Below are 56,600 nucleotides of genomic sequence, written 5' to 3'. Positions count from 1 at the left end.
CGTCGAAGTTGAGCAGCGCGGAGGCCGTGTCGTCGACCTTCTCGGGGGCGACCGGGTGGGTGGTGGGCCGCTGGTCGGCGTCGTAACCCCAGGCTTTGCGGGCCACGCCGAACTCGGTCCAGGGGCCGGTGCCCCACCTTCTGGGGGAAGGCCCTCCGGAGCCGAGAAGAGCGGCCTCGGCGGTGGTCTGGTAGCCCATGTACTCGGCGAAGGACTCGTTCAGCCAGATGTCGTCCCACCAGGTGAGGGTGACGAGGTCACCGAACCACATGTGGGCCATCTCGTGCGCGATGACCATCGCGCGGGTCTGCCGCTCGGTGTCGGTGACGGCCGAGCGGTAGACGAACTCGTCGCGGAAGGTGACCAGGCCCGGGTTCTCCATGGCGCCCGCGTTGAACTCGGGGACGAACGCCTGGTCGTAGGAGTCGAAGGGGTACGGCTCCTCGAACTTCTCGTGGTAGCGGTCGAAGCACGCGCGCGTGACGTCGAGGATCTCCTCGGCGTCGGCCTCCAGGTGGGGGGCGAGGGAGCGGCGGCAGTGGATGCCGAAGGGCAGTCCGCGGTGCTCGGTGCGCACCGAGTGCCAGGGACCGGCGGCGACGGCGACGAGGTAGGTGGAGATCGGCGGGGTGGGGGCGGCCTGCCAGTGGCCGTCGCCCCGCTGTTCGGTGATGCCGTTGGCGAGCACGGTCCAGCCCTCGGGCGCCCTGACCGAGACCTCGAAGACGGCCTTCAGGTCGGGCTGGTCGAAGGCGGCGAAGACGCGCTGGACGTCGTCCATGAACATCTGCGTGTAGACGTACGTCTCGCCGTCGCTCGGGTCGGTGAAGCGGTGCATGCCCTCGCCCGTACGGGAGTAGCGCATGGCCGCGTCGACGCGCAGTTCGTGCTCGCCCGCGCCGAGGTTCCGCAGCGGCAGCCGGCCGTCCTGCAGCGACTCCGGGTCGAGGGGCTGTCCGTCGAGCGTGACGGCGCGCAGCACGGCGGGCTTCAGCTCCACGAACGTGTCCCCGGCCGACCGCGCGGTGAACCGGATCACCGTGCGGGAGTCGAAGGTCTCGTCCCCCGTCGTGAGGTCCAGTTCGACCGTGTAACGGTGGACGTCGAGGTGCTGCGCTCGGAGCTGCGCTTCATCGCGCGTGAGTACGGACATGCAGGCCATGCTGCCTGATCGCACCGACAGCGCACAGAGGCCGGGCGACTTCACGGCTTATGTCCGGATGCTCCTCCTTCCGCTCCGGACGGCCGGATGCGGGCCGCAGGGTCAGGCCTCCGGCTGCTGCCCGTTGGCGGTGTCCTCGGCGATGCGCTCATGGTGCCGGATCACCTCCGCGATGATGAAGTTCAGGAACTTCTCGGCGAAGGCCGGGTCGAGCTTGGCGTTCTCCGCGAGGCGGCGCAGCCGCTCGATCTGGCGGGCCTCGCGGGCCGGGTCGGCGGGCGGCAGCTGGTGCACCGCCTTGAGCCGGCCGACCTGCTGGGTGGCCTTGAAACGCTCGGCGAGCAGGTGGACGACGGCCGCGTCGATGTTGTCGATGCTGTCGCGCAGCCGCGCCAGTTCCTGGCGGACCTCGGGGTCCACGTCACCGGTTCCCATGTCGCTGGTGGTCATGAACGTCAGCCTATGGGTTCGCCGGGCCGGGTCTCGGCGGTGTCCGGAGAGTGGATCATCGGCGGATCGTCCGGGTCCGGGACGCGGTCGCTCCAGCCGCCGGGCACGCTGCGCCCCTGCTGGGCGCGGAAGCGGACCGGGGCGAGGCCCACGCGACGGGTGAACAGCCGGGAGAAGTACGCCGGGTCGTCGTAGCCGACGCGGCGGGCCACGGCGGCGACGGGCAGCTCGGTCGTGGCGAGCAGTTCCTTGGCGCGGCCGAGGCGGATGCCGAGCAGGTAGTCCTTGGGGCTGCAGCCCGCGGCCCGGCGGACGGCGCGACGCAGCTCGGCGGGGGTCATGCCGTGCACGCGTGCGTGGTCGGCGACGCTCAGCGGTGCGCAGGCGTCCCGCGCGAGCGCCTGGAGCACCTGGTCGCCGTCCGGGGCGAGGTCGGCGCGGGCACGGCGCAGGGCGACGAGGAGTTCGTGCACGGCGGCGCCGGTCTCCACCTCCAGCAGCGGATTGCCGCGGCGGGCGGCGCGGGCGATGCGGGCGACCACCGCGCGGGGCCCCGAGGCGTCGGAGAGCGGGACGACGGGCCGCTCGGGTTCGATGTAGCCCAGTTCGGTGTAGGTCGCGGCGGCGGGTCCGGCGAAGTCGACGAAGGCCTCGTCCCAGCCGGTGCCGGGGTCGGGCGCGTAGTGGTGGGGCACGCCGGGGGTGAGCCAGAGCAGGGCGGGCGCGGTGACGGTCGTACGGCGGCCGTCGGCGCCCCGGTACCAGCCGGCGCCCGCGCTGATCACGACGGCCACGTGGTGGTCGAGGGTGCGCGGGCCGACCGTGGGCAGCGCACCGTGCTGCAGACCGACGCCGAGGCAGACCAGGCCGAGGCGGTGGTGCGCGGGCCCGGGGCTGAAGAACCGCATCCAGGTCTGGTACATCGGCGCTCCTCCCGGGCGTGCTCCGAGGCGGCCTTCCGGCGTTTTGTCCAAGCAGTGCCGATCTTCGTCCATGGCGCCGACCGCCGGAAGGGATGAGGCTGGGGCGCATGAGCGAGTTCGCGGTGGGGGAATCCGACTTCCTGCTGGACGGCCGGCCGGTACGGCTGCTCTCCGGGGCGATGCACTACTTCCGGGTGCACGAGGGGCACTGGCGGCACCGGCTGGCGATGCTGCGGGCGATGGGCCTGAACTGCGTCGAGACGTACGTGCCGTGGAACCTGCACCAGCCGGTCCCGGGCGGCTACCGGGACGTGCGGGCGCTCGGCCGCTTCCTGGACGCGGTCCGGGAAGCCGGCCTGTGGGCGATCGTGCGGCCGGGTCCCTACATCTGCGCCGAGTGGGAGAACGGCGGGCTGCCGCCCTGGGTCACGGACTCGGCGGGCACGCGCGTGCGCACGCGTGACGAGCGCTGGCTGTCCCCTGTGGAGCACTGGTTCCACCACCTGATGCACGAGATCGCGCCCCGGCAGATCGACCGCGGCGGCCCGGTGGTCCTGGTGCAGGTCGAGAACGAGTACGGCAGTTACGGGAGTGACACCGGGTATCTACGGGAGCTGGCGGGTCTGCTGCGCGCCAAGGGCGTCACGGTTCCGCTGGTCACCTCGGACGGCCCCGAGGACCACATGCTGACCGGCGGCTCGCTGCCCGGGGTGCTCGCCACGGTGAACTTCGGCTCCCACGCGCGCGAGGCCTTCGCGACACTCCGTCGCCACCGTCCCGATGGCCCGCTGATGTGCATGGAGTTCTGGTGCGGCTGGTTCGACCACTGGGGCGGTGAGCATGTCGTCCGGGATCCGGAGGAGGCCGCCGGGGCACTGCGGGAGATCCTGGAGTGCGGGGCGTCGGTGAACCTCTACATGGCGCACGGCGGCACGAGCTTCGCCGGCTGGGCGGGCGCCAACCGGGGCGGCGGCACGCTGCACGAGGGCCCGCTGGAGCCCGATGTGACCTCCTACGACTACGACGCCCCGGTGGACGAGTACGGCCGCCCGACGGAGAAGTTCTGGCGTTTCCGCGAGGTACTGGCCGAGTACCGCTCCGAGCCCCTGCCCGAACTGCCGCCCATGCCGCCCCCGTTGGCGCGCCCGGCACAGGTGACGCTGGACGGCTGGGCGTCCTTGGGTGACGTCCTGGAGACGCTGGGCGGCGAGGAGACGGTCGCACCGCTGCCGCCCTCCTTCGAGGAACTGCACGTCACCCGGGGCCTGGTGCGCTACGAGGTGCACGTGCCCGGCCCACGGCAGCCGTACCCGCTGACCCTGCGCGGACTGCGGGACCTCGCGGTGGTGTACGTCGACGGGGAGCGGGCCGGGGTGCTCACCGAGGAGGAGCCGCAGCTGAAGGAGCCCGTGGCGGGCCCCGCGCGCGTGGAGCTGTGGGTGGAGTCCCTCGGAAGGGTGAACTACGGGCCGCGTTTCGGCGAGCCGAAGGGAATCACCGGCGGCATCCTGCACGAGCGGCAGTTCCTGCACGGCGTACGCGCGCGTGGGCTGGATCTGGACGCGTTCGAGGGCGGCGTGGACGCGGTGCCGTTCGGCGCGCTGCCCGCGGTGGGCGCACCGGGCCTGTACCGGGGCACCGTCACGGTCCGCGGGGCAGGGGACGCCCGGCTGGAGCTTCGGGGCCGGACGCGCGGCTTCGTCTGGATCAACGGCTTCCCCCTGGGCCGTTACTGGTCCGTCGGCCCCCAGCGGTCCCTGTACGTCCCCGGTCCGGTGCTGCGGGAGGGCGAGAACGAGGTGTGGGTGCTGGAGCTGCAGGAGACGGACCCGGACCGGCCGGCGCCCCGTCTGCTTCCCGTGTGAGCGGCGGTCCGTCCCGCCTACAGTGGAGAGGAGTTCCGGCGTCTTTGGGGGTGTGGACGTGGCGAACGGCGGACCGGTCCAGCACGGCTACCCGCATCTGGAGACGGTGCGGGCCGCCATCACGGCGCTGTACAGGCGCCTGTCCTACGCCACCGTCCAGACCTTCTCGGCCAGTGTGGCCCCCGCGGACGTCGCCTTCTGCGACACCGACGACCTGCATCTGGGCGCACAGCGGGTGGCCCGCGAGATCGTGCGGCACTTCCGGCTGCCGGACGCGCGGCTGATCGTCGGCTTCCGGGAGATGACCCACGCGGCGAACGTCGAACTGGCGGCGGGCCCCGAATACTTCGTGGAGCTGAACGACCGTTTCCGCACCCACCGCAGGGACATCGGCGCGGCGCTCGCCCACGAGGTGGCGCACGTCTACCTGCACCGCCTGGACCTCTCCTTCCCGACCACCGCGGAGAACGAGATCCTGACGGACACCGTGACGGCCTACCTGGGCGCCGGCTGGCTGCTGCTGGACGCCTACCGGGAGGACGCGCTCTCCTCGCAGAAGCTCGGCTACCTCACCCCGGAGGAGTTCGGTTACGTCCTCGCCAAACGGGCGCTGCTGTTCCAGGAGGACCCCTTGGTGTGGTTCACCAGCCCGCAGGCCTACGACGCGTACGGCAAGGGGATGGCCCTGGCCCGCCGGGACGAGCAGCAGCCGCCGCTGACCGGGGCCGGCTGGGCCGGCCGGCGGCGCTACGCCCACGACCGCCGGCACGCGCCCGGCATCCGGCCGACGGCCCCCTACACCTTCAGCCCCGACCCTGCCGGGCACCTCCGGGTGACCTTCCCCTGCCCCACCTGCCACCAGCGGATCCGGGTACCGGTGAAGGGGCGGGTACGGGCGCGGTGCGGGCTGTGCCGGACGGTGCTGGAGTGCGACACGTAGGCCCGCCGCACCCCGCTGGGGCGGAGCCGCCGGTGGTCCGGGACGCCGGCCGGCTACTCGGCCACCGCCCGCCGAGGAAGCCACGCGCACAACCCCCCGCACAGCACGAACGCCCCGATCACCCACGGCATCGCATCAGCCAACGCCCCGGACATCCCCTGGCCGACGGCCCCGAAGAACACCGTGCCGGCCACGCCGGCCCCCACCGCGCCCCCGAACTGCTGAGCCGTGGAGAAGATCCCGGACGCCCCACCGGCCAACTCCCCCGGCACCGCCGACAGCACGACGTTCACCAGCGGCACCACCAGGAACCCCAGCCCCGCCCCGGCGATGAGCAGCCCCGGCACCAGCGGCCACGCTCCGGTGTGCGCGGCCGGTGCCCCGTCGACCACGGCGCCGACCCAGCCGAGGCCACCCGCCGTCAGCAGCGCCCCGGCACCGAGCACCAGCCGCCCGTACCGTACGGCGAGCCCGTCCGCGGCGGGCGCGGTGAGGAAACCGCCGGCCGAGACGGCGACGGTCACCAGCCCGGCCTGCATCGGCGTGTATCCCTCGCCGGCCTGCAGCCAGACCGCGAAGACGAGGAAGCAGCCCTGCATCCCGACGGAGAAGAGCAGCTGGACGAGCACGCCCACCGAGAACGCGGGAAGCCGGAAGGCGCGGGCGGGCAGCAGCGGCACCGTCCCGGGCCGGTGCCGCAGGGCCTCGTACACCCCGAGTCCCACCACGGCCGCGCCCCCCGCACCCAGGCAGACCCAGCCCCACAGCGGCCAGCCGTTCTCCCGGCCCTGCACCAGCGGCAGCACGAACGCGACCAGGCCGCCGGCCAGCAGCAGACTGCCCAGGACGTCCGGCCGGCCCGCCGAACGCTCCCGCGTGGAGGGGACCAGCAGCAGTCCGGCTGCGAAGGTGGCCACGGCCACCGGCACGTTCACCAGGAAGACCGAACGCCAGCCCCAGCCGAACAGGTCGGCGTCCGTGAGCACCCCGCCGAGCAGCAGCCCGACGGCGGAGGCGAAGCCCGCGACCGCGCCGTACATCCCGAAGGCGGCCCCGCGCTCCTTGCCCTGGAAGCGGACTCACGCCGGTGCGGCGCCGCGCGCAAGTCGTTAGTTCGCCCAAACGAAATTTTTGTTAGGCTGAGGACATGGCCAAGGCAGACGAGAAGCGGGACGAGGCGGCGCGGTCCGAGGTGCTGGGGCAGCTCATGACGGTGGGCCGGGCCCACAGCGCGGTCACGGTCATGTTCCACTCGGCGGTCGCCGCCCAGCAGGGGCTGAACGCGACGGAGGAGAAGACCCTCGACCTCCTCCAGCGGCACGGCCCGCTCACCGCGAAGGAGCTCGCCGAGCTGACCGGGCTCGCCCCCGCCTCCGTCACGGGCCTGCTCGACCGGCTGGAGGACAAGGGTTTCGTCCACAGGGCCAAGCACCCGACGGACAAGCGCCGGGTGCTGGTCGAACTGGACCAGGACAAGCTCGCCGAGCTGGCCGTGTTCTTCGAGGACTGGGCCCGTGACATCGTCGAGGCCTGCGAGGAGTTCAGCACGGACGAGCTCAGGACGGTGATCCGCTTCCTGTCGGTGATGAGCGAGCGGCAGCACGCGGCGGCGGCCCGGCTGACCGGCTGACCCTGACTAGGCCCCGTAGACCGCCCCCGGCGGTTCCGCCGCCGCCAGGAGCTCGCGCGCCGTCTCCCCCGCCTCGGCCGGTGTCCACCGTGCGCCCTTGTCGGCGGCGGGGCCTGGCCGCCAGCCCTCCATGACGGTGATCCGGCCGCCCTCCGCCTCGAAGACCCGGCCGGTGACCCCCGCGCTCGCGGCCGAGCCCAGCCAGACCACCAGCGGGGAGACGTTCTCCGCTGCCATGGCGTCGAAACCGGTGGCCGGGGCCGCCATGGCCTGCGCGAAGGCACGTGCCGTCATACGGGTGCGGGCCGCGGGCGCCACGGCGTTCACCTGGACGCCGTAGCGGGCCAGTTCGGCCGCCGCGACCAGGGTCAGCGCGACGATCCCGGCCTTGGCGGCGCTGTAGTTGCCCTGCCCGACCGAGCCCAGCAGACCGGCACCGCTGCTGGTGTGGACGACCCTGGCCTGCGGGATCCGCCCGGCCTTGGCCTCGGTCCGCCAGTACGCGGCGGCGTGCCTCAGAGGCAGGAAGTGCCCTTTGAGGTGAACGCGGATCACGGCGTCCCAGTCGTCCTCCCCGAGATTCACCAGCATCCGGTCGCGCAGGAAGCCGGCGTTGCTGACGAGCGTGTCGAGACCTCCGTACGTCTCCAGGGCGGTCCGGACCAGGGAGGCGGCGCCGTCGGCCGTGGCGATGTCACCGCCGTGCGCGACCGCCTCCCCGCCGGCGGCCCGGATCTCGGCGACGACAGCTCCGGCCGGACTCTCCGCCCCGCGCTCCCCGTCCAGTCCCACGCCCAGGTCGTTGACGACGACCCGGGCGCCTTCGGCCGCGAAGGCGAGGGCATGGGCGCGGCCGAGCCCGCGGCCGGCTCCGGTGACGACGACGACCCGGCCGTCGCAGATTCCGCTCATCTCGACTCCCCTGTCACTTCTCGCGGTTGACGGTCGTGGCGTCCAGGAAGGCGGGCCGCTCCCCGCCGCCGTGCACATGCAGACTGGCTCCGCTGATGTAGGCGGCCGCGTCGGAGGCGAGGAAGACCGCGGCGGCGCCGACGTCGGCGGGGGCGGCGAGCCGGCCGAGCGGGACGGTGCCGGAGACGGCGGCGATGCCGTCCGGCCCGCCGTAGTGCAGATGCGACAGCTCGGTGCGGACCATGCCGACCACGAGCGTGTTGACGCGCACCTGCGGCGCCCACTCCACGGCCATGGAGGCCGCCAGCTGCGCGAGGCCCGCCTTGGCCGCGCCGTACGCGGCGGAACCGGGCGAGGGCCGGCCGCCGCTGACACTGCCGACCATCACGACCGAACCCCGGCTGCGGCGCAACCGCTCGTACGCGGCGAGGGACGCGGTCAGCGGCGTGATCAGGTTCAACTCGATGACTCTGGCGTGCCGTTCGGCGTCGGCGTCCGCGAGCCGCCGGTACGGTGTGCCGCCCGCGTTGTTGACGAGAACGTCGAGCCGGGGCAGCGCGCCGAAGAAGGCGTGGACGGCGGGCACATCGCGCAGGTCGAGGGGGGCGAACTCGACGCCCTCCAGGGGCTGTTCGGGCGGTCTGCGGGCGCAGGCCACGACCCGGGCGCCGGTGTCGGCGAACGCCCGGGCGATCCCGGCCCCCACACCCCGGGTACCGCCGGTGACGACGACGGTTCGGCCGCGGGTCGTGTCATGGGGGCGGTCGTGCGTCCTGTCGTGAGTCCTGTCGTGGATCGTGTCGCGCGGCGAGTTGTCCACAGGCCCTCCCGCTCCTCTGCACCGGCTGCTAGCTTCGAAGCCTCGCACCTAACAAATGTTTGGTGGAAAGGTAGCTGATGCGCCCATGGGTGTCTCCCGTTCGTCCCCGGAAAAAGGCGTTTCCGTGGTCACCGTCGATTTCCCGCCGGTGAACGCGCTGCCGGTGCACGGCTGGTTCGATCTGGCCGACGCCGTGCGCGCCTGCGGCCGCGACACCGATGTCCGGTGCGTGGTGCTGGCCGCCGAGGGCCGCGGGTTCAACGCGGGCGTGGACATCAAGGAGATACAGACGCGGGGGCAACAGGCGCTGATCGGTGCCAACCACGGCTGCGCCGAGGCCTTCGCGGCGGTCTACGAGTGCGCGGTCCCCGTCGTCGCGGCGGTGCAGGGCTTCTGTCTGGGCGGCGGGATAGGCCTGGTGGGCAGCGCGGACGCGATCGTGGCGAGCGAGGACGCCTCCTTCGGGCTGCCCGAGCTGGACCGGGGCGCGCTGGGGGCGGCGACCCATCTGGCCCGCCTGGTCCCGCAGCACCTGATGCGCGCCCTGTACTACACGGGCCGTACCGCGAGCGCCGAGGAGCTGCACCGGCACGGCTCGGTGTGGCGGATGGTGCCGCGCGCGGGGGTACGGGCGGCGGCGGTGGAGCTGGCCCGCGAGATCGCCGCCAAGGACGGGCGGCTGCTGCGCATGGCGAAGGCGGCCATCAACGGCATCGACCCGGTCGACGTCCGCCGCAGCTACCGCTTCGAGCAGGGCTTCACCTTCGAAGCCAACCTCAGCGGACTGGCCGACCGGGTCCGCGACACGTTCGGGAAGGAGGGCGCGTAGATGGGTGACAAGACGATGACCGCCGACGAGGTGGTCTCCCGGCTGGAGAGCGGCATGACCCTCGGCATCGGCGGCTGGGGTTCCCGCCGCAAGCCGATGGCGCTGGTGCGGGCGCTGCTCCGCTCCCGGATCGCCGACCTGACCGTGGTGTCGTACGGCGGTCCGGACGTCGGGATGCTCGCGGCGGCCGGCCGGATCCGCAAGCTCGTCACCGCCTTCGTCACGCTCGACTCCATCCCGCTGGAGCCGCACTACCGGGCGGCGCGCGAGCGGGGCGCCTTCGAGCTGACGGAGGTGGACGAGGCGATGTTCATGTGGGGACTGCGCGCCGCCGCCAACCGGCTGCCCTTCCTGCCGGTCAGGGCCGGCCTGGGCTCGGACGTCCTGCGGGTCAACCCCGGCCTGCGGACGGTCACTTCGCCGTACGAGGACGGGGAGACGTTCGTCGCCATGCCCGCCCTGCGCCTGGACGCCGCCCTGGTGCACGTCAACCGCGCCGACCGGCTGGGCAACGGCCAGTACCTGGGGCCGGACCCGTACTTCGACGACCTGTTCTGCGAGGCGGCGGACGCGGCGTACGTCTCCTGTGAACGGATCGTCGACACGGCCGAGCTGACGAAGGCGGCGGCGCCACAGTCCCTGCTGGTCCGACGGCATGTGGTGACCGGCGTCGTGGAGGCCCCGGGCGGCGCGCACTTCACGTCCTGCGCCCCCGACTACGGCCGGGACGAGGCGTTCCAGAAGCGGTACGCGACCACGCCGTGGCCCGCGTTCGCGGCGCGCTGTCTGTCCGGGGACGAGCGTGCCTACCGGGCGGCGGTCAAGGAGGAGTCATGAGCGAGGCCACACCGGCCGCGGACGGCGTCGTCTCCCGCGCCGAGTACTGCGTCGTCGCCTGCGCCGAGGCCTGGCGGGGCGGGGGCGAGATCCTGGCGAGCCCGATGGGCCTGGTCCCGTCCACCGGCGCCCGTCTCGCCGCCCGGACCTTCGCGCCCGACCTGCTGTTGACCGACGGCGAGGCGATGATCACGAACCCGGACGGCACGGTCGAGGGCTGGCTGCCGTACCGCAAGCACCTCGAACTGGTCACCGGGGGCCGACGGCACGTGATGATGGGCGCGAGCCAGATCGACCGGTACGGCAACCAGAACATCTCCTGCATCGGCGACTGGGCGAAGCCGACGCGGCAGCTGCTCGGGGTGCGCGGGGCACCGGTCAACACTCTGAACAACCCGACGAGTTACTGGATCCCGAAGCACTCCCGGCGGGTCTTCGTCGAGAAGGTCGACATGGTGTGCGGGGTCGGGTACGACCACGCGGCCGGCGCGCCGTACCACCGCATCCCTCGTGTCGTCTCCGACCTCGGCGTCTTCGACTTCGCCACGCCGGGCCGCACGATGCGGCTGGTCTCGGTGCATCCGGGCGTGACGGTGGAGCAGGTGCGGGAGGCGACGGGGTTCGACCTCGTGATCCCGGACGAGGTGCCGTACACCCGCCGGCCGAGCGACGCCGAGCTGCGCCTGATCCGCGAGGTGATCGATCCGGACAACACCCGGGCCAGGGAGGTTCCGCTCTGATGGACACCGCGCTCACCCGGCTGGCCGGGGTCCGCCATCCGGTCGTGCAGACCGGGATGGGGTGGGTGGCCGGCCCACGGCTGGTCTCGGCGGCGGCGAACGCGGGTGCTCTCGGCATCCTGGCATCGGCGACGATGACACCGGACCGGCTTCGCGAGGCGATACGGGAGGTGCGGTCCCGTACCGACGCGCCGTTCGGGGTGAACCTGCGCGCCGACGCGGGCGACGCGGCCGACCGCGTGGAGATCATGGTGGCGGAGGGCGTCCGGGTGGCCTCCTTCGCCCTGGCACCCTCGCGTGAGCTGATCGCCCGGCTCAGGGAGGCGGGTGTGGTCGTCATCCCGTCCGTCGGGGCGCGCCGGCACGCCGAGAAGGTGGCCGCCTGGGGTGCGGACGCGGTGATCGTGCAGGGCGGTGAGGGCGGCGGGCACACCGGCGAGGTGGCGACGAGCGTGCTGCTGCCGCAGGTGGTGGACGCGGTGGACATACCGGTCGTGGCGGCGGGTGGCTTCTTCGACGGGCGGGGTCTGGTGGCGGCGCTGGCCTACGGGGCTGCCGGGGTGGCGATGGGTACGCGGTTCCTGCTCACCTCCGACTCGACGGTGCCGGACGCGGTGAAGGCCCGGTATCTGGCGGCGACGGTCCGGGACATCACCGTCACACGGGCGGTGGACGGCCTGCCGCACCGGATGCTGCGCACGGACCTGGTGGAGACGCTGGAGCGGTCGGGACGGATAGGGCTCCTGGCCCGTGCGCTGCGGAAGGCGGCCGGTTTCCGCCGGTTGTCGGGGCTCACCTGGCCGCAGCTGGTGCGGGACGGAATCGCGCTCAAGCACGGCAAGGAGCTGTCCTGGAGCCAGGTCCTGCTGGCCGCGAACACGCCGATGCTGCTGAAGTCCGCGATGGTGGACGGCCGTACGGACCTTGGGGTGATGGCGTCCGGGCAGGTCGCCGGGGTGATCGACGACCTGCCGTCCTGCGCGGAGCTGGTGGAGCGGATCGTGAAGGAGGCGGAGGAGGTGCTGGAGGGACTGACAGGACCGCGGGACGGACGGCGCTGACGGGCGGGAGGACTCAGAGCCGTTCGATGACGGTCACGTTCGCCTGACCGCCGCCCTCGCACATGGTCTGCAGGCCGTAGCGGCCGCCGGTGCGCTCCAGTTCGTGGAGCAGGGTCGTCATCAGGCGGACGCCGGTCGCGCCGAGCGGGTGGCCGAGGGCGATCGCGCCGCCGTTGACGTTGACCTTCCCGGGGTCGGCGCCGGTCTCCTTCAGCCAGGCCAGGACGACCGGCGCGAAGGCCTCGTTGATCTCGACGAGATCGATGGCGTCGATGGTCAGGCCGGTCTTCCTCAGGGCGTGGGCCGTGGCCGGGATGGGGGCGGAGAGCATCCGGATGGGGTCCTCGCCGCGTACGGAGAGATGGTGGACGCGGGCGCGCGGGCGCAGCGCGTGGTCGTGTACCGCCCGCTCGGAGGCGAGCAGCAGGGCGGCGGCGCCGTCGGAGACCTGCGAGGAGCAGGCCGCGGTGATGGTGCCCCCGTCGAGGACGGGTTTCAGCGCGGCCATCTTCTCCAGGGAGGTGTCCCGGCGCGGGCCCTCGTCCACGGTGACCTCGCCGTGGGGGACGGTCTCGCGTGCGAAGCGGCCGGTGTCGATGGCGCGGACGGCCCGCCGGTGCGAGCGCAGGGCGAACTCCTCCTGGTCCTCGCGGCTGATGCCCCATGTGGCGGCGATCATCTCGGCGCCGGCGAACTGGTTGACGGGCTGGTCGCCGTAGCGGGCTCGCCAGCCGGTGCTGCCGAGGAAGGGCCCGTCGGTCAGGCCGAGGGGTTCGGCGGCCTGGCGGGAGGCGAAGGCGATGGGGATCTGGGACATGTTCTGCACCCCGCCGGCGATCACCAGGTCCTGGGTGCCGGACAGCACGGCCTGCGCGGCGAAGTGCACGGCCTGTTGCGAGGAGCCGCACTGCCGGTCGACGGTCACGCCCGGTACCTCCTCGGGCAGCCCGGCGGCCAGCCAGCAGGTGCGGGCGATGTCCCCGGCCTGGGGTCCCACCGCGTCCAGGCAGCCGAAGACCACGTCGTCCACGGCGGCCGGGTCGACCGCGGCCCGCTCCACCAGCGCCGTCAGCACGTGCGCGCCGAGGTCGGCGGGATGGACGGCGCTGAGCCCTCCCCCGCGCCGTCCGACGGGTGTGCGGACCGCTTCGACGATGTAGGCCTCGGCCATGACAACTCCCTCACAGGAAAGGGGCGTTATGCGATCAGGTGTCACTCGCGTACGGCGATCCCGTCCAGCACCATCGACAGGTACTGGCGGGCGATCTCCTCGGGGCTGTGCTGTCCGCCGGGCCGGTACCAGGAGGCGGCGACCCATACGGTGTCGCGGACGAACCGGTAGGTGAGACGGACGTCGAGGTCGGCGCGGAAGACGTGCTCGGCGACCCCGCGTTCCAGCGTGCTGAGCCAGGCCTTCTCGAACCGGCGCTGGGACTCGGCGAGGAACGCGAACCGGTCCTGGGCGGCGAGTTGCCTGCTCTCCTTCTGGTAGATCGCGACGGCCGCGCGGTGCCGGTCGATCTCCCGGAAGGACTCGGTGACGAGCGCCTCCAGCGTCTCGCGGGGCCCGAACCCTGCGGCGAGGACGGTGTCGTAGCCGTCCCACAGCTCGTCGAGGAAGGTCCGCAGGATTTCCTCGAGCATCGACTCCTTGGAGTCGAAGTGGTAGTAGAGACTGCCCGCGAGCATGCCGGCGTGGTCGGCGATCCTGCGGACGGTGGTGGCGTTGTAGCCGTGCTCGGCGAAGACCTCGGCAGCGGTGGTGAGGAGTTCGCCGCGCCGGGCCGCTGCCGCGGTCACCTGGGGCTTCTTGTTGGTCGGCACGATCCCATTGTGGTCCGTCCCGGTCGTCAGGGGTGCTGGCTGCTGACGGCGACGACCTCGCCGGTGAGGTACGAGGAGTAGCCGGAGGCCAGGAAGACGATCACGTTGGCCACTTCCCACGGCTCGGCGTACCGCCCGAAGGCCTCCCGTTCGGTCAGCTCCTGGAGCAACCGGGCCGAGGTGACCTTCACCAGGTGCGGGTGCATTGCGAGGCTCGGGGCCACCGCGTTGACCCGTACGCCGTACGCGGCGGCCTCGATCGCGGCGCACCGGGTCAGCGCCATCACCCCGGCCTTGGCGGCGGCGTAGTGCGCCTGCCCGGCCTGGGCGCGCCAGCCGACGACGGAGGCGTTGTTGACGATCACCCCGCCGCCGGTCTCCCGCATCGCCCGCAGGGCGGCCCGCGTGCACCGGAAGGTGCCGTTGAGGGTGACGTCCAGTACCCGGGCCCACTGCTCGTCGGTCATGTCGACGAGGTCGCAGGTGCCGCCCAGGCCGGCGTTGTTGACGACGACGTCCAGCCGCCCGTGCGTGGCGACGGCCGCTTCGAACAGGGCCCGCACCTGGCTGTCGTCGGTGACGTCGCACGGCATCGCCGTCACCCGGCCGGGGAACTTGCGGCCCAGTTCGGCCTCGTGCTCCTTCAGCCGGCGCGTGTGCGCGTCGCTGATGACCACGTGCGCGCCCTCCTCCAGGAAGCGGCGCGCGGTCGCGCCGCCGATGCCGGCGCCGGCCGCCGCGGTGATGACGGCGGTGCGGCCCCTGAGCAGTCCGTGCCCGGGCACGTAGGCCGGGCTCTCGACGCCTGTCATAGGACCACGCTAACCTACCAAACACTTGTTAGGGAAGGTCGAGGGAAGAAGGTGCCGGCGGTGGACCTGTCCCACTCCAGGGCCGACGAGGAGTTCCGCGCCGAGGCCCGGGCCTGGCTGGCGGCGCATGTGCCGCGCACCCCGCTGCCGTCCCTGGAGACGGCCGAGGGCTTCGCCGCGCACCGCGCGTGGGAGGCCGAACTGGCCGCGGACCGCTGGTCGGTGGTGTCGTGGCCGAAGCGGTACGGCGGCCGGGACGCGGGGTTGCTGCGGTGGCTGGTCTTCGAGGAGGAGTACTGGGCGGCGGGTGCGCCCGGCCGGGTCGGGCAGAACGGCATCAGCCTGCTGGCCCCGACGCTCTTCGACCACGGCACGCAGGAGCAACGCGCGCGGGTGCTGCCGCCGATGGCCACCGGGGAGGCGGTCTGGGCGCAGGCCTGGTCCGAGCCGGAGGCGGGCTCCGACCTGGCCTCGCTGACCTCCCGCGCGGTACGGACGGACGGCGGCTGGCTCCTGCGGGGGCAGAAGACCTGGTCCTCCCGGGCGGCCTTCGCCGACCGGGCCTTCGGGCTCTTCCGCAGCGATCCGGACGCCCCGAAACCCCATCAGGGGCTCACGTATCTGATGTTCGACCTGCGGGCGCCGGGTGTCACGGTCCGCCCGATCGGCCGCCTGGACGGCAAGCCGGCCTTCGCCGAACTGTTCCTGGACGACGTGTTCGTGCCGGACGAGGACGTGATCGGCGAGCCCGGCCGGGGGTGGCGGATCGCGATGTCCACGGCGGGCGACGAACGCGGGCTCACCCTGCGCTCGCCGGGCCGCTTCCTCGCCTCGGCGCACCGGCTGGTCGCGCTGTGGCGGGCGCGCGGCTGCCCGGAGCACGCCCGCGCCCGGGTGGCCGACGCCGTGGTCGGCGCCCGCGCCTACCAGCTGTTCACCTACGCGGCCGCCTCCCGCTCCCTGGAGGGCGAGGAGCTGGGCCCCGAGTCCAGCACGAACAAGGTCTTCTGGTCCGAGCTGGACCTCGCGCTCCATGAGACGGCCCTCGACCTGCTGGGCCCGGAGGGCGAGCGGGCGGACACGGACTGGTCCGAGGGCTACGTCTTCTCGCTCGCCGGTCCCCTCTACGCGGGCACGAACGAGATCCAGCGCGACATCATCGCCGAGCGGCTGCTCGGCCTGCCGAAGGGACGCCGCTGATGCGCTTCCTCCTCGACGCCGAACAGCGCGCCTTCACCGGATCCCTGCACGCGATGCTGTCGGCCGCGGGCACCCCGGCGGTGATCCGGGACTGGAGCCGCGGCGATCCCGCGCGCGGGCGCGCGCTGTGGTCGCGGATCGCCGAGGCGGGGGTGTTCGGGCTGGCGGTGCCGGAGGACCACGGCGGCCTGGGGCGGCATCCCGTGGAGCTGGCCCTGGCCTTCGTGGAGCTGGGGCGGCACGCGGTGCCGGGGCCGCTGGTGGAGACGGTCGCGGCGGCGGTGCTGCTCCAGGACCTCCCGTCCGCCAAGCGGTTCCTGCCGGGGCTGGTGGCGGGCACGGACCTGGCCACCGTGGCCACGCCCCTCGGCCACGCCCTCACGACCACGCCGGCCCCCACCGAGCCCGCCCCCGACACCGGCCCTCCCCCCACCGCCCCCACCCGCGACCCTGATCCGGCCCGCCCCCGCCTCGCCGCAGACACCGCCGCTGCCCGCTACCTCGCCCCCGGCCCCGACCGCGCCCCGGGCACCGACCCGGCCGCCCCGCAGCTCGCCCTGGACGCCGACGCGGCCACGCTCCGCCTCGTCCTCACCGCCGACGGCCTTCGCGTGGCCACCGCGGCCGCAGGCCCCCCGCGCCGCTCCCTCGACCCCGCCCGCCGCCTCACCCCGCTCACCCCGGACGGCGAGCTCCTCACCCCCGATCCGCCACGCGAGCGCGCCCTCACCTGGGCCCGCCTGGCCATCGCCGCCCAGGCCCTCGGCGTCGGACTCGCCCTCCTCGACCGCACGGTCGCCTACGTCCGGCAGCGCACCCAGTTCGGCGTCCCCATCGGCTCCTTCCAGGCGGTCAGACACCGTCTCGCGGATGCCAGGACCGCCCTGGAGTTCGCCCGCCCCCTGGTCCTCGGCGCGGCGGTGTCACCGCGCCCCGCGGACGTGGCGGCCGCCAAGCTCATGGCATGCGAGGCGGCGTACACCACCGCCCGCGCGGCCCTGCAGCTGCACGGGGCGATCGGCTACACCGCGGAGTACGACCTCTCCCTGTGGCTGACCAAGGCCCGTGCCCTGCGCACGGCGTGGGGTACGCCCGAGGAGTGCCGGGAGGCGGTGCTCGACGACGCGCTCAAGGGACACGACGCGCCGAGGCGGCCGGCCGGCCCCGTGGGCGAGGCCGGGCCATGACTCAGGCCGGCCGTACGATGCCCGCGGCGCGTGCGGCCGCCAGCCACTGGGGGAACTCGCCGACGAGCCGGTCGTACAGCTCGGCGTCGCAGACGCGCCGCGGGTCCTGGCCGGCGTGGAAGAAACCCGCGTTGTCGAGGATCCGCCTGCCCGGTACGGCCAGCTCGTCCAGCTTCCGCAGGAACTCGAACTGCCGGCTGCCGGGGTCGCCGAAGCCGACGAACTGCCAGAACAGCGGCAGCCTGGCCGCCTTGCACAGATAGCGCTCGGCGGCGAGCTTGTTGATCGGGCCGCCGTCGGTCTGGAACACGACCAGGGCCGGATCGGTGGCACCGCTGTCCAGGTAGTGGTCGATGACGGCGTCCATCGCCAGGTGATAGCTGGTCCTGCCCATGTGTCCGAGCCCGGCCACGATGCGCTCGACGCTGCCCTGGTGCCGGTCGAGGGCGATGGCGGTGACCGCGTCGACGTCCGTGGAGAAGAACACCACCGGCACCCGGCCGTCGTCGTCCAGATGCGCGGCCAGGCCCAGCACCCGGTCGGCGAGCGTCTGCACGCTGCCGTCCTGGTAGTAGGGCTTCATCGAGCCGGAGTAGTCGACCACCAGGTAGACCGCGGCACGCAGGCCGTCCAGGCCGTGCTTGGTGAGCGACACCCCGGCCGACCTGTAGGCGCCGACGAGCGCGGGCGCGCTCTCCTCCACCTTGCGCAGACTGATCGCGGCCATGGCTCCCCCTCGACGTGCGGACATGCAACGACGCCTGCCCGGGTCCGGTCGGGGACGGGGCAGGCGTCGTCAGTGTTCCGTACGCCGTTGTACGGGACGTTCTCGGGTGCCGTCAGACCGCCAGGGCGCGGTCCGTCGGGCGGATCGGGGCCGGCAGGTCGCTGGCACCGGTCAGGAACCGGTCGACACCGCGGGCGGCCGAGCGGCCCTCCGCGATCGCCCACACGATGAGGGACTGGCCGCGGCCGGCGTCACCGGCGACGAACACACCCGGCACGTTGGTCTGGAAGTCGGCGTCGCGGGCGATGTTACCGCGTTCGTCGAGGTCCAGGGCGAACTGCTCCACCAGGCCGTTCTCCCGGTCGGTGCCGGTGAAGCCCATGGCGAGGGTGACCAGCTGGGCCGGGATCTTGCGCTCGGTGCCCGGCTTGGAGGTCAGCTTGCCCTCGACGAACTCCACTTCGGCCAGGTGCAGCCACTGCACGTTGCCGTCCTCGTCGCCCTCGAAGTGGGTGGTGGAGGCGGAGTAGATCCGCTCGCCGCCCTCCTCGTGGGCCGAGGTGACCTTGTACAGGATCGGGAAGGTCGGCCAGGGCTGGTTGATCGCGTGCCGCTCGTCGTTCGGGCGAGGCATGATCTCCAGCTGGGTGACGGAGGCCGCGCCCTGCCGGTGGGCGGTGCCCACGCAGTCCGCGCCGGTGTCACCGCCGCCGATGACGACGACGTGCTTGCCCTCGGCCGAGATCGGGGGCGCCACGTAGTCGCCCTCCTGGACCTTGTTGGCCAGCGGCAGGTACTCCATCGCCTGGTAGATGCCCTTGAGCTCGCGGCCCGGCACCGGCAGGTCGCGCGCGGTGGTGGCACCGGCGGCGATGACGATCGCGTCGTAGCGCTTCTTCAGGTCGCGGGCGCCCAGATCGCGGCCGATCTCGACGCCGGTGCGGAAGCGGGTGCCCTCCGCGCGCATCTGCTCGATACGGCGGTTGATGTGCCGCTTCTCCATCTTGAACTCGGGGATGCCGTACCGGAGGAGGCCTCCGATGCGGTCCGCGCGCTCGTAGACGGCGACCGTGTGGCCGGCCCGGGTCAGCTGCTGGGCGGCGGCGAGACCCGCCGGGCCCGAGCCGATGACCGCGACCGTCTTGCCGGACAGGCGCTCGGGGATCTGCGGGGTGACGTCCCCGGTCTCCCACGCCTTGTCGATGATCGAGACCTCGACGTTCTTGATGGTGACCGGCGGCTGGTTGATGCCCAGCACGCACGCCGACTCGCAGGGGGCCGGGCAGAGGCGACCGGTGAACTCCGGGAAGTTGTTGGTCGCGTGCAGCCGCTCCTGGGCGGCGGCCCAGTCCTCGCGGTAGGCGTAGTCGTTCCACTCGGGGATCAGGTTCCCCAGCGGACAGCCGTTGTGGCAGAACGGGATGCCGCAGTCCATGCACCGGCTGGCCTGCTTGCTGATGATCGGCAGCAGGGAGCCGGGGACGTAGACCTCGTTCCAGTCCTTGACGCGCTCACCGACAGGACGGGTCTGGGCGACCTCGCGGCCGTGGTTCAGGAAGCCCTTCGGGTCAGCCATTGATCGCCGCCTCCATCATCTTCTCGGTGATCTCGGTCTCGGTCAGACCGGCTCGCTCGGCGGCGTCCTTGGCGGCGAGCACTGCCTTGTACGTGCTGGGGATGATCTTGCTGAACCGCTCCACGGCCGTGTCCCAGTCGGCGAGCAGCTTCTCGGCGACCGTCGAGCCGGTCTCCTCGGCGTGGCGGCGCACCACGTCGTGCAGCCACTGCTTGTCCGTGTCGTCCAGCGCCTCGACCGACTGGGCGTTGCCGACGTTGACGTTGTCGCGGTCGAGGTCGATGACGTAGGCGACACCGCCGGACATGCCCGCCGCGAAGTTGCGGCCGGTCGGGCCGAGGACGACCGCGTGACCGCCGGTCATGTACTCGCAGCCGTGGTCGCCCACGCCCTCGGAGACGACCAGCGCGCCGGAGTTGCGGACGCAGAACCGCTCACCGGTGCGGCCGCGCAGGAACAGCTCGCCGCCGGTGGCGCCGTAGCCGATGGTGTTGCCCGCGATGGTCGAGTACTCGGCGAGGTGGTCGGCCGCGCGGTCCGGGCGGACGACGATCCGGCCGCCGGACAGGCCCTTGCCGACGTAGTCGTTGGCGTCGCCCTCCAGGCGCAGCGTGACGCCGCGCGGCAGGAACGCGCCGAAGGACTGGCCGGCCGAGCCGGTGAAGGTGATGTCGATGGTGTCGTCGGGCAGGCCCGCGCCGCCGAACTTCTTCGTCACCTCGTGGCCGAGCATGGTGCCGACCGTGCGGTTGATGTTGCGGATGGCGACCTGGGCGCGCACCGGCTGGGCCTCGGTCGCGTCGTTCGCGGCCAGGGCGTCGGCGGCGAGCTTGATCAGCTCGTTGTCCAGGGCCTTCTCCAGGCCGTGGTCCTGCTCGATCAGCTGGTGGCGGACGGCGCCCTCGGGCAGGTCCGGCACGTGGAACAGCGGCTCCAGGTCCAGGCCCTGCGCCTTCCAGTGGTCGACCGCGCGCTCGACGTCCAGCAGCTCGGCGTGGCCGACGGCCTCCTGGATGGAGCGGAAGCCCAGCTCGGCGAGCAGCTCGCGGACCTCTTCGGCGATGAACCGGAAGAAGTTCACGACGTACTCGGCCTTGCCCGCGAAGCGGTCGCGCAGGGTCGGGTTCTGGGTGGCGATGCCGACCGGGCAGGTGTCCAGGTGGCAGACACGCATCATGACGCAGCCGGAGACGACGAGCGGCGCGGTCGCGAAACCGAACTCCTCGGCGCCGAGCAGCGCGGCGATGATCACGTCACGGCCGGTCTTCAGCTGACCGTCGGTCTGCACGACGATGCGGTCGCGCAGGCCGTTGAGCAGCAGGGTCTGCTGGGTCTCGGCGAGGCCGAGCTCCCAGGGGCCGCCCGCGTGCTTCAGCGAGGTCAGCGGGGAGGCGCCCGTACCACCGTCGTGACCGGAGATCAGGACCACGTCCGCGTGCGCCTTGGAGACACCCGCGGCGACCGTGCCGACGCCGACCTCGGAGACCAGCTTCACGTGAATCCGCGCCTGCGGGTTCGCGTTCTTCAGGTCGTGGATCAGCTGGGCCAGGTCCTCGATGGAGTAGATGTCGTGGTGCGGCGGCGGGGAGATCAGACCGACACCCGGCGTCGAGTGACGCGTCTTGGCGACCCACGGGTAGACCTTGTGGCCGGGCAGCTGGCCGCCCTCGCCGGGCTTGGCGCCCTGGGCCATCTTGATCTGGATGTCGTCCGCGTTGACCAGGTACTCGGAGGTCACGCCGAAGCGGCCGGAGGCGACCTGCTTGATGGCGCTGCGCCGTGCCGGGTCGTACAGGCGGTCCGGGTCCTCGCCGCCCTCACCGGTGTTGGACTTGCCGCCCAGCTGGTTCATGGCGATGGCGAGGGTCTCGTGCGCCTCCTTGGAGATGGAGCCGTACGACATGGCGCCCGTCGAGAACCGCTTGACGATCTCGGAGACCGGCTCGACCTCGTCGACGGGGATCGGCGCGCGGTCGGACTTGAAGCCGAACAGGCCGCGCAGCGTCATCAGGCGCTCGGACTGCTCGTTCACGCGCTCGGTGTACTTCTTGAAGATGTCGTAGCGGCCGGTGCGCGTGGAGTGCTGCAGGCGGAAGACCGTGTCCGGGTCGAACAGGTGCGGCTCGCCCTCGCGGCGCCACTGGTACTCGCCGCCGATCTCCAGCGCACGGTGCGCGGGAGCGATGCCGGAGGCCGGGTAGGCCTTGGCGTGGCGGGCGGCGACCTCCTCGGCGATGACGTCGATGCCGACGCCGCCGATCTTGGTGGCGGTGCCGTTGAAGTACTTCTCGACGAAGGCCTCGTCCAGGCCGACGGCCTCGAAGACCTGGGCGCCGCGGTAGGAGGCGACGGTGGAGATGCCCATCTTGGACATGACCTTCAGGACGCCCTTCCCGAGGGCGTAGATCAGGTTCTTGATGGCCTTCTCGGGCTCCAGGCCGCTCAGGAAGGTGCCGGCGCGCAGCAGGTCCTCGACCGACTCCATCGCCAGGTACGGGTTGACGGCGGCGGCGCCGAAGCCGATCAGCAGGGCGACGTGGTGGACCTCGCGGACGTCACCGGCCTCGACCAGCAGGCCCACGTGGGTGCGCTGCTTGGTGCGGATGAGGTGGTGGTGGACGGCCGCGGTGAGCAGCAGCGACGGGATCGGCGCGTGCTCGGCGTCCGAGTGGCGGTCCGACAGGACGATCAGCCGGGCGCCGTTGTCGATGGCGGCGTCGGCCTCGGCGCAGATCTCCTCGATGCGGGCCGCGAGCGAGTCACCGCCGCCGGAGACCCGGAACAGGCCGGAGAGGGTCGCGGCCTTGAAGCCGGGCATGTCGCCGTCGGCGTTGATGTGGATGAGCTTGGCCAGCTCGTCGTTGTCGATGACCGGGAAGGGCAGGGTGACCGAGCGGCAGGAGGCCGCCGTCGGGTCCAGCAGGTTGCCCTCCGGGCCCAGCGACGAGCGCAGGGAGGTGACCAGCTCCTCGCGGATCGCGTCCAGCGGGGGGTTGGTGACCTGCGCGAACAGCTGGGTGAAGTAGTCGAAGAGCAGCCGCGGGCGCTCGGACAGGGCCGCGATCGGCGAGTCGGTGCCCATGGAGCCGATCGGCTCGGCGCCGGCGCGGGCCATCGGCGCGAGGATGACGCGCAGCTCCTCCTCGGTGTAGCCGAAGGTCTGCTGGCGGCGGGTGACCGAGGCGTGGGTGTGCACGATGTGCTCGCGCTCGGGCAGGTCGCCCAGCTCGATCTCGCCGGCCTCCAGCCATTCGGCGTACGGCTGCTCGGCGGCGAGGGCCGCCTTGATCTCGTCGTCCTCGATGATGCGGTGCTCGGCGGTGTCGACGAGGAACATCCGGCCGGGCTGCAGGCGGCCCTTGCGGACGACCCTGGCCGGGTCGATGTCGAGGACGCCGACCTCGGAGCCGAGCACGACGAGGCCCTCGTCGGTGACCCAGTAGCGGCCGGGGCGCAGACCGTTGCGGTCGAGCACGGCGCCGACCTGGGTGCCGTCGGTGAAGGTGACGCAGGCGGGGCCGTCCCAGGGCTCCATCATCGTGGAGTGGAACTGGTAGAAGGCGCGCTGGGCCGGGTCCATGGAGGTGTGGTTCTCCCACGCCTCCGGGATCATCATCAGCACGGAGTGCGGCAGCGAACGGCCGCCCAGGTGGAGCAGCTCCAGCACCTCGTCGAAGGAGGCCGAGTCGGAGGCGTCCGGCGTACAGACCGGGAAGACACGGTCGAGCGCGCGGTCGCCGAAGAGGTCGGACACCAGCTGCGACTCGCGGGCGCGCATCCAGTTGCGGTTGCCCTTGACGGTGTTGATCTCACCGTTGTGCGCGACGAACCGGTAGGGGTGCGCGAGCGGCCACGACGGGAAGGTGTTCGTGGAGAACCGGGAGTGCACCAGCGCGATCGCGGAGGCGAAGCGGCGGTCGGACAGGTCCGGGAAGAAGGGCTCCAGCTGGCCGGTGGTCAGCATGCCCTTGTACACGATCGTGCGCGCGGACAGCGAGGGGAAGTAGACACCGGCCTCGCGCTCGGCGCGCTTGCGCAGCACGAACGCCTTGCGGTCCAGCGCGATGCCCTCGCTGGCGCCGTCGGTGACGAAGATCTGGCGGAAGACCGGCATGGTGGAGCGGGCGGTGGCGCCCAGCAGCTCCGGGGCGACCGGGACCTCGCGCCAGCCGAGGACGGTGAGGCCCTCCTCGTCGGCGATCGTCTCGATCTTCGAGACGGAGTCCGCGGTCCCCTCCTCCGGCAGGAAGGCGATGCCTACCGCATAGGAACCCGCCGCGGGAAGGTCGAACCCGGCCACCTCACGGAAGAAGGCGTCGGGCACCTGGGAGAGGATGCCGGCGCCGTCGCCGGAGTCGGGCTCGGAGCCGGTGGCACCGCGGTGCTCCAGATTGCGCAGCACGGTGAGTGCCTGCTCGACCAGCGTGTGGGACGCCTCGCCGGTAAGGGTGGCGACGAAACCGACGCCGCAGGCGTCGTGTTCGTTGCGGGGGTCGTACATACCCTGCGCAGCAGGGCGAGCATCCATGAAGGACCAGTTCTGGCCATTCGCGGAATGCTGGGACGGCTGGCGCGGCGTACGCATCGGCTCTCCCGTCGTCGTCATGAGGCATGTGGCAGGTGCCGAGGGACGACGTTGGCCCTCTGCGAAAGTGGCTAAATTTCGTGCAGGTTACATGATGGAGCGGTTCCCGGGAAGCGGATACCCCGTTCCAGCATGCGGACGCCACGGGGTCCGTGGCAGCGGTGCCGCACGGTCCGCGGCGGGGTGCCACACAGGGCGGCGGGGGTGCCGCGCGGTACGCGGCGGGGTGCCGCTCGCGGGCGGCGGGTGCCGCGCGGGGCGGCGCTGAACGTACGAGGGGGACCGTCGTCGACAAGATCGGTCGGATCGGCGTCCGGCGGCCCGAAGGGGCGGGGCGAGCGTCTTCACTCTCCCCACAAGTGTGCGGCAGGCGTCATTGCCTACGGCGCTTACGGCTCATGCCCGGTGGTCACGCGCCTGAAACCAGCGAGTAACGGCTATTTATGCGGCCCGATGCATAAGTACCGGCGCCGCTATCCTACGGCCGTTCCGAACAGGCTGCCCAGGGCGTACGTCACACCGGCCGCGGCACCGCCCAGCGCGAGCTGCCTGAGGCCGCTGTACCACCAGCTCCGTGCGGTCACCTTGGCCACCACGGCACCGCAGCCGAAGAGCCCGGCGAGAGCGAGCAGCACGGCGGGCCACAGCGTGGTCGCGCCGAGCAGGAACGGCAGTACGGGCAGCAGGGCGCCGAGGGCGAAGGACCCGAAGGAGGAGACGGCGGCGACCAGCGGCGAGGGCAGGTCACCGGGGTCGATGCCCAGCTCCTCCCGGGCGTGGATCTCCAGGGCCTGCTCGGGATCCTCGGACAGCTGGCGGGCGACCTCCCGGGCCAGGTCGGGCTCCACACCGCGGGCGACATACAGCGCGGCCAGCTCGTCCTGCTCGTCCTGCGGGTGCTTGCGCAGCTCACGGCGCTCGACATCCAGCTCGGCCTCGACCAGCTCGCGCTGCGAGGCGACCGAGGTGTACTCACCGGCCGCCATGGAGAAGGCACCGGCGGCGAGCCCCGCGAGCCCGGTGATGACAATGGTCTGCTGGCTCACGGACCCGCCGGCCACACCGGTCATCAGGGCGAGGTTGGAGACCAGGCCGTCCATGGCACCGAAGACCGCGGGGCGCAGCCAGCCGCCGTTGACGTCGCGGTGGGTGTGGTTGTCGCGGTGCGCCTCGTGCAGCGCGGCCTGCGTTTCGATGACAGCCATGGGGACCCCCGGGATAGCTTAGCCAAAGCTAACTTTTGGACGAGTTCTACTTTTCGACAACTCTGAACCTACGCCCAATCTTCCGCTCCCGCCAGCAAGGAAAGGCTGGGCTAACCTGCACCTTTGCCCCTCCGGACCCCTCTTTCGCTCATCCGTGCAAAGCCACGCTCAGATGCCGAGCGGGTGACTCCGGCCGTGCGGAGGCTCGCGCGGGCGCACGTCGTGGGACACATCCGCAAAGGGTCACGTGGTCCCGCTGAAGGAGGCCGCCCATGGCGTCGATCGCCCGCACTCCCCCGCTCCCGGCGCCCGACGGCGCCGCCGGACCGCGCGAACGGGCCCGTGGCGCGCTGCTCGGCCTGGCCGTCGGAGACGCGCTGGGCGCACCCGCGGAGAATCTCAAGCCGTCCGAGATCCGCGCCCGCTGGGGCCGCATCACGGGATACGTGTCGGACCAGCCCTGCGGTACCGACGACACCGAGTACGCGATCTTCTCCGGCCTGCTCCTGGCCCGGCACGGTTCGGCGCTCACCCCCGCCCATGTGGAGGCGGCCTGGCACCAGTGGATCGCCGACCGCGCCGAGGGCCCCTTCCGGGGCGCGGGCTTCAGCGAGCGCGGCACCCTGGAGAACCTGCGCCGCGGACTCGCGGCCCCCATCTCGGCCCAGCACCGGCACGCCTGGAGCGACGGCCTGGCCATGCGAGCGGCCCCCTTCGGCGTCTTCGCGGCCGGGCGTCCCGCCGAAGCGGCCCGCCTGGCGGCGATCGACGGCTCGGTCAGCCATGAGGGCGAGGGCATCTACGGCGGCCAGGCGGTGGCGGCAGGGGTGGCGGCGGCGATGACGGGCGCGCCGGTTCCGGTGGTGATCGCCGCGGCCCTCGCCGTCGTCCCCGACGACTCCTGGACGGCGCGCTCGCTGCGGCGCGCGGTGGCCGTGGCCCATCGCGGGGAACGCGCGGTCCGCTCGGCGGTCGTGATCGGCGGCTATCCCTGGACCGATCTGGCCCCCGAGGCGGTCGCCCTCGCCTTCGGCGCCTACGCGGCGGCCGACGGCGACTTCGTACAGGCCGTCCTGACAGCCGTCAACATGGGCCGCGACGCGGACACGACGGCGGCGGTGGCCGGCGCCCTGTCCGGCGCGACCCACGGCATCACGGCGATCCCGCCCCACTGGGCCACCCCCATCGGCCCGGCCCGCGGCCGCTGCCTCCCCTCCATGGCCGGCCACCACGTCCTGGACGTGGCGGAACTCCTGGTACCGGGCGAGGTCGGCAGGTGGGGGGCGGGAGCAACCCTCCCGACTTCACCGCCGGACACCCCACTGCCGGCCCCACCACGGAACGGCACCGACGCACTTCCGGCTGCGCCCGGGGAAAAGCCGGTGGCGGCTCCGGCAAGGCTGCACGGGGAAGAGCCGGTGGCGGCTCCGGCAAGGCTGCACGGGGAACAGGCGGGGGCCGCTCCGGCAAGGCTGCACGGCGAAGAGCCAGTGCCGGCTCCGGCAAGGCTGCACGGGGAACAGGCGGGGGCCGCTCCGGCAAGGCTGCACGGGGAACAGGCGGGGGCCGCTCCGGCAAGGCTGCACGGCGAAGAGCCGGTGGCGGCTCCGGCAAGGCTGCACGGGGAACAGGCGGGGGCCGCTCCCGCGAGGCTGCACGGGGCAAAGACACGGACGGCTGCGCTGGGGATGCCACCGGAAGAGACGCGAGCCCAGGCACCGGCACCGCCACCCGAAGGGCTGCCCCAGGCAGAGACGCGGGCGTCTCTCCCCGGACCGCCACCGGAAGGGACGGAAGCTGCTCCACGGGGGTCGCGCGGCGAAGAGACGCGGCCTGCTCCCCCGGAGCTGCCCCGGGAAGGAGCGCCATCTGCTCCCCCAGGGCTGCCCCTGGGGGAGGCGCGATCTGCTCCTCCGGAGCTGCCTCAGGAAGGAGCGCTGCCTGCTCCACCAGGGCTGCCACCGGAAGGGGTGGGGGCGGCTCTCCCGACGACACCGACGGAAGGGACGCAAGGGGAGCGATCTCCGGAAGCGGCGGTGCCCGCTCTGCCGGGGCTGCCTCCGGAAGGGGCGCGGGCTGCTCTACCGGCACCGCCACCCGGAGCCGCCACCCCCGCTCCATTGGGAACGCACGACGAACAGACGCCAGCGGCTCTCACAGGGCCGCCACCAGAACACACGCCGGCACCGGCACCACCACACGACGAAGAGACGCGGGCGGCTCTGCCAGGGCCGCCGTCGGCGCAGGTGCCGGCGCTGTCTCCGGAGGCGATGGGGGCTGCTGCGCAGGAGGTCGCTTCGGGGGCCGGGTGGGGCGCGGGGTGCCGGCCGGCCGGTCCGGCCCCGTCCCTCCCGGCCGCGCCCGCCCCCCAGCCGGACGAGTCGGACGGCCCGGCGGGCAGAAGGGGGTTCAGGAGGCGGAGCCCGCTGGTCGGGGCCGGGAACGCCGGGCAGCAGGACAGTGAGGGCAGGCCATGACACGACACCGCATCGAGGGCCTCCTGCTCGGCCTCGCCGCAGGCGACGCCGCCGGCTGGCCCGCCGCGCGCCACCGCGCCGCCCGCATGCCCGAGTGGACCCGGCGCCTCACCCGCGAGCTGGACACCTTCGCCGAGCAGAACGCCACCACCACCCTCCCGGTACCGATCGCCCTCAACCAGCCCCCCGAACCCCTCCGCCTCGGCCCCTCCGACGACGCCGAGTGGGCGGCCTTCGCCGCGGAGGCGGTGCTGCGCGCGGGCGACGACGACGTCCTCGGCGACCTCAGCCGAGAGCGCCGTACCCGCGCCGCCATCGACCTCACCTGGACCGCCGTGGCCGCCGAAGTCGCCGCGGCGGCGGACCGCGCGCCCGAGGTGGAGTCCGCCGTACTCCCCCTGCGCGCCCGCATCTCGGTCCGCGCCGGCCTCGGCAACCTCGCCACCGGCCTGCGCCCGCCCGCCACGGGCCACGACAACCCGCACTACTTCGACGACGCCGCCTGCGTCCGCGCCTGCGTGCTCGCCGTGGCCCATCCCGGCGACCCCGAACGCGCCGCCGCCCTCGCCGAGTTCGACGCCCGTTACACCCAGGACGGCGACGGGGTGCACGGCGCCCGCGCGATGGCCGCGGCCCTCGCCCTCGCCCTCGCCGACGCCACGACGGACACCTGCGTCACCGCCGCGCTCACCGAACTCCCCGCCGACACGGAGATCGGCCGCAACGCCCGCCACGCACTCGCCCTCGCCGCCGACAGCGAGTCCGCGTTCGCGCTGGTCCCGCTCCTGGAGCACCAGATCGTCGACCACGTCTACAGCTACGGCATCGCCGCCGCCGAGACCGTCCCGGTCGCCCTCGCCCTGGCCACCGCGGCCGGCGGCCGGATCGCCGAGGCCGTCCCCGCCGCCGCCTGCCTGTCGCGGGTCGCCGACTCCGCCCCCGCCCTCGCGGGCGCCCTCACCGGCGCCCTCGGCGGCGGCGCGGCCATCCCGCGGACCTGGCGGGACGCCTGCCGCACCCTGTCCGGCTGTGCCCTGCCCCGCCTCGCCGGCACCGACCTGGTGGAACTCGCCGGACTCCTGGAAGCCGCGCAACCAGCCCGCCCAGGGGGATGATTCGGGGCATGACGCCCAAGGAGTCCAAAGCACTCGAAGAAGAAGAAAGCGACCGGCCCCCCTCGGAGCCTCCCGCGCACGGCCTCGCCGAACGGATCACCGGCGCCCTCGTCGGAGCCGCCGTCGGTGACGCGCTCGGCGGCCCGGTCGAGGGCTACAGCCCGGAGCAGATCACCGAGCGCCACGGCGGCCGCGTCCACGGCGTCGTCGGCCCCTGGCACGGCTCCGCCTGGCGCACCGCCCGCCCCCTGGCCCCGTACCACAAGGGCGACGGCCACGTCACCGACGACACCCTGATGACCCACGCGCTCATCCGGGTGTACGACCGCGTCCGCGACCACCTCGACGCGTACGCCGTCGCCGACCACCTGGTCCCGGACCTGATGACGAACCCGCGCTGGATCCCGGAACTGGAGACCGAGACCCTGCCGCTGCACCGCCTCTTCCTCGCCGAGAAGTGGCTGGTGACCCGGCTCGCCTACGGTCACGCCGACCCCCGGGAGGCGGGCGTCGGCAACATCGTCAACTGCGGCGCGGCGATGTACATGGCCCCCGTCGGTCTGGTCAACGCGGCCCACCCGGCCGCCGCCTACGCCGAGGCGCTGGACATCGCCGGCGCGCACCAGTCGTCGTACGGGCGTGAGGCGGCCGGGGTCCTGGCCGCGGCCGTCGCCGCCGCCACGGCCCCGGGCGCGACACCGGAGTCGGTCGTCAGCGCCTGCCTGTCCCTGGCGAAGGACGGCACGCGCGAGGCGATCGAGAAGGTCTGCGAAGTGGCCGCGCGGCACCGGGACTTCGAGTCGGCGCTACGGCCCCTGCGCGCGGCGGTCGCCCCGTACGACACCGTCGGCCCGGACTACCGCGCACCCTCGCTCGCCGCCCGCCGTCCCTCCCGGCTGCACGCGGTCGAGGAACTGCCCGTCGCCCTCGGCATGCTGCTGGTCGCCGGCGGCGACTACCGGCACGCCGTCCTCGGCGCGGTCAACTACGGCCGCGACTGCGACTCGATCGCCACGATGGCCGGGGCCCTCGCGGGCGCGCTCGGCTCGCCCGTCCCCCAGGACTGGGCGAAGACGGTGGCGGAGGCCAGCCGCCTGGACCTGTGGGAGCCGGCCCGCACGCTCACCGAGGTCGCGCGGGAGGTCTTCCAGCGGGACGTGCGCCGGCGGCGCGCCCACGAGCGGGCGTTCGCGGCCCTCGGAGGCACCGGATGCTCCGACTGACCTGGGTGCAGCCGGAGGACCTGCTGGGCCACGAGCTCCGCGAGGCCCGTCTGGACGGGCGGGAGCCGTCGGCGATCGAGGCCCGCTGGCGGGCGGCGGGCGGACCGGACGCCCCGCCCCGGGCGGGAGCGTCGGCCCACCGGGCGTCCCGCTACCTCCGTCTCCTCGCGGAGGACCTGCTGGACGAACTGGCCGACCTGCCCAGCGCGCTCTGCGAGGACGAGCCGACAGACCTCGCCCGCATCAGGTCCCTGTGCCCGGACTGGCCGTCGGCTCGGGCGAGTTGCGAGGAGCCGTCGTCGCGCGGCTGCGAGCGGTGGAGGGCGGATCCCGCAGTTCCCGGCGCCCCCTCGGGGCACTCCCCACCGCCCCGGCCTGCGGGCAGTCGTGCCGCCGGGGCGGCACGGGCGGGCGCGGACGGCACCCCGCCAGCGCGGGCGAGCGACCCCACCCCCGCGCCGGCCCCCATCCCCGCGCCGGCCCCCGCCCCGGCCGCCCTCGAAGCCGCCTGGCTCGGGCGGGCCATCGGCTGCCTGCTCGGCAAACCCGTCGAGAAGCTCTCCCTCGACGGCATCCGCGCCCTCGCCCGGGCAACCGGCAACTGGCCCCTCACCACGTACTTCACGGCCCAGGGCGTCCCGGCGGACCTGCTCGTCCGGTACCCCTGGAACCGTCGCTCCGCCCCCACCTCCCTAGCCGAGAACATCGACGGCATGCCCGAGGACGACGACCTCAACTACCCCCTCCTCAACCTCCTGCTCCTCCAGCGCCACGGGAAGACCTTCACCACCGCGGACGTCGCACGGCTGTGGCTGGACGAACTCCCGCCCGGCCGCACCTTCACCGCCGAACGCATCGCCTACCGCAACCTCCTCTGCGGCGTCGAGCCCCCGCACACCGCCCGCCACCGCAACCCCTTCCGGGAGTGGATCGGCGCCCTGATCCGGGCCGACGTGCACGGCTGGACCAACCCCGGCGCCCCGGCCGCCGCCGCCGAACAGGCGCACCGCGACGCGGCCCTCACCCACACCGCCAACGGCGTCTACGCGGCGATGTTCACGGCCGCCGTCATCGCCACCGCCGCGACCGGCACCCAGGACGTGCACGCCTGTCTGCGCACCGGCCGGAGCGTGATCCCGCCCCGCTCCCGGCTCGCGCGGGCGATCGGCCACGCCGTCCGGCTGGCCGAGTCCCACGAGGACTTCGACGACGTCGTGGACGCACTCCACGCCCTCCACTCCCCCGCCCACCACTGGGTGCACGCCGTCCCCAACACCGCCCTGATCGCCGCCGCCCTCACCCACGCGGACGGCGACTTCACCGGCGCCATCTGCCGTGCGGTGTCGGGCGGCCTGGACACCGACTCCAACGGCGCCACGGCCGGCAGCATCGCCGGACTGCTCGCGGGCGCTCCCGCCGCCCTCCCCGACCGCTGGCGGGCCCCGCTGAAGAACCGGCTCGCCACCACCGTCGGCGACTTCGACGGCGCAGGCTTCGACACCCTCGCCCACCTCACCCATCTGGAGGCGACCCGCTCATGACCCACATCGTCGTCCTCGGCAGCACGAACATGGACCTCGTCACCTACGTCGCGAAGGCCCCGCAGCGCGGCGAGACCGTGACGGGACGGGAGTTCCGCACGATCCCCGGCGGCAAGGGATCCAACCAGGCGATCGCCGCGGCCCGCGCCGGCGCGACCGTCTCGATGATCGGCGCGGTCGGCAACGACGCCTTCGGCCTGCGGCTGCGCGACACCCTCGAACACTCCGGCGTGGACACCGACTTCCTGCGCACGATCGAGGGCCCCTCCGGCACCGCGCACATCGTGGTGGACGACGAGGGGGCCAACTCCATCGTCGTCATCGCGGGCGCGAACGGCACCGTCGACCACCTGGCCCCCGGCGACGAGGGCGTGATCGCCTCCGCCGACGCCCTGCTGCTGCAGCTGGAGATCCCCATGGCCGCGGTCGTCGCGGGCGCGCAGGCCGCGCGCCGGCACGGCGTCCGTACGGTGCTCACACCGTCCCCGGCCCAGCCCCTGCCGCCCGAACTGCTCGCCGCGACCGACCTGTTGGTGCCCAACGAGTACGAGGCGGTCACCCTCACCGGCCGCACCGACCCGCGCGAGGCCGCCACCGCGCTGCTGGACCTGGTGCCGGAGGTCGTCGTCACCCTGGGCGCGACCGGCAGCCTCTATCTGGCCCGGGGCGCCGAGCCGCTCGTGATCCCGGCGCCCCAGGTGACCGCCGTCGACTCCACGGGCGCCGGCGACACCTTCGCCGGCGCGCTCTCGGTGGCCCTCGCCGAGGAGAAACCCGTGCGGGAGGCCCTGTCCTGGGCGGCGGCCGCCGCGGCGATCTCCGTCCAGCGGGCCGGGGCGTCGGCGTCGATGCCGTACCGCCCGGAGATCGACGCCCAGTGCACCGCATGAGTACGCCGGCACCGCCGCTGTCGGGGCTGCGGGTGCTGGACCTGGCGACCCTGTTCGCGGGCCCGCTGGCCGCCACGCACCTCGGCGACTTCGGCGCCGAGGTCATCAAGGTCGAGCATCCGGGCCGCCCGGACCCCTCCCGCGGGCACGGCCCGGCCAAGGGCGGCGTCGGCCTGTGGTGGAAGGTGCTCGGCCGCAACAAGCGGACCATCACCGCGGACCTGTCCTCGCGCGGCGGCCGCGCCGTCCTGCTCCGGCTCGCCGCCACCGCCGACGTGGTGATCGAGAACTTCCGCCCCGGCACCCTGGAGAAGTGGGACCTCGGCTGGGCCGAGCTGTCCGCGGCCAACCCGCGGCTGGTCCTCACCCGGGTCACCGCCTTCGGCCAGTTCGGCCCCTACGCCCGCCGCCCCGGCTTCGGCACCCTCGCCGAGGCGATGAGCGGTTTCGCCGCGCTCACCGGCGAACCGGACGCACCGCCGACGCTCCCGCCGTTCGGGCTCGCGGACTCGATCGCCGGCCTGGCGACCGCCTGCGCCGTGCTCACCGCGCTGGCCGCACGGGAGCGCACCGGCGCCGGGCAGGTCGTCGACATGGCGATCATCGAGCCGATCCTGTCCGTCCTCGGCCCCCACCCCACCTGGTACGACCAGCTCGGTCATGTGCAGGAGCGCACCGGCAACCGCTCCGCGAACAACGCCCCGCGCAACACCTACCGCACCGCCGACGGCCTCTGGGTCGCCGTCTCCACCTCCGCCCAGTCGGTCGCGGAGCGGGTGATGCGCCTGGTGGGCCGTCCGGAGCTGATCGAGGAACCGTGGTTCGCCACCGGCGCGGACCGCGCCGCGCACGCCGACGTGCTGGACGAGGCGGTCGGCTCCTGGATCGCCGCCCGCACCCGCGCCGAGGTGCTGGCCGCCTTCGAGAAGGCCGAGGCCGCGGCGGCTCCGGTCCACGACGTCCGGGACGTCCTGGCCGACCCCCAGTACCAGGCCCTGGACACGATCACCACGGTCCCCGACCCCGACCTGGGCCCGTTGCGCATGCAGAACGTGCTCTTCCGGCTCTCCGCGACCCCCGGCGCGATCCGCTGGGCCGGCCGCCCGCACGGGGCGGACACCGACGCCGTCCTCACCGAGCTGGGCCTCACCCCGGCCGAGATCGCCGCCCTGCGCAGGGAGGGAGCCCTGTGACCCGGGCCCCGCTCACCTGGCTCTACGTCCCCGGCGACCGCCCGGCCGTGGTGGCCAAGGCGCTGGTCGCGGGCGCCGACGTGGTGGTGATCGACCTGGAGGACGCGGTCGCCCAGGACCGCAAGGAGTACGCCCGCGCGGCCACGGCCGACCTCCTCACCGAGCTCCAGCCGGTCCCGGTGCACGTCCGGGTCAACGCCCCGGACAGCCCCTGGGCCGCCGCCGACCTGGCCGCCCTGGCCGCGCTCCCCGGCCTCTCGGGCCTGCGTCTGCCGAAGGTGACCGGCCCGGAGCAGATCAGACAGGTCGCCGCGGTCACCCCCGTCCCCTTGTACGCCCTGCTGGAGTCGGCCCTCGGCGTCGAGCACGCCTACGCGATCGCCACCGCGCACCCCGCCCTGCGCGGCATCGCCCTCGGCGAGGCGGACCTGCGGGCCGACCTCGGGGTACGGGCCGACGCGGGCCTCGACTGGCCGCGCTCCCGGGTGGTCGTCGCCGCCCGAGCGGCTCGTCTGCCCCCACCGCCCCAGTCGGTCCACCCCGACATCCGCGACCTGGACGGCCTCGCCGCCTCCTGCGCCCACGGACGCGCCCTCGGCTTCCTGGGCCGCGCCGCGATCCACCCGCGGCAGCTGCCGGTGATCGAACGGGCCTACCTGCCCACACCGGCGGAGATCGAGCACGCGGAGACGATCCTCAAGGCGGCGGCCGTGAAGGAGGGCGCCCAGGCCCTGCCCGACGGCCGCTTCATCGACGCGGCGGTGGTGGCCATGGCCCGGCGGGCCTTGTCCTCGGCCCGCCGGCGATGACGACCGGCCGTCCGCACACGCCGAGGGCGCCCGGAACGGACTCCGGGCGCCCTCGGCGTCGTACGACCAGCCGTCAGCTCTTCTTCGTCGCCGATTCGGCCTCGTCCTTCGCCTCCGCGTCGGAAGCCTCGGTCGCGTCCTCGGTCTTGTCCTCGGTCGCGCCCTCGGTCTTGTCCCCGGCCTCGGCAGCCGCGTCCGGCTCGTCACCGGCCGCTTCGGAAACGGCCTCGGGCTCGACCACGGCTTCCCTGCCCGGCCGCTTCTTCGCCGACACGACGAAGTACGTCACCGCGAGCACGAACACGATCAGCGCGGTCCAGACGTTGAGGCGGACGCCCAGGATGTGGTGGGCGTCGTCGACGCGCATGTACTCGATCCAGCTGCGACCGGCGCAGTACGCGGCGACGTACAGGGCGAACGCCCGGCCGTGGCCCAGCGTGAAGCGGCGGTCGGCCCAGATGACCAGGAGGGCGACGCCGACGCACCACAGGGACTCGTAGAGGAAGGTCGGGTGGTAATAGCCCGGCACCCGGCCGCCCTCGGAGGAGGTGATGTGCAGGGCCCATGGAAGGTGCGTCTCATGGCCGTACAGCTCCTGGTTGAACCAGTTGCCCCAGCGGCCGATGGCCTGTGCGAAGGCGATGCCGGGGGCGACGGCGTCGGCGTACGCCGGCATCGGGACGCCCCGGCGGCGCGCGCCGATCCACGCGCCGAGCGCGCCGAGCGCGATCGCGCCCCAGATGCCGAGGCCGCCCTCCCACACCTTGAAGGCGTCCACCCAGTCACGGCCGTCGCTGAAGTACAGCTCGTAGTCCGTGATCACGTGGTACAGCCGGCCGCCGACCAGACCGAACGGCACCGCCCAGACCGCGATGTCGGCGACCGTGCCGGCCCGCCCGCCGCGGGCGATCCAGCGTTTGTTGCCGAGCCAGACGGCCACGAAGACGCCGATGATGATGCAGAAGGCGTAGCCGCGCAGCGGGATGGGTCCGAGGTACAGCACCCCGCGCGACGGGCTGGGAATGTAGGAAAGTTCCATGGCAGGTCCGACGCTACCGTGCCGGGCCGTGGGGGCGGCAAGCAGCCCGGCTACGGGTCCATAACGGGGACGTGAGAAAAGCGGACGGTTCCCGGGGACGTCCTTACCCGTGGGCGGCCGCCTCCACCATCTGCTTGAGCTTGGCCGGGGTCATGGTCTGGTCCTGGTAGATGTTCTTCCCGCCGAGCAGGACCGTGGGCGTGCCGGTGAAGCCGCCGCCCTGGAAGGCCTTGTGCGACTTGTTCACCCAGCTGTCGTGGGTGCCGTCCTTCACGCACTTCTGGAAGGCGGGGGTGTTCAGGCCGCTGACCTTTCCGGACAGCTCGATCAGCTTGGCGTTGTCGCTGAACGCGTCGTCGGTCTCCTTGGGCTGGTTCGCGTACAGCACGTCGTGGTAGTCGCGGAACCTGCCGGCGTCCTGGGCGCAGGCCGCGGCGTTGGCCGCGCGCAGGGAGCCGGTGCCGCCGAGATTGCCGTCGATCAGCCGGACCAGGTGGTAGTCGATTCTGAGCTTGCCGGAGTCGACCAGTTCGTGGAGCGTCGGGCGGTAGGCGACCTCGAAGGCCTGGCAGGCCGGGCAGCGGAGGTCCTCCCAGACGGTGAGCGTCGACTTGGCGCCGTCCTTGCCGACCGGGATGGCGAGGCTGTCCTTGCCCTGCGCGCCCGAGGGTGCCACGACCGGGCCCGCCTTCTGGCCGCCCTTTTCCTTGCCGGCGTTCGCGGCGAGCACGCCGATCACCGCCGCGAGGCCCAGGACGCAGACGACGCTGGCGCCCACGATGAGCGTGCGCCGCCGCTTGTCCGCGGCCTTCTGCTTCTCGCGCTCGACCGCCAGCCGGTCCCGGGCGGTGCGCTTTCCGTCACGGTTGTCACTCACACCCCCAGAACGAACCGGGGAGGCGCAGCGCGCCTCCCCGGCCTCAGGTCCACTCGTTCGAGTGACCGAATCTTCCGTTGTGAGCGTCTACGGCCGATTACCAGCCGACAACTGGCTGATCACCGACGGTCACGCCTGTCCGCGCACGCCCTTCGCCAGCTCCCCGGCCAGCTCGCGGACCGCCGCGAGGCCCGACGCGTGGTCGGGGGCGTCCAGCATCCGCTTCACGAACGCCGAGCCGACGATGACGCCGTCGGCGAAGCCCGCGACCTCGGCGGCCTGGGCGCGATTGGAGACCCCGAGCCCGACGCAGACGGGCAGCTCGGTGCCGGTGGCGCGGGTGCGCTCGACCAGGTCCTGGGCCTGCGCGCCGACGGATTCGCGGGTGCCGGTGACCCCCATCAGCGAGGCCGCGTAGACGAATCCGCTGCCCGCCGCGGTGATCTCGGCCAGCCGCTCGTCCTTGCTGCTCGGCGCCACGACGAAGACCGTCGCGAGGCCGTGCTTCTCGGCGTGCTCCCGCCACAGCCCCGACTCCTGGACGGGCAGGTCGGGCAGGATGCAGCCGGCGCCGCCCGCCTCGGCCAGCTCGGCGGTGAACCGTTCGACGCCGTAGCGGTCGATGGGGTTCCAGTACGTCATGACGAGCACGGGCTTACCGGTGGCCGTGTGCGCCTCGCGCACCGTCCGCATGACGTCGGCGATCTTGACGCCGCCCCGCAGGGCGATGTCGTCGGCGGTCTGGATGACCGGTCCGTCGAGAACGGGGTCGCTGTGCGGCAGCCCCACCTCCACGACATCCGCCCCACCGTCGAAGGCGGCCTTGATCGCCTCGATGCCGCCGTCCACGGTCGGGAACCCGGCCGGGAGGTAGGCGATGAGCGCGGACCGGCCCTCGGCCCTGGCGGCGGCCAGGGTGTCCGCCAGCAGCCGGCCCTTCGTGCTGTTCAACGCGGCCCCGCTCACTTGGCGTCCCCCTCGATCTCGGCGGTGTCGGCCTGGTCGGCGGCCACCTCGGCGTCGGTGTCGTAGAGCCCGAAGTAGCGGGCGGCGGTGTCCATGTCCTTGTCGCCGCGGCCGGAGAGGTTGACGACGATCAGGCCGTCCCCGCCCAGCTCCCGGCCGACCTCCAGGGCGCCGGCCAGGGCGTGGGCGCTCTCGATGGCCGGGATGATCCCCTCGGTGCGGGACAGCAGGCGCAGGGCCTGCATGGCCGCGTCGTCGGTGATCGCGCGGTACTCGGCCCGGCCGGCGTCCTTCAGGTAGGAGTGCTCCGGTCCGATGCCCGGGTAGTCCAGGCCCGCCGAGATCGAGTACGGCTCGGTGATCTGGCCCTCCTCGTCCTGCAGGACGTAGGAACGGGAGCCGTGCAGGATGCCGGGCTCGCCCGCGGTCAGGGTGGCCGCGTGCTCGCCGGTCTCGATGCCGTGTCCGGCCGGCTCGCAGCCGATGAGGCGGACGCCCTCGTCGGGGATGAAGGCGTGGAAGAGGCCGATGGCGTTGGAGCCGCCGCCGACGCAGGCGATGGCGGCGTCGGGGAGGCGGCCGGCGCGCTCCAGCAGCTGGCGGCGGGCCTCCACACCGATGACCCGGTGGAAGTCGCGGACCATGGCCGGGAACGGGTGCGGACCGGCGACGGTCCCGAACAGGTAGTGGGTGTGATCCACATTGGCGACCCAGTCGCGGAACGCCTCGTTGATGGCGTCCTTCAGGGTGCGGCTGCCGGACTTCACCGCGACGACCTCGGCGCCGAGCATGCGCATGCGGGCCACGTTCAGGGCCTGCCTCTGGGTGTCGACCTCGCCCATGTAGATGGTGCAGTCGAGGCCGAAGAGGGCACAGGCGGTGGCCGTGGCGACCCCGTGCTGGCCGGCGCCGGTCTCGGCGATGACCCGCGTCTTGCCCATCCGCTTGGTGAGCAGGGCCTGGCCGAGCACGTTGTTGATCTTGTGGGAGCCGGTGTGGTTGAGGTCCTCGCGCTTGAGGAACACGCGGGCGCCTCCGGCGTGTTCCGCGAAGCGGGGAACCTCGGTGAGGGAGCTGGGGCGGCCGGTGTAGTTCACCAGCAGGTCGTCGAGCTCGCGGGCGAACTCGGGGTCCTGCTTGGCCTTGTCGTACTCGACGGCGACCTCGTCGACGGCGGCGACGAGGGCCTCCGGGATGAACTTGCCGCCGAACGCGCCGAAATAGCCCTCGGTGCTGGGGACTTGACCCTCCGGGTCAGGGAAGAAGAAATCGCTGGGCATGCCAGAACCTCACGGTGAGTGTGTGGACAACACGGTTCGCCGTGGGGGCGGAGCTTGTCGGACGACCTCAGGCCGGGTGCGGCCGGTCGCGCAGTTCCCCGCGCCCCTTGGGGGCGCGCTGCCATCGACGTCCGTTCACCTGACCGGGCTCGTCACCGATGACGTACCGCACGCGACGGCCGTGGACGCGCCTGGCCGGGGCGCGGCAGCCCCTCGGGCGGCAGCCGCGCGCCAGGCGGGCGTGCCGGTCCACGGTCGTCACGGTGAGAGTCATCGGACCCAGCCTACCGGCGGTCAGCCTCGCCCGTGCCGCAGCGCGGGGTGCTCGCCCGCGGCGACCAGGTCGGCGACGGCGGTCTTCGGGTCACGGCCGGTGACCAGGGACTCGCCGACGAGGACCGCGTCGGCGCCGGCGTTGGCGTAGGCGATCAGGTCGTGCGGGCCGCGGACACCGGATTCGGCGACCTTGACGAGGCGGTCCGGGATCTCCGGCGCGATCCGCTCGAACGTGCCGCGGTCGACCTCCAGCGTCTTCAGGTTGCGCGCGTTGACGCCGATGATCTTGGCGCCCGCCTCCACGGCACGCTCCACCTCGTCCTCGTCGTGCACCTCGACCAGCGGGGTCAGACCGATCGACACCGCCCGCTCGATCAGCGACTCCAGGGCCGGCTGGTCCAGGGCGGCGACGATCAGCAGCGCGAGGTCGGCGCCGTAGGCCCGGGCCTCCCACAGCTGGTACGAGGTGACGATGAAGTCCTTGCGCAGGACCGGGATGTCCACGCGCGCGCGGACGGCCTCCAGGTCGGCCAGCGAGCCGCCGAAGCGGCGCTGTTCGGTGAGGACGGAGATGACGGCCGCGCCGCCCGCCTCGTAGTCCGCGGCCAGCCCGGCCGGGTCGGCGATCGCGGCCAGCGCGCCCTTGGAGGGGCTGGAGCGCTTGACCTCGCAGATCACCTTCACGCCGTCGCCCTTGAGCGCGGCCACCCCGTCCTTGGCGGCGGGGGCCTTGGCCGCGCGCTCCTTGAGCTCGTCGAGGCTGACGCGTGCCTGCCGCTCCGCGAGGTCGGCACGGACTCCGTCGATGATCTCGTCGAGCACACTCACGCGAGCGGCCCCCTTTCAGACGGTGGTTCCTTCAGGCTGGGAAAACCTGTGGTCACTGCGATGGTATCCGCAGCAGCGCGGAGCCCTCGCATCCGGTGGACGCCGGTCCCACTCCCTGGACGTCCCCCGCCTGGTCCCTGGACGTCCCTCGCTCGGTCAGGGATGCAGCCAGCCGCCCGACGGCAGGTTCCGGACGACCGTGAACACCAGCAGCACCGCGCCGGCCGCCCACAGGTGCGCCGGTCCCAGGCCCACCCGCAGGGGCCGGCCGCGGGCCGCGCGGACCGCCCACACGGCCCACAGCACGGCGAAGCCCAGGTAGGCGGCCACGCCCAGCGCGTTGTCGCGCAGGGCGGTGAGGAGGTCGCCGTGGACGAAGGCGTGCGCGCTGCGCAGGCCGCCGCAGCCGGGGCAGTACAGGCCGGTGAGCCGGTACAGCGGGCAGACCGGGTAGTGACCGGGTTCGTTCGGGTCGACGGCACCGACGTAGGCGAAGGCTGCGGCGACGGCCGTGAGGACGGCCGCCGGGACGGCCAGGCGCCGCCACGCGGGTACGGACGCGGTGGGCCAGGGGGCGGTCCGCGGCAGGGGGTGACTGTCGGCGTTCACCCGAGCATTGTCTCCTTTGGGCCGGTGGCGTGCGCGGTGGAACGCCCGAGGGGCGGCCCGCACCCTGTGACAGGTGCCGGGCCGCCCCTCGGGGAAGCAGACAGGTGCGCTCAGCTCTCCGCGCCGGCCGGCTCGCGGGTCGCGAGGGGGCCGTCGGCCATCTTGAGGGGCTTCGGGTCCGCGCCGAGGCCCATGGCCTTCATGATGCCGCCGACCACAGCGCCGCCGAGGATGAGCACCATGCCGGCCCAGAAGCCGACGGTGTTGGCCATCACCATGAAGGCGCCCGCGACGCAGAAACCGATGAAGGAAATGATGACACCGGTCCAGGCGGCCGGGGTGTGACCGTGGCCGTGGCTGCTGCCCGCCATGTCTGTGCTCCTCGTTGCTGTGTACGTGTCCCAGGGGAGCGTCGTACGTGTCGTACCGCTCCGAGCCCGCCCGTCACTGTCCGAGCCGGACGCTCGTCGTCCATTGTCCCGTACGCGCGCCCGTGCCGGACGCGGGGGTGGCGTCTGTTTCACCACACCCGCGGCGCGGGGTCACGCCCCCGTCGGGTCCTCGCCACGGTCCAGGGCCTTCCAGATCTCCTCGGGCCGCTCCGGGTCGACCGGCCGGGCCGTGCGGCGCGGGCGGTCGGTGCCGCGCTCGTAGCGGCCCGACATGGCGGGCCACAGGCTGCCGTAGCGCAGCGCGAGCAGGCCGGCCAGCAGGATCAGCGCGCCGCCGACGGCCGCGACGTACGGCCAGCCGGTGTGGCTGAGCGCGGCGACGGTGGCGGAGGTGTCGCCGCTCGCCTGGGCGGCCTTCTCGTCCAGCGCGGAGCTGTCGGAAGCGGCCACGAGGGCGGCGGCGGCGATGCCGGCGCCGGACAGGGTGAGCAGTGCGGCGACGACGACGCGGCCGGCCCGGCGGACGGCGAAGACGGCGACGAGCGCCGCGAGGCCCACTATGGCGAGGGCCGCGGGGACGCCCGTGACGTCGCTGCCCTTGGCGGTGAGCGGAAACGCGCCGCCGGCCACCGTCGCGGTGCCCGCCGCCCAGCGCTGCCGGGTCGCGAGCAGCGCCACGGCCGCGCCGAGCGCGCCGCACAGGAGGGCCACGGCGAGGCTGCGGCGGCCGGACCGGGCGGGCGCGGCGGCTTGGGTACGGGGGTGAGGTACAGCAGTCACGTACTCCACTATCGCCTGAACCCCGGGCGAACCGTCACCCGGGGTTCGTATGAGAAGCGCCCCACCTAGCCGGAAGCGCCCTGTCTGCCCAGCCGGTTGGCCGTGTGCACCGCCCGCAGGACCGCCGCCGCCTTGTTGCGGCACTCCTGGTCCTCCGCCACCGGGTCGGAGTCCGCGACGATGCCGGCCCCGGCCTGGACGTAGGCGGTACCGCCCCGCAAGAGGGCCGTGCGGATGGCGATCGCGGTGTCGGAGTCGCCGGCGAAGTCCAGATAGCCGACGCAGCCGCCGTACAGGCCGCGCCGGGACGGCTCCAGTTCGTCGATGATCTGCATCGCGCGGGGCTTGGGGGCACCGGAGAGGGTGCCCGCCGGGAAGCACGCGGTGAGCACGTCGAAGGCGGTGCGGCCCTCGGCCACCCTGCCGGTGACGGTGGAGACGATGTGCATCACGTGCGAGTAGCGCTCGATGGACATGAAGTCGACCACCTCGACCGAGCCGGGCTCGCAGACCCGGCCGAGGTCGTTGCGCCCGAGGTCGACGAGCATCAGGTGCTCGGCGCGCTCCTTGGGGTCGGCGAGCAGCTCCTCGGCGAGGGCCTGGTCCTCCTGCGGGGTGGCCCCGCGGGGGCGGGTGCCGGCGATGGGGTGGACCATCGCCCGCCCGTCCTCGACCTTCACCAGGGCCTCGGGGGACGAGCCGACGACGTCGAACCCGTCGAAGCGGAACAGGTACATGTACGGCGAGGGGTTCGTGGCCCGCAGGACGCGGTAGACGTCCAGCGCGCTCGCCGTGCACGGGGTCTCGAAGCGCTGGGAGGGCACCACCTGGAAGGCCTCGCCCGCGCGGATGCGCTCCTTGATGTCCTCGACGGCCACCCGGAAGTCGGGGCCGCCCCACAGCGCGGTGTACTCGGGCAGCTCGGAGGGCGGCAGGACGGCCGGGGGCTGGGGGACCGCGCGCGCGAGGTCGGCCTCCATGGCGTCGAGCCGGGCCACGGCGTCGGCGTAGGCCTCGTCCACCCCGGTGTCCAGGTCGTTGTGGTTGATCGCGTTGGCGATCAGCAGGACCGAGCCCTCCCAGTGGTCCATGACGGCGAGGTCGCTGGTCAGGAGCATGGTCAGCTCGGGGAGCCGCAGGTCGTCGCGCTCGCCGGGGCCGATCTTCTCCAGGCGGCGGACGATGTCGTAGCCCAGGTAACCGACCATGCCGCCGGTGAAGGGCGGCAGGCCGTCCTGGTGCGGGGTGTGCAGGGCCTGGATCGTGGCGCGCAGGGCCGCCAGGGGGTCGCCGTCGACCGGGACGCCGACCGGCGGGGTGCCGAGCCAGTGGGCCTGCCCGTCCCGCGCGGTGAGCGTGGCGGCGCTGCGGACGCCCACGAACGAGTACCGGGACCACGAGCGGCCGTTCTCCGCGGACTCCAGGAGGAAGGTCCCGGGGCGCTCGGCCGCCAGCTTGCGGTAGAGCGCGACCGGGGTGTCGCCGTCGGCGAGGAGCTTGCGCGTGACCGGGATGACGCGCCGGTCGGTGGCGAGCTTGCGGAAGGTCTCTAGGTCCATGGCGGCTGACCTTACTGATCAGTGGTCGGGACGGCGGAATCGGCGTCCTTGAGGAGCACGTCCTCGTCGAAGCAGGTGCGTGCGCCGGTGTGGCAGGCCGCGCCCACCTGGTCGACCTTGACCAGCACGGTGTCGGCGTCGCAGTCCAGCGCGACCGACTTCACCCACTGGAGGTGGCCCGAGGTGTCGCCCTTGACCCAGTACTCCTGGCGGCTGCGCGACCAGTAGGTGCAGCGGCCGGTGGTCAGCGTGCGATGCAGCGCCTCGTCGTCCATCCAGCCGAGCATGAGCACCTCGCCGGTGTCGTACTGCTGGGCGATGGCGGGCAGGAGGCCGTCGGCGCTGCGCTTGAGGCGGGCGGCGATCTCCGGGTCGAGGCTGCTGGGCCGGGGTGCCCCGGTCGTACTGGTCATGGGTGCCATTGTGCCGCGCGGGTACGACAGCGCCGGTGCCGTGTCCACTGCGCGGACTCGGCGGCTGGTCGTAGGCTGACTGCATGTCGACCTTTGCCAAGCGTGAACGGCTGCTGCTCGCCGACCTCTTGGAGACCGTCGGTCCGGACGCCGAGACCCTCTGCGAGGGCTGGCGGACCCGGGACCTGGCCGCGCATGTGATCGTGCGCGAGCGCCGCCCGGACGCGGCAGGAGGCGCGCTGATCAAGCAGCTCGCGCCGCGCCTGGAGAAGGTGATGGCCGAGTACACCGCGAAGCCGTACGAGGAGCTCATCCAGCTGATCCGGACCGGTCCGCCGCGCTTCTCGCCCTTCCAGCTCAAGCAGATCGACGAGGCGGCCAACATCGTGGAGTTCTACGTCCACACCGAGGACGTCCGCCGCGCCCAGCCGGACTGGAGCCCGCGTGAGCTGGACCCGGTCTTCCAGGACACCCTGTGGTCCCGGCTGGAGCGCACCGCGCGGCTGGTGGGCCGGGGTGTGCCGACGGGCCTGGTGCTGCGCCGCCCGGACGGGCAGACGGCGGTGGCGCACCGGGGTGCGCCGGTGGTGACGGTGACCGGAGAGCCGTCGGAGCTGCTGATGTTCGCGTTCGGCCGGCAGAACGCGGCGAAGGTGCAGGTGGACGGCGAGGCGGACGCGATCGCCAAGCTGCACGAGTCCAAGCAGCTGGGCCTCTGACCGGGCGGTCGGGCAGCCGGCGGGGGCCGCACCCGCGGCAATCCGGTGCGACCGGTTCACCCGAAAGGGTGAACCGCGGTCAGCCGGGGAGTTCCGCGCGGCGCAGGGCCGGTACGACGAGGGCGACGAGCCCGCCGAGGCCGCAGACGGCGGCGCTGACCGCGTAGACCGGTCCGAGCCCCCAGGTGCCGATCGCGGCGGCGGCGACGGGCATGCTCAGCGGGGTCAGGCCGAGGCTGATCAGGCTGGAGACTGCGGTGACACGGCCCAGACAGGCGGGGTCGGAGTGGGTCTGCAGCAGGGCCCCGCACAGGGCGCCGCTGAGCCCGGTGAGCAGGCCGACGAACAGGGCCGTCCCCACGGCCGCGGCCAGCGTCGGGACGAAGCCGAGGGCGCCGACGGCCACGGAGCCCGCGGTGCACGCGCACCCGGTGACCAGTCCGGCGCGCGGCAGCCGTCCGCGGACCGTCAGCAGCAGCGAGGCGGCTCCCGCACCGATCCCGAACCCGGCGAGCACCCAGCCCATTCCGGAGGCGCCCCAGCCGCGCCGGTCGGCGAGCAGGGTCAGGCCGACGTTCAGCGGGCCGACGAAGCCGAGGTCGCCGAGGGCGATGGCCAGCATCAGCGGGGCGAGGACGCGGTGCCGGCGGATGTGGCGCAGCCCGGCGCGCAGGTCGCTCCAGACGGTCCCCGCCGCGCCTGGCGTGTCCTCCTTCGGCAGGTCCCGCACCCGTACGGACAGCAGCAGCGGCACGGAGACGGCGATGAGCAGCCCGGCGAGCGCGAAGGCCGCCGCCGCGCCGCCGACGGCCACACCGAGCCCGCCGAGCGGGGCGCCGACCACGCTGGAAAAACGTATGGCGAGGCCGCGCATGCCCTGGACCCGGGCGAGCTGGCCCTTCTCGGTGAGGCGGGCCGGCAGGGCGCCCACGGCGGGCATGAAGACGGCGTCGACGGCGCCGAAGACCAGCGCCAGCAGGGCGAGCGGCCACAGCCCGGGGCGGGTGAGGAAGAGCAGGGCGGCCACGGCGAGGACGGCCGCGCAGCGCACGGCGTCGCTGCCGATGACGACCCGGCGCGGCCCGAGCCGGTCCGCGACGACTCCCCCGCCCAGCATCAGCACGGCCCTGGGCAGCGCACTCGCCGCCATCACGAACCCGGCCTGCGCCGGGGTCCCGGCGCGTACGGCGGCCCAGGACAGGGCGAGGTAGTAGACGTTGTCGCCCAGCATGGAGGAGGTGTAGGCGGCGAGCCAGCGCCGGACGTTGGGGTCGCGGTGGGCCTGCGGCGCGGTCGCCGGCGGGAGGAGTGTGGCGGTCACGCGAGGAGGGTCCTCTCAGACGCGGAACGGGAAGCCGTACACATGCAGCGCGACGTGTTCACGCCCTTCGGTGTCGCCGGCGGCCTCACGGGCGCGCCCCTGCTCGTCGTAGCGCTTGAGCAGGTCGGTCAGGTCCTCCTTGAGCCGGGCCAGCTCCTCGGGGGTCAGCCTGAGCAGTGACTCGGAGTCCGGGGCCGCCTCGTTCCACCGCGCTCCCCAGTGGGTGCGCTCGTCGAGGAACCTGCGGTACATCTCGGTCCGCTGCTCCAGGAACAGGCGCGAGGCCGCCAGGTGGGCCGCCACCTTCTCGGGGGCGTCCTGGAAGTCCTCCTCGCGGATGGAGACGCCGTCGGAGGCCGGTTGCCACCAGCGCTCGCGGGCGTCCGCGCTGCGCGGCTCGGCCCCCTCCACCAGTCCGTGCTCGGCGAGCTTGCGCAGGTGGTAGCTGACCAGGGAGACGGCCTCGTCCACCTGCTCGGCGAGCTGGGACGCGGTGGCCGCCCCGGCGATGAACAGGAGCCGGTAGAGCTTCATACGCAGGGGATGCGCGAGCGCCTTGAGGGTGCCGATGTCGGTGATCCGGTGGTTCTCCTTGCCTGCCATGTCCACGACTGTAGAAGCGAAAGAAAAATTGCACAACTGATTTTGCGCAACTTCTCTTTCGCATCTGGTCCGAAGAAGGCCCCGGCCACCAGAGGCGACCGGGGCCCGCGCTCAGCGCGGCGTCACCGCACCGGGTGGCCCGCCTCGCGCAGCGTCTGCTTCACCTCGCCGATCCGCAGATCACCGAAGTGGAAGACCGACGCGGCCAGCACCGCGTCCGCGCCCGCCCGGACGGCCGGCGGGAAGTCGGCCAGCCTGCCGGCGCCGCCGGAGGCGATCACCGGGACGGTCACGTGCGTGCGGACCGCCGCGATCATCTCCAGGTCGTAGCCGTCCTTGGTGCCGTCCGCGTCCATCGAGTTCAGCAGGATCTCGCCCGCGCCCAGCTCGGCGGCCCGGTGCGCCCACTCCACGGCGTCGATGCCGGTGCCGCGCCGGCCGCCGTGGGTGGTCACCTCGAACGCACCCGACTCGGTGCGGCGCGCGTCCACCGACAGCACCAGCACCTGCCGGCCGAAGCGCTCGGCGATCTCACGGATCAGGTCGGGGCGGGCGATCGCGGCGGTGTTCACGCCCACCTTGTCGGCACCCGCCCGCAGCAGCTTGTCCACGTCCTCGGCCGTGCGGACGCCGCCGCCGACCGTCAGCGGGATGAACACCTGCTCGGCGGTGCGGCGCACCACGTCGTACGTCGTCTCCCGGTTGCCGGAGGACGCGGTGATGTCCAGGAACGTCAACTCGTCGGCGCCCTCGGTGTCGTACACCTTGGCCATCTCGACGGGGTCACCGGCGTCACGCAGGTTCTGGAAGTTGACGCCCTTGACGACCCGGCCGTTGTCCACGTCCAGGCAGGGGATGACTCGGACCGCCAGGGTCATGACTGCTCAGGCTCCTCTGAATGCTTCGAGTTCCACTTCGACCAGGATGCGCGGGTCGACGAACCCCTCGACGACCAACAGGGTCGACACCGGGCGTACGGAGTCGAAGATCTCCTTGTGCGCCCGGCCGACGGCGTCCACGTCCCGCGCATGGGTCAGGTACATCCGCGTCCGGATCACGGACCCGATGCCGAGCCCGAACTCACCGATCGCCTCGACGGCGCTGGTGAAGGCCACCTTGGCCTGTTCGTACGGGTCGCCCTCGCCGTACAGCACATCGCCCCGGAAGGACGTCGTGCCCGCCACCAGCACACGGTCGCCCGCCGCGACGGCACGTGCGAAACCGAAACTCTCTTCCCAGGGACTTCCGCTCTGCACGCGCCGCACGGCATCCGTCATGACGACACAGCCTCCAAGGCCTCTTCCAGGGTGAACGCCTTCGCGTACAGGGCCTTCCCGACGATGGCGCCCTCGACACCGAGGGGTACCAGCTCGGCGATGGCGCGGAGGTCGTCCAGGGACGACACGCCGCCGGAGGCCACGACCGGGCGGTCGGTGGCGGCGCACACGTTCTTCAGCAGCTCCAGGTTCGGGCCCTGGAGGGTGCCGTCCTTGGCGATGTCCGTGACGACGTAGCGTGCGCAGCCCTCCTTGTCCAGGCGCGCCAGCGTCTCGTAGAGGTCGCCGCCGTCGCGGGTCCAGCCACGGCCGCGCAGGGTGGTGCCGCGCACGTCCAGACCGACGGCGATCTTGTCGCCGTGCTCGGCGATGACCTTGGCGACCCACTCGGGGGTCTCCAGGGCGGCGGTGCCCAGGTTCACGCGCGTGCAGCCGGTCGCGAGGGCGGCGGCCAGGGAGGCGTCGTCGCGGATGCCGCCGGACAGTTCCACCTTGATGTCCATGGCCCCCGCGACCCCGGCGATCAGCTCACGGTTGTCGCCGGTGCCGAAGGCGGCGTCCAGGTCGACCAGGTGCAGCCACTCGGCGCCGGAGCGCTGCCAGGCGAGGGCGGCCTCCAGGGGGGAGCCGTAGGAGGTCTCGGTCCCGGACTCGCCGTGCACGAGACGGACGGCCTGGCCGTCGCGGACGTCGACGGCGGGGAGGAGTTCGAGCTTGGCCATGGTCTACAGGGTTCCGATCCAGTTGGTGAGGAGCTGGGCGCCGGCGTCGCCGGACTTCTCGGGGTGGAACTGGGTGGCCCACAGGGCGCCGTTCTCCACGGCGGCCACGAACGGCTTGCCGTGCGTCGACCAGGTGACCTTGGGGGCGGCGATCAACGGGTTGTGGCTCTCCAGGGACCAGTCGTGGACGGCGTAGGAGTGCACGAAGTAGAAGCGGGCGTCGGCGTCGAGGCCGGCGAACAGCTCCGAGTCGGCGGGGGCCTCCACGGTGTTCCAGCCCATGTGGGGCACGACGTCGGCCTGGAGCGGCGCGACCGTGCCGGGCCACTCGTCCAGGCCCTCGGCCTCCACGCCGTGCTCGATGCCGCGCGCGAACAGGATCTGCATGCCGACGCAGATGCCCATCACGGGCCGGCCGCCGGACAGCCGCCGGTCGATCACCCAGTCACCGCGCGCCGCGCGCAGCCCCTGCATACAGGCGGCGAACGCGCCGACACCCGGCACCAGCAGCCCGTCGGCGTTCATCGCCTTGTCGAAGTCACGCGTGATCTCGACATCGGCGCCCACGCGCGCGAGGGCGCGTTCGGCGGACCGGACGTTGCCGAAGCCGTAGTCGAAGACGACCACTCGCTTGGAAGCGCTCAATTCCACACCTCCAGCCGCATGACGCCCGCGACGAGGCACAGGCCCGCGCCGATGGAGAGCAGCACGATGAGGCTCGTGGGCATCTTCTGCTTGACGAAGGAGACGATGCCGCCGACCAGGAAGAGGCCGACGACGATCAGCAGGGTGGAGAGGCTGTTCACAGGGCGCCCTTCGTGGAGGGAAGAATGCCGGCCGCGCGCGGGTCGCGCTCGCTGGCGTAGCGCAGGGCCCGGGCGAGCGCCTTGAACTGGCACTCCACGATGTGGTGCGCGTTGCGACCGTAGGGCACGTGCACGTGCAGCGCGATCTGCGCCTGGGCCACGAAGGACTCCAGGATGTGCCGGGTCATCGTGGTGTCGTACTCACCGATCATCGGCGCCATGTTCTCGGGCTCGGTGTGCACGAGGTAGGGGCGCCCGGACAGGTCGACCGTCACCTGGGCGAGGGACTCGTCCAGCGGGACCGTGCAGTTGCCGAACCGGTAGATGCCCACCTTGTCGCCGAGCGCCTGCTTGAAGGCGGCGCCGAGCGCGAGGGCGGTGTCCTCGATGGTGTGGTGGGAGTCGATGTGCAGGTCGCCGTCGGTCTTCACGGTCAGGTCGAACAGACCGTGCCGGCCGAGCTGGTCGAGCATGTGGTCGTAGAAGCCGACGCCGGTGGCGATGTCGGTCCGCCCGGTGCCGTCGAGGTCTATCTCGACGAGGACGGAGGTCTCCTTGGTGGTGCGCTCCACGCGTCCAACGCGGTTCATGCCTTACAGCTCCTTCTTCAGTTCCCGGACCGCGTCGAGGAACGCGTCGTTCTCCTCGGGGGTGCCGGCGGACACCCGCAGCCATCCCGGTACGCCGTTGTCCCGGACCAGGACGCCCCGGTCGAGGATCTTCTGCCAGGCCTCGTGGGCGCTCGCGAACCGGCCGAACTGCACGAAGTTCGCGTCCGACTCGGTGACCTCGTAACCGATCGCGCGCAGCTCGGCGACCAGCCGGTCCCGTTCCGACTTCAGCTGCTCCACGTACCCCAGCAGGGTGTCGGTGTGCTCCAGGGCGGCCAGGGCGGTCGCCTGGGTGATCGCCGACAGGTGGTACGGCAGCCGCACCAGCTGTACGGCGTCCACGACCGCGGGGTCGGCGGCGAGATAGCCGAGGCGCAGACCCGCCGCGCCGAACGCCTTCGACATGGTCCGGGAGACGACCAGGTGCGGGCGGCCCGCGAGCAGCGGCAGCAGCGAGTCGCCGTGGCTGAACTCGATGTAGGCCTCGTCCACGATCACCATCGACGGCTTGGCCGCCTGGGCCGCCTCGTACAGCGCGAGGACCGTCTGCGGCGGGACCGCGTTGCCGGTGGGGTTGTTGGGCGTGGTGATGAAGACGACGTCCGGCCGGTGTTCGGCGATGGCCCGTTCGGCGGCGGCGAGGTCGATCGTGAAGTCCTCGTTGCGCGGACCCGCGATCCAGCCGGTACCCGTGCCGCGTGCGATGAGCGCGTGCATCGAGTACGACGGCTCGAAACCGATCGCCGTACGGCCCGGTCCGCCGAAGGTCTGCAGCAGCTGCTGGATGACCTCGTTGGAACCGTTGGCGGCCCACACGTTCTCGATGCCGAGCGGGTGCTTGCCGGTCTTCGTCAGGTAGGCGGCCAGCTCGGTGCGCAGCTGCACCGCGTCCCGGTCGGGGTAGCGGTTCAGGTCGCGGGCTGCCTCCCGCACCCGCTCCGTGATCCGCTCGACCAGCGGCTCGGGCAGCGGGTAGGGGTTCTCGTTGGTGTTCAGCCGTACGGGGACGTCCAACTGGGGCGCGCCGTAAGGGGACTTGCCCCGCAGCTCGTCCCGTACGGGAAGATCGTCGATCCTCACGTCGCTCACTTGCTCTCGGGTACCTTCCAGCCGAACCTCGCCTTGACCGCCGCGCCGTGCGCCGGCAGGTCCTCCGCCTCCGCCAGCGTCACCACGTGGTGCGCGACCTCGGCCAGCGCGTCCTTGGTGTAGTCGACGATGTGGATACCGCGCAGGAAGGACTGCACGGACAGGCCCGAGGAGTGGCAGGCGCAGCCGCCGGTGGGCAGGACGTGGTTGGACCCGGCCGCGTAGTCGCCGAGGGAGACGGGGGCCCAGGGGCCGATGAAGATCGCGCCCGCGTTGCGGACCCGGTCGGCGACCCGGGACGCCTGAGCGGTCTGGATCTCCAGGTGCTCGGCACCGTAGGCGTCGACGACCCGCAGGCCCTCCTCGATGCCGTCGACCAGCACGATCGCGGACTGCCGGCCCCGCAGCGCGGGCACGATCCGGTCCTCGACGTGCTTGGTGGCGGCGACCTGCGGCTCCAGCTCCTTCTCCACCGCCTCCGCCAGCTCGACGGAGTCGGTGACCAGCACGGCCGCCGCGAGCGGGTCGTGCTCGGCCTGGCTGATCAGGTCCGAGGCCACGTGCACCGGGTCGGCGGTGTCGTCCGCGAGGATCGCGATCTCCGTCGGGCCGGCCTCGGCGTCGATGCCGATCCTGCCGGTGAAGTAGCGCTTGGCGGCGGCGACCCAGATGTTGCCGGGGCCGGTGACCATGTTGGCGGGCGGGCAGGACTCGGTGCCGTGGGCGAACATCGCCACGGCCGTGGCCCCACCGGCGGCGTAGACCTCGTCCACGCCGAGCAGCGCGCACGCGGCGAGGATCGTCGGGTGCGGCAGCCCGCCGAACTCGGCCTGCGGCGGGGAGGCGAGTGCGATCGACTCGACGCCGGCCTCCTGCGCCGGGACCGCGTTCATGATCACGGACGAGGGGTAGACGGAGCGGCCGCCCGGCGCGTACAGACCGACGCGGTCGACCGGCACCCACTTCTCGGTGACGGAGCCGCCGGGCACCACCTGGGTGGTATGCGTCGTACGCCGCTGCTCGCGGTGGACCAGGCGGGCGCGGCGGATGGACTCCTCCAGGGCGGCGCGCACGGCCGGGTCGAGGGCCTCCAGCGCGTCGGTGAGCGCCTGGGCCGGGACACGGACGGATTCCAGCCGTACTCCGTCGAACTTCTCGGCGAAGTCGATCAGCGCCGCGTCGCCACGATGATGCACGGCCTCGCAGATCGGGCGCACCTTCTCCAGGGCGGCCTGAACGTCGAAGTCGGCTCGGGGCAGCAGGTCGCGCAGGGCGGGGCCCTCGGGAAGGGCGTCGCCGCGCAGATCGATTCGGGAGATCACAGTCCCAATTCTCTCAGACCGGCGTCACGAGCCGTGGGCGCGTATCAATGGCTGATACAGAACGTGGCCGAACTCGGAAGATCACCCTCACCTTTAGTGTTCCGGACGTCACCCAGCGGGCATGAACGGCTGTACGAAAGTACGGGACCAGGAGAGGACGAAGGTGACCGAGGGGGCCGGCGTCGTCGCCGGGGAACTGCCGGACGAGCTGACCGCGACCGAGGCGGGCATGTGGCAGGCCTTCCGCAACGGCAGTGTGTACGACCTGAGCAGCGGGGACGCCGTCGTGGACGACCCCCACGGCGCGCACCCCTGGGGCCCGGAGCGCACGGTGCGGGCGCGGATCGTGGCCTGGCTGCTGCTGGACGGTCCGCCCGCGCTCGCGGGGCGGGTGTCCTCGCTGAAGCTGACCGGCATGCGGATCACCGGCACGCTGGACCTCTCGGGCGGCACGGTACGGCCCTACGTCGAGCTGCGCGGCTGCCGCTTCGACAAGGAGGTCCTGCTGCCGGAGGCGCGGTTCACGACCCTGCGCCTGGTGGAGTGCGCGGCGCCCCGGCTGGAGGCCGCCCGGGTGCACACCGAGGGCGACCTGCATCTGCCGCGCTGCCGCTTCCAGAACGGGGTCCGGCTGACGGACGCGCAGATCGGCACCGACCTGCTGCTCAACCAGGCGGTGGTGTACCGCGACCGCAGCGGGCGGTCGATCGCGGCGGACGGCCTGACCGTCGGCCAGGACCTGCAGGCGGAGCTGCTGGAGTCGCACGGCGAGCTGAGTCTGCGTGCCGCGCAGATCGGCGTCTCGCTCAGTCTGCGCGGTGCGAAGCTCGACAACCCGTACTCCCGGTACGCCCTGAACGCGCCCCAGCTGACCGTCGAACGGACCCTGTACCTGACCCCGGCCGGCGTGGGCAGCCCGCTGCTGAGCGGCACGACACCCGCGCGCGGGACACGGATCCAGCCGTTCGAGTGCCGGGGCGGGCTGCGGCTGGACGACGGGCGGTTCGGGGACGCCGTCGACCTGGAGCGGGCGCGGTTCGTCCTCACCGAGGACCAGGTGCTGTCGCTGCGCCGGGTGCAGACGCCGGAGCTGCGCTTCCTCGGGGACGCACCGCAGCGCGGCCAGGTGCTGCTGTCCGGGGCGCGGATCGTCAACCTGGTGGACCGCGCGGCCAGCTGGCCGGGCCCGGGCAGCCTGCACATGGGCGGCTTCACCTACGAGAACCTGGTCCCGCGGGGCCCGTTCCCGCTGACCCGGCGCCTGGGCTGGGTGGCGGCGGCCACCGCCGAGTACAACCCGGAGCCGTACGAGCGGCTGGCCGCCGTGCTGCGCTCGGCCGGCGAGGACGAGGACGCCCGGGAGGTGCTGCTCGCCAAGCAGCGCCGGCGCCGCGAGACGCTGCCGCCGGCCGCCAAGGTGTGGGGGTTCGTGCAGGACTGGACGGTGGCCTACGGCTACCGGCCGGGCCGGGCCGCCGTGTGGATGGCGGTGCTGTGGGCGGCGGGCACGCTGGCGTTCGCGCACGCGGACCATCCGCCGGTGAACCACGACGGCCATCCGTACTGGAGCCCCGCCCTGTTCACGCTGGACCTGCTGCTGCCGGTGATCGACCTCGGCCAGGTCGGCCAGTGGCAGCTGCGCGGCGGCTGGCAGTGGCTGGCGGCGGCGATGGTCCTGCTGGGCTGGATCCTGGCGACGACGGTGGCCGCGGGGGCGACCCGGCTGCTGCGGCGGGGCTGACCCGGGGACGGGGCAGCGGCGGGCCACGCCGGAACAAAAGTCGAACAGTCGCCCTTTACCGGGCCTTGACCCTGGACCGTACAACTTTCCGCGACTTGACCGAAGCGACTGGCGCACCGCCGACCTGCGGACTTTCAATGGACGGCACCATGGCTCTGCTGCCCTCGTTCATCCGCCCCACTCGGATGACCAAACGCTCCGCGCGCCCGGCCGGCCGTCCGCCGGCCGGGGACGAGCCCGTGCTCGACGCGCCCGACGACCGGCTCTCGCCCGCGCTGGTCGCGGCCGGCCGGGGCGAGTACGACGCCGCGGCCCGCCTGCTGGCCGGCACCCGCGCCGCGGCCGCCTGGGAGAACCACGACCGGTATGTGCGGCGCCTGGCCGCGTTCGCCGGCTCACGTCCCGAGTGGTTCGAGCTCTGGCGCGCCACCGCCCCGCAGGACCCCGGTCTGCTGGTGGTCCAGGCGCAGCTGGCGGTGGACCGCGTCTGGCCCTCGCCGGCCCGCGCCGAGCTGCTGCGCGAGGTGAGCCCGCTGATCACCGCCGCCGCCCGCGCCGACGACCGCGACCCGGTGCCCTGGCGGATCGCGCTGGACCACGCGCGCGGCTCACGGGCCGGCCACCGGTACTTCGAGGAGCTGTGGGAGGCCGCCGTCCGGCGCGCCCCGCACCACTACGGCTGCCATGTCGCCGCCCTGCGCTACCTGGCCGCCTCCTGCTGTGTCCGCTGGGGGGACACCCCCCACGCCCCGCGGGCCTCGCACCGCGAGTGCTTCGACTTCGCCGACCAGGCCGCGCAGGACGCCCCGGCCGACGCGCTCGTCCAGGCCCTGCCGGCCCGGGCCGCCTTCGGCTGCCTGACGGACGGCTGCGGTCCCGAGGTCCCGCGCCCCCGGCTGGACGCCGCGGCGGACCGGGCGCTCGCCTTCTCCGCGCGTTTCCCGGCGGCCGACCCGTGGCCCGCCGAGATCCGCAACAAGCTCCTGTACGTCCTGATGCGCCTGGAGCGCTGGGAGGACGCCCGCAACCAGCTGCGCCTGATCGGCCCGTACGCCACGTCCTTCCCCTGGGAGCGGTTCTCCGACGACCCGCTCGGCCACTTCCTGCGGCTGCGCGAGCACCTGCTGTCCCCGGGTTCCCGGCCCTTCCCCGCGGGGCTGATGACCTGGTCCCAGGCCCCCCTCGGCCGGCACGGCGGACACGACCGCGCCGGTGACCACTAGGCTGGGGCGCCGTGACCACCGTCCGTCTCCCGCTCTTCCCGCTGAACACGGTGCTGTTCCCGGGACTCGTGCTGCCGCTGAACATCTTCGAGGAGCGGTATCGCGCCATGATGCGCGAACTGCTCAAGACCCCGGAGGAGGAGCCGCGCCGGTTCGCCGTCGTGGCCATCCGCGACGGCCACGAGGTGGCGCCGAGCGCCCCCGGCATGCCGGACCCCACCGCACAGCCCGAACGCGGGCCGTCCGCCGGCTTCGGCCCGGATCCGCTCAAGGCCTTCCACGGGGTGGGATGTGTGGCGGACGCGGCGACCATCCGGGAGCGGGCCGACGGCACCTACGAGGTGCTGGCGACGGGTACGACCCGGGTGCGGCTGCTGTCCGTCGACGCCTCGGGCCCGTTCCTGACGGCGGAGCTGGAGGAGCTGCCGGAGGAGCCGGGCGACGAGGCGGGCGCGCTGGCCGAGGGGGTGCTGCGCTCCTTCCGCCAGTACCAGAAGCGGCTCGCGGGCGCCCGCGAGCGGTCGCTGTCCACGGGCACGGACCTGCCCGACGACCCGTCGGTGGTGTCCTACCTGGTGGCGGCCGCGATGGTGCACGACACGCCGACCAAGCAGCGGCTGCTCCAGGCGCCCGACACCGCGTCCAGGCTCCGGGACGAGCTGAAACTCCTTCGCTCCGAGACGTCCATCATCCGTAGTCTTCCCTCGCTGCCCGCGTTCGAGCTGACGCGGACGCCGACGAGCCTGAACTGACCTGAGGACCGAGGGAACGCGCGCGACACCGATGGCGAAGAAGACGAAGAAGCAGCAGCAGTCCGGGGGCACTCCCGCGACGGTCGCCCTGTCGTCGGCCGGCCTGGACTTCACGGTCCACTCCTACGACCACGACCCCTCCCACCCCTCCTACGGCGAGGAGGCGGCCGAGGCCATGGGCGTGTCCCCCGACCGCGTCTTCAAGACCCTGGTGGCGGACGTCGACGGCACCCTGACGGTGGCGGTGGTCCCGGTGTCCGGCTCCCTGGACCTGAAGGCCCTGGCGGCGGCGGTGGGCGGCAAGCGGGCGACGATGGCCGACCCGACGCTGGCGGAGCGCACCACGGGGTACGTACGGGGCGGCATCTCCCCCCTCGGGCAGCGCAAGCGACTCCCGACGGTCCTGGACGACTCGGCCGGGACGCACGAGACGATCTGCGTGTCGGCGGGCCGGCGCGGCCTGGAGGTGGAGCTGGCACCGGGAGATCTGGCAAGCCTGACGAACGCGGTACTGGCCCCGATCGGCCGGGCCTGACGAAGGCACTGCCCGAGCGAACCGACCGCGCCTGACGCGGCAGTGGCCGAGCGGACCCGGCGGGACCGACAGACGCCCACGGCCGAGCCCGGTGGCCCGCACGGACAGGTGCCGTGGCCCAGCGGACCCCGCGGCGCGGGCGAACGCCGTGGCCGACGACGGACTGACGGACGCCGTGGTCGATCCGGGCCGCTGGTGCAGACGAACGCCATGACGGGGCCAGCCGGCCGACGCACACGAACCCCACGACCGAGCCGACCGGCCGACGCACACGAACCCCACGACCGAGCCGACCGGCCGACGCACACGAACCCCACGACCGAGCCG

Annotated in this window: 53 protein-coding genes and 2 pseudogenes (1 of these 55 running past the window's edge); 21 read left to right on the top strand and 34 right to left on the bottom strand. The window is 73.0% G+C overall.

What is annotated here, in order from left to right; genetic code table 11:
• The 3 genes from pepN to IE244_RS33560 all read right to left on the bottom strand — a co-directional run.
• A protein-coding gene (pepN, locus tag IE244_RS33570) for an aminopeptidase N (protein WP_191877354.1) crosses the window boundary here: on the bottom strand, positions 1-1,153 show its 5' end (the start). 1,430 nt of this gene lie to the left of the window's left edge; the window shows 1,153 of its 2,583 coding nt (coding positions 1-1,153); it begins with the start codon at positions 1,151-1,153; its stop codon lies beyond the left edge, outside the window.
• 111 nt (positions 1,154-1,264) lie between these two features.
• Positions 1,265-1,612 (bottom strand): chorismate mutase, encoded by a 348-nt coding sequence (locus IE244_RS33565; protein WP_191877353.1) that lies wholly within the window; start codon positions 1,610-1,612, stop codon positions 1,265-1,267.
• Positions 1,613-1,617: 5 nt separating this feature from the next.
• Positions 1,618-2,535 carry a helix-turn-helix domain-containing protein gene (locus IE244_RS33560; RefSeq protein ID WP_191877352.1) on the bottom strand — a complete coding sequence of 306 codons (918 nt, stop codon included), beginning with the start codon at positions 2,533-2,535 and terminating at the stop codon, positions 1,618-1,620.
• Positions 2,536-2,642: 107 nt separating this feature from the next.
• Here IE244_RS33560 and IE244_RS33555 point away from each other — a divergent pair, with 107 nt between their 5' ends.
• Both IE244_RS33555 and IE244_RS33550 read left to right on the top strand, forming a co-directional pair.
• Positions 2,643-4,400, top strand: coding sequence for a glycoside hydrolase family 35 protein (locus IE244_RS33555; protein WP_191877351.1), 1,758 nt, complete (start codon positions 2,643-2,645; stop codon positions 4,398-4,400).
• 58 nt (positions 4,401-4,458) lie between these two features.
• The gene (locus tag IE244_RS33550; RefSeq protein ID WP_191877350.1) at positions 4,459-5,340 is read left to right on the top strand and encodes a hypothetical protein; all 882 of its coding nucleotides are present in this window, start codon (positions 4,459-4,461) and stop codon (positions 5,338-5,340) included.
• 53 nt (positions 5,341-5,393) lie between these two features.
• Here IE244_RS33550 and IE244_RS33545 read toward each other — a convergent pair.
• Positions 5,394-6,401 (bottom strand): annotated as a pseudogene (locus IE244_RS33545) (MFS transporter); the annotation flags it as partial.
• Between the two features lie 86 nt (positions 6,402-6,487).
• On the opposite strand from IE244_RS33545, the gene IE244_RS33540 reads away from it, so the two are divergent.
• Positions 6,488-6,970, top strand: coding sequence for a MarR family winged helix-turn-helix transcriptional regulator (locus tag IE244_RS33540; RefSeq protein ID WP_191877349.1), 483 nt, complete (start codon positions 6,488-6,490; stop codon positions 6,968-6,970).
• Positions 6,971-6,976: 6 nt separating this feature from the next.
• On the opposite strand, the gene IE244_RS33535 is transcribed toward IE244_RS33540, so the two are convergent.
• Both IE244_RS33535 and IE244_RS33530 read right to left on the bottom strand, forming a co-directional pair.
• Positions 6,977-7,882 (bottom strand): SDR family oxidoreductase, encoded by a 906-nt coding sequence (locus IE244_RS33535; protein WP_191877348.1) that lies wholly within the window; start codon positions 7,880-7,882, stop codon positions 6,977-6,979.
• 13 nt (positions 7,883-7,895) lie between these two features.
• Positions 7,896-8,678 carry an SDR family oxidoreductase gene (locus IE244_RS33530; protein WP_191877426.1) on the bottom strand — a complete coding sequence of 261 codons (783 nt, stop codon included), beginning with the start codon at positions 8,676-8,678 and terminating at the stop codon, positions 7,896-7,898.
• 109 nt (positions 8,679-8,787) lie between these two features.
• On the opposite strand from IE244_RS33530, the gene IE244_RS33525 reads away from it, so the two are divergent.
• From IE244_RS33525 to IE244_RS33510, 4 genes are read left to right on the top strand one after another with little or no spacing between them, the layout of a single operon-like run.
• A complete protein-coding gene (locus IE244_RS33525; protein ID WP_191877347.1) occupies positions 8,788-9,531 on the top strand; it encodes an enoyl-CoA hydratase family protein in 744 nt (247 codons plus the stop codon).
• Complete coding sequence (locus IE244_RS33520; protein WP_191877346.1) at positions 9,532-10,368, top strand: CoA transferase subunit A; 837 nt, start codon at positions 9,532-9,534, stop codon at positions 10,366-10,368. It begins immediately after the preceding gene.
• Complete coding sequence (locus IE244_RS33515) at positions 10,365-11,108, top strand: CoA-transferase subunit beta (protein ID WP_191877345.1); 744 nt, start codon at positions 10,365-10,367, stop codon at positions 11,106-11,108. Before IE244_RS33520 ends, IE244_RS33515 begins: the two co-directional genes overlap by 4 nt.
• Positions 11,108-12,169 (top strand): NAD(P)H-dependent flavin oxidoreductase, encoded by a 1,062-nt coding sequence (locus IE244_RS33510; protein WP_191877344.1) that lies wholly within the window; start codon positions 11,108-11,110, stop codon positions 12,167-12,169. Before IE244_RS33515 ends, IE244_RS33510 begins: the two co-directional genes overlap by 1 nt.
• Before the next feature lie 13 nt (positions 12,170-12,182).
• Here the strand turns inward: IE244_RS33510 and IE244_RS33505 are convergent, their stop codons facing one another.
• The 3 genes from IE244_RS33505 to IE244_RS33495 are packed head-to-tail and all read right to left on the bottom strand — an operon-like array spanning position 12,183 to position 14,805.
• On the bottom strand, positions 12,183-13,340 hold the full coding sequence (locus IE244_RS33505; protein WP_191877343.1) for an acetyl-CoA C-acetyltransferase: 1,158 nt from the start codon (positions 13,338-13,340) through the stop codon (positions 12,183-12,185).
• A 41-nt stretch (positions 13,341-13,381) separates the two neighbouring features.
• Positions 13,382-13,993: a TetR/AcrR family transcriptional regulator gene (locus IE244_RS33500; RefSeq protein ID WP_191877342.1), complete on the bottom strand. Its 612-nt coding sequence runs from the start codon at positions 13,991-13,993 to the stop codon at positions 13,382-13,384.
• A 26-nt stretch (positions 13,994-14,019) separates the two neighbouring features.
• Positions 14,020-14,805 carry an SDR family oxidoreductase gene (locus IE244_RS33495; protein WP_191877341.1) on the bottom strand — a complete coding sequence of 262 codons (786 nt, stop codon included), beginning with the start codon at positions 14,803-14,805 and terminating at the stop codon, positions 14,020-14,022.
• Positions 14,806-14,865: 60 nt separating this feature from the next.
• On the opposite strand from IE244_RS33495, the gene IE244_RS33490 reads away from it, so the two are divergent.
• Entirely contained in the window at positions 14,866-16,005 is a 1,140-nt protein-coding gene (locus tag IE244_RS33490; protein WP_191877340.1) for an acyl-CoA dehydrogenase family protein, read from the top strand.
• Positions 16,005-17,192, top strand: a complete 1,188-nt coding sequence (locus tag IE244_RS33485) for an acyl-CoA dehydrogenase family protein (protein WP_191877339.1) — start codon at positions 16,005-16,007, stop codon at positions 17,190-17,192. The genes IE244_RS33490 and IE244_RS33485 overlap by 1 nt, the downstream gene beginning before the upstream one ends.
• A gap of 1 nt (position 17,193) precedes the next feature.
• Here IE244_RS33485 and IE244_RS33480 read toward each other — a convergent pair whose 3' ends face one another.
• From IE244_RS33480 to IE244_RS33465, 4 genes are all read right to left on the bottom strand, one after another.
• On the bottom strand, positions 17,194-17,919 hold the full coding sequence (locus tag IE244_RS33480) for a VWA domain-containing protein (protein ID WP_191877338.1): 726 nt from the start codon (positions 17,917-17,919) through the stop codon (positions 17,194-17,196).
• Between the two features lie 112 nt (positions 17,920-18,031).
• Positions 18,032-19,495 (bottom strand): glutamate synthase subunit beta, encoded by a 1,464-nt coding sequence (locus IE244_RS33475; protein ID WP_191877337.1) that lies wholly within the window; start codon positions 19,493-19,495, stop codon positions 18,032-18,034.
• Positions 19,488-24,080, bottom strand: a complete 4,593-nt coding sequence (gltB, locus tag IE244_RS33470) for a glutamate synthase large subunit (protein ID WP_191877336.1) — start codon at positions 24,078-24,080, stop codon at positions 19,488-19,490. Before gltB ends, IE244_RS33475 begins: the two co-directional genes overlap by 8 nt.
• 473 nt (positions 24,081-24,553) lie before the next feature.
• Positions 24,554-25,285, bottom strand: a complete 732-nt coding sequence (locus IE244_RS33465) for a VIT1/CCC1 transporter family protein (protein WP_191877335.1) — start codon at positions 25,283-25,285, stop codon at positions 24,554-24,556.
• A gap of 272 nt (positions 25,286-25,557) precedes the next feature.
• On the opposite strand from IE244_RS33465, the pseudogene IE244_RS43420 reads away from it, so the two are divergent.
• The 7 genes and pseudogenes from IE244_RS43420 to IE244_RS33430 form a co-directional block, all read left to right on the top strand.
• A pseudogene (locus tag IE244_RS43420) lies at positions 25,558-26,625 on the top strand (ADP-ribosylglycohydrolase family protein); the annotation flags it as partial.
• Between the two features lie 1,133 nt (positions 26,626-27,758).
• Positions 27,759-28,877, top strand: coding sequence for an ADP-ribosylglycohydrolase family protein (locus IE244_RS33455; protein ID WP_191877334.1), 1,119 nt, complete (start codon positions 27,759-27,761; stop codon positions 28,875-28,877).
• Between the two features lie 8 nt (positions 28,878-28,885).
• On the top strand, positions 28,886-30,100 hold the full coding sequence (locus IE244_RS33450; RefSeq protein ID WP_191877333.1) for an ADP-ribosylglycohydrolase family protein: 1,215 nt from the start codon (positions 28,886-28,888) through the stop codon (positions 30,098-30,100).
• Complete coding sequence (locus IE244_RS33445) at positions 30,088-31,641, top strand: ADP-ribosylglycohydrolase family protein (protein ID WP_191877332.1); 1,554 nt, start codon at positions 30,088-30,090, stop codon at positions 31,639-31,641. Before IE244_RS33450 ends, IE244_RS33445 begins: the two co-directional genes overlap by 13 nt.
• On the top strand, positions 31,638-32,531 hold the full coding sequence (gene rbsK, locus IE244_RS33440; protein WP_191877331.1) for a ribokinase: 894 nt from the start codon (positions 31,638-31,640) through the stop codon (positions 32,529-32,531). The genes IE244_RS33445 and rbsK overlap by 4 nt, the downstream gene beginning before the upstream one ends.
• On the top strand, positions 32,528-33,724 hold the full coding sequence (locus tag IE244_RS33435; protein ID WP_191877330.1) for a CaiB/BaiF CoA transferase family protein: 1,197 nt from the start codon (positions 32,528-32,530) through the stop codon (positions 33,722-33,724). The genes rbsK and IE244_RS33435 overlap by 4 nt, the downstream gene beginning before the upstream one ends.
• Complete coding sequence (locus IE244_RS33430) at positions 33,721-34,533, top strand: HpcH/HpaI aldolase/citrate lyase family protein (RefSeq protein WP_191877329.1); 813 nt, start codon at positions 33,721-33,723, stop codon at positions 34,531-34,533. Before IE244_RS33435 ends, IE244_RS33430 begins: the two co-directional genes overlap by 4 nt.
• A 73-nt stretch (positions 34,534-34,606) precedes the next feature.
• On the opposite strand, the gene lgt is transcribed toward IE244_RS33430, so the two are convergent.
• From lgt to hisI, 11 genes are all read right to left on the bottom strand, one after another.
• Positions 34,607-35,572, bottom strand: coding sequence for a prolipoprotein diacylglyceryl transferase (gene lgt / locus IE244_RS33425; RefSeq protein ID WP_191877328.1), 966 nt, complete (start codon positions 35,570-35,572; stop codon positions 34,607-34,609).
• A 103-nt stretch (positions 35,573-35,675) separates the two neighbouring features.
• Positions 35,676-36,449, bottom strand: coding sequence for a DsbA family protein (locus IE244_RS33420; protein ID WP_191877327.1), 774 nt, complete (start codon positions 36,447-36,449; stop codon positions 35,676-35,678).
• A gap of 129 nt (positions 36,450-36,578) precedes the next feature.
• Entirely contained in the window at positions 36,579-37,400 is an 822-nt protein-coding gene (gene trpA / locus IE244_RS33415) for a tryptophan synthase subunit alpha (RefSeq protein ID WP_229854520.1), read from the bottom strand.
• An 11-nt stretch (positions 37,401-37,411) separates the two neighbouring features.
• Entirely contained in the window at positions 37,412-38,695 is a 1,284-nt protein-coding gene (trpB, locus tag IE244_RS33410) for a tryptophan synthase subunit beta (RefSeq protein WP_191877325.1), read from the bottom strand.
• Positions 38,696-38,762: 67 nt separating this feature from the next.
• Entirely contained in the window at positions 38,763-38,969 is a 207-nt protein-coding gene (trpM, locus tag IE244_RS33405) for a tryptophan biosynthesis modulator TrpM (RefSeq protein ID WP_191877324.1), read from the bottom strand.
• A gap of 20 nt (positions 38,970-38,989) precedes the next feature.
• Complete coding sequence (gene trpC / locus IE244_RS33400; RefSeq protein ID WP_191877323.1) at positions 38,990-39,799, bottom strand: indole-3-glycerol phosphate synthase TrpC; 810 nt, start codon at positions 39,797-39,799, stop codon at positions 38,990-38,992.
• A 156-nt stretch (positions 39,800-39,955) separates the two neighbouring features.
• Positions 39,956-40,387: a DUF2752 domain-containing protein gene (locus IE244_RS33395; protein WP_191877425.1), complete on the bottom strand. Its 432-nt coding sequence runs from the start codon at positions 40,385-40,387 to the stop codon at positions 39,956-39,958.
• 131 nt (positions 40,388-40,518) lie between these two features.
• Positions 40,519-40,779, bottom strand: a complete 261-nt coding sequence (locus tag IE244_RS33390; protein WP_031166392.1) for an HGxxPAAW family protein — start codon at positions 40,777-40,779, stop codon at positions 40,519-40,521.
• A gap of 171 nt (positions 40,780-40,950) precedes the next feature.
• A complete protein-coding gene (locus tag IE244_RS33385) occupies positions 40,951-41,589 on the bottom strand; it encodes a TIGR02234 family membrane protein (RefSeq protein WP_191877322.1) in 639 nt (212 codons plus the stop codon).
• Positions 41,590-41,645: 56 nt separating this feature from the next.
• Positions 41,646-43,139, bottom strand: a complete 1,494-nt coding sequence (locus IE244_RS33380) for an anthranilate synthase component I (protein ID WP_191877321.1) — start codon at positions 43,137-43,139, stop codon at positions 41,646-41,648.
• A gap of 11 nt (positions 43,140-43,150) precedes the next feature.
• Positions 43,151-43,552 carry a phosphoribosyl-AMP cyclohydrolase gene (hisI, locus tag IE244_RS33375; protein ID WP_191877320.1) on the bottom strand — a complete coding sequence of 134 codons (402 nt, stop codon included), beginning with the start codon at positions 43,550-43,552 and terminating at the stop codon, positions 43,151-43,153.
• 83 nt (positions 43,553-43,635) lie between these two features.
• On the opposite strand from hisI, the gene IE244_RS33370 reads away from it, so the two are divergent.
• Positions 43,636-44,271, top strand: a complete 636-nt coding sequence (locus IE244_RS33370) for a TIGR03085 family metal-binding protein (protein WP_191877319.1) — start codon at positions 43,636-43,638, stop codon at positions 44,269-44,271.
• A 79-nt stretch (positions 44,272-44,350) separates the two neighbouring features.
• On the opposite strand, the gene IE244_RS33365 is transcribed toward IE244_RS33370, so the two are convergent.
• The 10 genes from IE244_RS33365 to hisD all read right to left on the bottom strand — a co-directional run bounded on the left by IE244_RS33365 (position 44,351) and on the right by hisD (position 52,022).
• Complete coding sequence (locus IE244_RS33365) at positions 44,351-45,592, bottom strand: MFS transporter (RefSeq protein ID WP_191877318.1); 1,242 nt, start codon at positions 45,590-45,592, stop codon at positions 44,351-44,353.
• Between the two features lie 15 nt (positions 45,593-45,607).
• Positions 45,608-46,195: an ArsR/SmtB family transcription factor gene (locus IE244_RS33360; RefSeq protein ID WP_191877317.1), complete on the bottom strand. Its 588-nt coding sequence runs from the start codon at positions 46,193-46,195 to the stop codon at positions 45,608-45,610.
• 122 nt (positions 46,196-46,317) lie between these two features.
• Positions 46,318-47,073: an imidazole glycerol phosphate synthase subunit HisF gene (hisF, locus tag IE244_RS33355; protein ID WP_191877316.1), complete on the bottom strand. Its 756-nt coding sequence runs from the start codon at positions 47,071-47,073 to the stop codon at positions 46,318-46,320.
• 6 nt (positions 47,074-47,079) lie between these two features.
• Complete coding sequence (locus IE244_RS33350) at positions 47,080-47,472, bottom strand: RidA family protein (protein WP_191877315.1); 393 nt, start codon at positions 47,470-47,472, stop codon at positions 47,080-47,082.
• Positions 47,469-48,194, bottom strand: a complete 726-nt coding sequence (gene priA, locus IE244_RS33345; RefSeq protein ID WP_191877314.1) for a bifunctional 1-(5-phosphoribosyl)-5-((5-phosphoribosylamino)methylideneamino)imidazole-4-carboxamide isomerase/phosphoribosylanthranilate isomerase PriA — start codon at positions 48,192-48,194, stop codon at positions 47,469-47,471. Before priA ends, IE244_RS33350 begins: the two co-directional genes overlap by 4 nt.
• A gap of 3 nt (positions 48,195-48,197) precedes the next feature.
• Entirely contained in the window at positions 48,198-48,845 is a 648-nt protein-coding gene (gene hisH, locus IE244_RS33340; RefSeq protein WP_373305802.1) for an imidazole glycerol phosphate synthase subunit HisH, read from the bottom strand.
• Positions 48,836-49,000, bottom strand: a complete 165-nt coding sequence (locus IE244_RS33335) for a CG2302 family histidine operon protein (protein WP_191877312.1) — start codon at positions 48,998-49,000, stop codon at positions 48,836-48,838. The genes hisH and IE244_RS33335 overlap by 10 nt, the downstream gene beginning before the upstream one ends.
• Positions 48,997-49,590, bottom strand: a complete 594-nt coding sequence (gene hisB, locus IE244_RS33330) for an imidazoleglycerol-phosphate dehydratase HisB (protein WP_031166423.1) — start codon at positions 49,588-49,590, stop codon at positions 48,997-48,999. The genes IE244_RS33335 and hisB overlap by 4 nt, the downstream gene beginning before the upstream one ends.
• Positions 49,591-49,593: 3 nt before the next feature.
• Positions 49,594-50,700, bottom strand: a complete 1,107-nt coding sequence (locus IE244_RS33325) for a histidinol-phosphate transaminase (RefSeq protein ID WP_191877311.1) — start codon at positions 50,698-50,700, stop codon at positions 49,594-49,596.
• Complete coding sequence (hisD, locus tag IE244_RS33320; RefSeq protein WP_191877310.1) at positions 50,697-52,022, bottom strand: histidinol dehydrogenase; 1,326 nt, start codon at positions 52,020-52,022, stop codon at positions 50,697-50,699. The genes IE244_RS33325 and hisD overlap by 4 nt, the downstream gene beginning before the upstream one ends.
• A 163-nt stretch (positions 52,023-52,185) precedes the next feature.
• Between hisD and IE244_RS33315 the strand changes: the two genes are divergently transcribed.
• From IE244_RS33315 to ybaK, 4 genes are all read left to right on the top strand, one after another.
• On the top strand, positions 52,186-53,763 hold the full coding sequence (locus tag IE244_RS33315) for an oxidoreductase (protein ID WP_191877309.1): 1,578 nt from the start codon (positions 52,186-52,188) through the stop codon (positions 53,761-53,763).
• Between the two features lie 137 nt (positions 53,764-53,900).
• The gene (locus tag IE244_RS33310) at positions 53,901-54,986 is read left to right on the top strand and encodes a hypothetical protein (protein WP_229854518.1); all 1,086 of its coding nucleotides are present in this window, start codon (positions 53,901-53,903) and stop codon (positions 54,984-54,986) included.
• Positions 54,987-54,997: 11 nt separating this feature from the next.
• The gene (locus tag IE244_RS33305; RefSeq protein WP_191877307.1) at positions 54,998-55,738 is read left to right on the top strand and encodes an LON peptidase substrate-binding domain-containing protein; all 741 of its coding nucleotides are present in this window, start codon (positions 54,998-55,000) and stop codon (positions 55,736-55,738) included.
• A 31-nt stretch (positions 55,739-55,769) separates the two neighbouring features.
• Positions 55,770-56,273, top strand: coding sequence for a Cys-tRNA(Pro) deacylase (gene ybaK / locus IE244_RS33300; RefSeq protein WP_191877306.1), 504 nt, complete (start codon positions 55,770-55,772; stop codon positions 56,271-56,273).
• Positions 56,274-56,600 lie beyond the last annotated feature (327 nt).

Origin of the sequence: Streptomyces filipinensis, assembly GCF_014649495.1 — a bacterium.
Lineage (GTDB): Bacteria > Actinomycetota > Actinomycetes > Streptomycetales > Streptomycetaceae > Streptomyces > Streptomyces filipinensis.
This window is presented reverse-complemented; position numbering and strand designations above follow the sequence as displayed.

Excerpts from the sequence above, each read along its gene's own strand:
- IE244_RS33565 (WP_191877353.1), bottom strand. The coding sequence starts at position 1,612 with ATGACCACCAGCGACATGGGAACCGGTGACGTGGACCCCGAGGTCCGC.
- IE244_RS33560 (WP_191877352.1), bottom strand. The coding sequence starts at position 2,535 with ATGTACCAGACCTGGATGCGGTTCTTCAGCCCCGGGCCCGCGCACCAC.
- IE244_RS33555 (WP_191877351.1), top strand. The coding sequence starts at position 2,643 with ATGAGCGAGTTCGCGGTGGGGGAATCCGACTTCCTGCTGGACGGCCGG.
- IE244_RS33540 (WP_191877349.1), top strand. The coding sequence starts at position 6,488 with ATGGCCAAGGCAGACGAGAAGCGGGACGAGGCGGCGCGGTCCGAGGTG.
- IE244_RS33535 (WP_191877348.1), bottom strand. The coding sequence starts at position 7,882 with ATGAGCGGAATCTGCGACGGCCGGGTCGTCGTCGTCACCGGAGCCGGC.
- IE244_RS33525 (WP_191877347.1), top strand. The coding sequence starts at position 8,788 with ATGGGTGTCTCCCGTTCGTCCCCGGAAAAAGGCGTTTCCGTGGTCACC.
- IE244_RS33520 (WP_191877346.1), top strand. The coding sequence starts at position 9,532 with ATGGGTGACAAGACGATGACCGCCGACGAGGTGGTCTCCCGGCTGGAG.
- IE244_RS33515 (WP_191877345.1), top strand. The coding sequence starts at position 10,365 with ATGAGCGAGGCCACACCGGCCGCGGACGGCGTCGTCTCCCGCGCCGAG.
- IE244_RS33510 (WP_191877344.1), top strand. The coding sequence starts at position 11,108 with ATGGACACCGCGCTCACCCGGCTGGCCGGGGTCCGCCATCCGGTCGTG.
- IE244_RS33505 (WP_191877343.1), bottom strand. The coding sequence starts at position 13,340 with ATGGCCGAGGCCTACATCGTCGAAGCGGTCCGCACACCCGTCGGACGG.
- IE244_RS33495 (WP_191877341.1), bottom strand. The coding sequence starts at position 14,805 with ATGACAGGCGTCGAGAGCCCGGCCTACGTGCCCGGGCACGGACTGCTC.
- IE244_RS33485 (WP_191877339.1), top strand. The coding sequence starts at position 16,005 with ATGCGCTTCCTCCTCGACGCCGAACAGCGCGCCTTCACCGGATCCCTG.
- IE244_RS33480 (WP_191877338.1), bottom strand. The coding sequence starts at position 17,919 with ATGGCCGCGATCAGTCTGCGCAAGGTGGAGGAGAGCGCGCCCGCGCTC.
- IE244_RS33475 (WP_191877337.1), bottom strand. The coding sequence starts at position 19,495 with ATGGCTGACCCGAAGGGCTTCCTGAACCACGGCCGCGAGGTCGCCCAG.
- gltB (WP_191877336.1), bottom strand. The coding sequence starts at position 24,080 with ATGCGTACGCCGCGCCAGCCGTCCCAGCATTCCGCGAATGGCCAGAAC.
- IE244_RS33465 (WP_191877335.1), bottom strand. The coding sequence starts at position 25,285 with ATGGCTGTCATCGAAACGCAGGCCGCGCTGCACGAGGCGCACCGCGAC.
- IE244_RS33455 (WP_191877334.1), top strand. The coding sequence starts at position 27,759 with ATGACACGACACCGCATCGAGGGCCTCCTGCTCGGCCTCGCCGCAGGC.
- IE244_RS33450 (WP_191877333.1), top strand. The coding sequence starts at position 28,886 with ATGACGCCCAAGGAGTCCAAAGCACTCGAAGAAGAAGAAAGCGACCGG.
- IE244_RS33445 (WP_191877332.1), top strand. The coding sequence starts at position 30,088 with ATGCTCCGACTGACCTGGGTGCAGCCGGAGGACCTGCTGGGCCACGAG.
- rbsK (WP_191877331.1), top strand. The coding sequence starts at position 31,638 with ATGACCCACATCGTCGTCCTCGGCAGCACGAACATGGACCTCGTCACC.
- IE244_RS33435 (WP_191877330.1), top strand. The coding sequence starts at position 32,528 with ATGAGTACGCCGGCACCGCCGCTGTCGGGGCTGCGGGTGCTGGACCTG.
- lgt (WP_191877328.1), bottom strand. The coding sequence starts at position 35,572 with ATGGAACTTTCCTACATTCCCAGCCCGTCGCGCGGGGTGCTGTACCTC.
- trpB (WP_191877325.1), bottom strand. The coding sequence starts at position 38,695 with ATGCCCAGCGATTTCTTCTTCCCTGACCCGGAGGGTCAAGTCCCCAGC.
- trpM (WP_191877324.1), bottom strand. The coding sequence starts at position 38,969 with ATGACTCTCACCGTGACGACCGTGGACCGGCACGCCCGCCTGGCGCGC.
- IE244_RS33390 (WP_031166392.1), bottom strand. The coding sequence starts at position 40,779 with ATGGCGGGCAGCAGCCACGGCCACGGTCACACCCCGGCCGCCTGGACC.
- IE244_RS33380 (WP_191877321.1), bottom strand. The coding sequence starts at position 43,139 with ATGGACCTAGAGACCTTCCGCAAGCTCGCCACCGACCGGCGCGTCATC.
- hisI (WP_191877320.1), bottom strand. The coding sequence starts at position 43,552 with ATGACCAGTACGACCGGGGCACCCCGGCCCAGCAGCCTCGACCCGGAG.
- IE244_RS33370 (WP_191877319.1), top strand. The coding sequence starts at position 43,636 with ATGTCGACCTTTGCCAAGCGTGAACGGCTGCTGCTCGCCGACCTCTTG.
- IE244_RS33360 (WP_191877317.1), bottom strand. The coding sequence starts at position 46,195 with ATGGCAGGCAAGGAGAACCACCGGATCACCGACATCGGCACCCTCAAG.
- hisF (WP_191877316.1), bottom strand. The coding sequence starts at position 47,073 with ATGACCCTGGCGGTCCGAGTCATCCCCTGCCTGGACGTGGACAACGGC.
- IE244_RS33350 (WP_191877315.1), bottom strand. The coding sequence starts at position 47,472 with ATGACGGATGCCGTGCGGCGCGTGCAGAGCGGAAGTCCCTGGGAAGAG.
- priA (WP_191877314.1), bottom strand. The coding sequence starts at position 48,194 with ATGGCCAAGCTCGAACTCCTCCCCGCCGTCGACGTCCGCGACGGCCAG.
- hisB (WP_031166423.1), bottom strand. The coding sequence starts at position 49,590 with ATGAACCGCGTTGGACGCGTGGAGCGCACCACCAAGGAGACCTCCGTC.
- IE244_RS33310 (WP_229854518.1), top strand. The coding sequence starts at position 53,901 with ATGGACGGCACCATGGCTCTGCTGCCCTCGTTCATCCGCCCCACTCGG.
- ybaK (WP_191877306.1), top strand. The coding sequence starts at position 55,770 with ATGGCGAAGAAGACGAAGAAGCAGCAGCAGTCCGGGGGCACTCCCGCG.